This is a genomic window from Microcoleus sp. MOSTC5, assembly GCF_036701825.1.
Classification (GTDB): domain Bacteria; phylum Cyanobacteriota; class Cyanobacteriia; order Cyanobacteriales; family Microcoleaceae; genus Microcoleus; species Microcoleus asticus.
Genome location: NZ_JAUBRK010000065.1, coordinates 1 through 45,206, shown reverse-complemented (window position 1 = coordinate 45,206; position 45,206 = coordinate 1). Strand labels below are relative to the sequence as shown.

The following is a 45,206-nucleotide window of genomic DNA, read 5'->3' as shown; positions in this document are numbered from 1 at the left end:
TACAATTATGAGTTAGCTTTCAGGTCTAAAATTCAAAACCTTTAATTATAACATAGATTTTTTTTGCAAGAGGTCTAATGAAGTCATTCAAGTTTGTGCAAAATTATGCCCTTCGTCAGCTTTCGCCGCTTTAAGTCGTTGGCGCGATCGAGATGTAGGATGGTTCGAGGGTCAACTTCTTGCTGTGGCTCGTGAAGCTGTGCGTTCTAAGATTATTGAACCATCAGTTGGTTGGTCGCTATCTGCATTTTTCTGGGACTATGATGGATATGATGAGTTTGTAGCGCTCTGTACAGAGACTGAATCTGATAAGACTCGTCGCCAGTACATCTTGGATACTGCTGTTCGAGATTTAAGGTTGAATGAGGCTTCCGAGAACATCTGGCATAACCTTAAAAGAGTTAGCGAGAAATTTTCACTACAGAATAAAGACATTCAACAAGTTTTAGATTTTTATGCCGAACATCCACAAAGAAGCGATCGAGAGAAAGCTAGTCAAATCTCTCAGATTGCCGAGCGAAAAGAATCAATAAGTATTGATTGGAAAGAGTTTTTTGGCGATATAAAATTGACTAAAAGCATGGAAATAAGTGCTGCGATAGATCGCTTTAATGCCTTGCCTCACCCACGTTCTCATGAAGTTTTTTGGCAGGAAGTCTTTAAGAGAATACCTGAAAGTCAAGCGAGTGAAATGCTTTTAGCATTACCTAATGTTGAAAAGGCTGATTTATATGATATGGAATATGCTTTATCTAATTTTCCAGATACATATCGTCATAAAATAAGCGTCAAAAAATCGTGGGACAAGGTTCTTTCATCGATCGCTCAGCGTTTTGCATATAAATTCACAAATTCTTATCGAAGACAGGATTTTTTTGAAAAAATTAAACCTGATGATAGTGTACTTTCTTCAATTTATAAAGCAGTTATTCAAGGACTCTCAGAATCTTGTAATCTAGTTGATGCAAGCGCACTTTTTGGCTTCTCCGAAATTGTATCATCATTCATCTCACCTCAAGAGGCAGACGAGCTGCTTGAGTTTGCACTTTCTCGCTTTGAAATACAGATTGACCGAGAGTATGCCGATGGTCATTGGGATAAGTGGCTGCTCCCCCCTGACAACATTTCAGGTGCATTTACTGGTTTTATTTGGGCTGCACTAGGTTCACCTCGTTCTGCCGTGCGATGGCAAGCTGCACATTGCGTCCGAAGGCTTGCAGAAGCGAGTTGCGATCGCGAAATTGACGGCTTAATCGAATGGATGAAGAGAGATTGTGTCAATGCTTTTGGCAGTCATGTATTTCCTTTTTATAATCTCCACGCAAGATTATATTTGTTGATAGCTTTAGCACGTATAGCAATAGACAGTCCCGAAAAGTTAAGACGACATCACTCTGTCTTTGCAGACCTTGCGCTTGATGGTTTACCCCATATACTCATCCAGAAATTTGCAGCCGAGATCGCTCTATCTATTGAAGCTGCTTTTCCAGAAACTTATGACAGTGGTGTGACTGAAAAACTTCGCCAAGTAGGCATTAGCCAAATGCCAGTAAAAGAAATTGACGGATATAAAGAAAATTCTGAAGAAACCCCTTGGCATAATAGAGGTGAGGTCGATCTCAATTTGAAACTTCACTTTAGTTGGGACTTCGAGCGCTACTGGTTCGAGCCTCTGGGAAGAGTGTTCGGCATTCCAGGAAATCAAGTCGAGGAACTGGCACGTGAAGTTGTTAAAGAATGGAATATTGAAATCAAGGATGAGTCCATTCACGATCCACGTGAGAACCTGTGGCATTCTCACCGTTATGAACGAGAAACATCGCATAGTCAGGGAAGTTACCCTCGTACTGATGACTATAGTTTCTATATTTCTTACCATGCGATGCTTAGTGTCGCTGCAAAGTTATTGTTAGAGATGCCTGTCAGTCATGAATATAATTGGTGTGATGATGAATGGAATGATTGGCTTCAAAGACATACATTGACTCGCTTTGATGGTCAATGGTTAGCAGATGGAAGAGATGCCGCCCCTTTAGAGCGACGCTCTTGGTTGCTAGAAAAGACAACAGAAAATTGGCGGCAGGAGTTAAAACCCGATGATTTTCTCGATTGTTTATTAACCCAACGGAACAGAAAAACTTGGTTAAATGTTCGTGGGTCTTGGAGCGATAATGACAACCAACGCCAGGAAAATATTTATATTGCAAGTGTGCTTGTTTCACAAGACACCTCACAATCTCTATTAAATGCCCTAAGCAGTTGCCTCAATCCTCACGATTTTAAGCTGCCTGCTTATCAAGAAGAGGGCATGGAATTTAACGAATCTCCCTTTGAATTGCAGGGGTGGATTTGTAGAAGCTCAGAAAATGAGGGAATTGATGTTGCCGATCCCCATGCAGGTAAGATTAACTATCCGCCTTATAAAATTGCTGATTCAATCGTTGAGCGACTCAGACTTTCTGTAGACTTAGAGCAACGAAATTGGTATATTCCAAATACATCTGAAGAATCATTGGTCTGTGATCTCTGGAAGTTATCTGATAAATATAATCAAGAAGAAGTACCTAGACATGGAATACGAATGAGTGCATCACTAGAGTTCCTCAAGATACTCTGTTCTACTCTCGATCGCGATCTCATCGTTGAAGTACAGATTCAGCGTCGTTTTTGTAGGTCTTCATATTACACTAGGAGCAATGATGACGGAGAATATTCAACCCCAAATAGCAAAATTTATATCCTCTCAGCAGATGGTAAGCTCAGAGATACAGGAACGTGCTATCAGCTTAGGTAAGGCTCTTGTTCGGGAGCTTGAACTTGAACCTGGCGTCGATACACTTTCACGGTGGATGGCACATTATATTGCTGAGCAAATTGCGATCGCAGAGAATGCGACAGACAATGCAAAAGTTGAAGCCGAACAGCGCTGCTTTAATACAATTCTTAAACTTTGGGAGCGCCGCTCATCATTACCAAATGATAGATATCCTTTTAAGAGTTTTGAACCGATTTTTAATACTCTGAATAGACTCGATCCCGATAACTCTCGATCGCACTACTTTGATAACTCTCATTTTCATAAAACAGAAAGTGAATCCTCTGAAGAGCAAACTAATGAGGTTCAATTATGGATAAACATGGCACTCTCAATTGATGTTGCTGCACGTGTCTTGGTCGATTTTGCACTCAGGCAAGCTGCTTGCAATGCAGTAGAAGAAAAAACTGCTGTTTGGATTGAAAAATCCACAAATATTTCTGATAATAAATATGACGATATCTCCCTAATTGTCGATCTGCTTGGAGAACCTCAAGAAGGCGAACTCGAAGAAAAAGTTCGCGAACGCAAACGTCATGAATTAAGTTCAAAAATTGAACAACTAGATATGTTTATAGAGTTTAGCCAGTTACTGCGTGATGAACTGAGTGAAAATCTTGAGAATGCCTCAGACAAAGATTCCTGTATAGATGCCTAACGCTGACCACCCGTGCCTAACTCCTAAAATATCTAATGAACCCCTCCAGCACCAGCACCAGGTTTCACCTTTTTAAAACCCAAAACTGCAATCCCACTTAACAGCAAAGCAATCCCCACAAAGTAAAAACAATCGTTAAAAGCCATTACATAAGCTTCGTGGAACTCGATCGCTCTGCTGCTATTGCGTTAAATTCATGTTAGCCATTGGTATAACCTCGGGTTTTAGATTTTTTCACCGCTGATGTAGACAGATTAACCTTTTTTGATACCACAGATGGGGGAAATGGAGCATCTGAAGAAATCGGGAAGCAGTTACCGTTATTCGCTGCTAAAGCCATGTCTCTAGCCTTAAATTGCGAGTGTTCTGACGGGTGCCCTAAATGCTTGATTCAGATTGGCTGTCCGCAACAAAACCAGGGACTGCACAAGAAAGTTGGTCTGTTTCTGCTTGAAGCAATAGCTACAAATTCTTCAATAAATTGTCCGGTTCCGATTCCTCAGAAAAATTCATGATATCCCAATCAATGTCATCATCGGGGAACAGGGATAATTGCCCCGGCGATACGTTGGACTGACCGCGGTTGTGGTAGGACAGGTGACACGCGGTACACAGAGCGATTAAGTTCTCTGGGCGGTTGTCCTCCGGTATCCGATTGCGATGGTGCACCGCCAAAGTTAAAGCACACCGTTCAGATTTGGTTAAGCCGCTTTGTTTGCCGGGTCGGATTTTACCGGGTCGGAGGCATTGTTGATTGCACTTTGCACAGCGCCAGCCCGCGTTTTCTTTCACCGAGAGCGCAATCTGTTGCCAATTGTCGGGATACCTCTTTGGTTTAGGCATAGCGGTAAAAGCTCATCTTTTCAAAATATGGCGATCGCTCTGTTATCGAAGTGAAAGTAAATTCTAAGTTGTCAGCAGTCAATGTCAACTTCAACGCTTTCTTGATTCTCCCACAGGAATTCTGCCAATAAGCGAAAATCTTCAACGGTGGGCTTATAGCTGGCAAGCTACTTCCCATGCTTCACTTAAAGCAGTCCATCCTTCGGGAGTATTGGGTTTTTGGCGCACCAGGGTGAGGAAATTGGTTTTGATGCGGGCTTCTGATGCGTTAATCCCCGATTTTACCAGTTGTAGTTCAAATGATGGATGGTTGCTGCTACTATGATGGGATTGAAGATAGCATCACAAATGAACTTGTCGCTGCTGGAGTACCTAAAGATCGTATCCTCCTCGCCTTTCATCCTCCCCAAGTCCGAGAGCATACTGGATATGCGATCGCATAGTGTATGGAAAGCAAGCATTCCGTAATGGCGATCGCACTTGGGGATACAGGTGCGATCAGTACCTGTGTAACCATCGTACTCCCTAGTATTCGCAGGAAAAGCGTCCTTCTTCGCCGTTGCTCTGTACTTATATGGCCGTCAGGATACTGCTAGAGGTAGACCTTTTCCCCTTATCCTAAATTATTTAATGGTTTTTTAAGTGGATAGGGACTGTTTTATCTGCATTAAAGTACGCAGAATATCTGGAGAAAGAGCATCTTCTAAAACCAGTTGATAGTCTTTATGGCTTAATGGTTCAGTATGCGAAGCCTGATTCCGAATTCGATTAATACGTTTCCAGGCATCGAAGACATGAGAAGGTAGAGGTTTCTGTAAACAGCGTGATACAACTGTGTCAAAAAAATCTGGAGAATGAGTTGGCATTGCCTTAATGACATATAAAGCATCTCCCAACGGAAGAAAACGATGTCTCACTACTCGCGGATAGTGCCGATCGCGTTGATTGATATCCTTATGATTTCCTTTACCAGTATGAACTCTTCCCCTTACCCTTAAGTTTGGATCGTATCGCGCAAAAAATTCAGGCATAGTTACATTAGACGCAGCACGAGCAGCTTGGATGACTGACAAATTAATTTCAAGTTCAAATGCTTTCCAGGCACCCTGCGCGCCGGGTGTAAAATCTACCGAATTAAAGTGTCTCTTTTTTGGAGCATTCACCGGAACTTGGCTCGGACGCTGAGTTGAAAGTTGAGTTGGATTTAGGAAGTCGCTAAATCGATCTATGTCCAGTTCCAAGAAGCTACCAACTCTTAACGCTGTCTTGAGCATTACCACAGACTCTTCGTCGAGCAATTCTGTAAATGGAATATCACGTTCAGCTTCCAAGAAGTTTCTCAAGACTTGCATGGCCACGGTTGCTGGAGCTACTAGCCTCCCCGTCACGTCTTCTAGAATCTGATCGATTGCGGAAATTGCCAAGGATAACTCTTCATCCCTTCTCATTTGACGGAGTTGGTCAAGGATATTGGCAACTAACTCTAACTCTTTATGGACAATACGACTATATTCCCTGACATCAAATTTCTCACTGCCCCGTGGAGTACCAAGCACCTCGTAAAATTGGCTAAACCGATCACGTAGTCCCTCGCTTGGAGGATGATACTCTGCTTCAACACCAATCAAATCACTTAAAGTTTGATAAATATGATCGATATTTGGCTGTCCCCATTCTCTTGCCAGTCGAGTTAGGGCTTCAAGTTGTCGCTCTAGATTGCACACCGATGTAGGAAATATAACACGCTCCCCTGTCCATAAGTTTGTTCCCACAACAATAGATGGTAAAGAACTCCAGGCGATTCCGAATAGTCTTGCAATCTCCGCTATGAGTACACGGTCGTCGTAAGAAAAACCTGCCTGACCTATGTGTCCTTGATATTCTCGCCACCACTCCCAATTGCTGGCAGCATCTATCCAGTCTTCGGGTGGATCGAGTACAGCAAAAAAGGCAACGTCATCACCTGTTAATTGATCGAGATTAAGAAAAATTTCTCTAAAGGCTTCAACAAATCTAAGATCATTAGGAGAAAACAGGACGGCAACTTGAATTGGAAAACGAGCAAAGTATTTCTGTCCACTTGTGCCTTGCTTAAAGATATTTGACTTTAGTGGAACTCCCATATTTTCGATCTCATCATTATTATAATTTTTAAAATCGTTTAGCGCGTATTCTCTCACTCTCTTAGCGTCTATCCTTAAACATACGCTGTTCTGAAGGTGTTCCCACCCCAATAGTAAAAAAAAAATCCCGACGTAGCTGGCTTTCCTGGCACCTCCAGAGTCACCCCCAAACGCCGAACATCCTTATTTACGCTCTAAATATTTACGCTCTAAATTAGTCAGACTATCCGAATTCCATTTCATCAAATTCCGAGCAAAATTCCCTTCAGCGCTAGTCGCCTACCGCAAAGCTTCCGCCTGCTCCTGAGCTGAGTAAAATGAACCGCTTTCCCCGGCGCAAACCCTTTTTGCGACCAAAGTAAACCCATCCCATCAAAGCACCGATAGCCAACGTCGTCAACAGAATACCCGCCACCACCACCAAAGAACGCGCAGAAGTCGCTACCCTCGTCAATTCTGTCTGACAAACCAGAGAACTGACAGCAAAAGCAATTTCCCCGACTAACTTTTCATTGCACTGTAGCCAATAAAACTAACGATCGCCCAATCACTATGAACGATCGCCTCAAACCGAATCGTCCATCCACCCGCACTCCGAACAATCCCAATGCACCGGGGGCGTTTCATACTTGGGGAACGGGCGTTCACACCGAGGACACCGACCAGTAAACAGTGGGTGGGTATCCAAAAGTTCTAATTGTTGCCTTGGTGTCCACCGCTGCTGTGGTTGCAGGATAAGTTCGCCGTTGTAGTAGCTTGCCCCTTCGGGTTCCCACAGTTCATCGGGTTCAGCGTTGGGGTTTTCTCGAAAGTCAATGCAAGTATTGGTGTTAGGGCCTGTGGGATGCACGGCACAGATGAGGTGTGGGTTGCGGGCGTACAAAAGACAGCGATCGCACTCAGGGACTTTGGGCATGACGGGGGTGTTGAGGTTTTGGTCTGGGTTTAGTTTGCCAAAAATTCAGGTGTTGGTGGCGAACTCTCAACTGTGTCCATTAAATTCTGATAGAAAGAGTAAATGCTCAACCTACTTGGAGAGCAACAGCCGGAAACCTTAAAACTGCCGCCACCAGTGCCACTAGCATTGCATCCAGCAGCGGTGTACCTCGACAGTTTGGGAAGCGATAGCTCGAAGGCAACGATGGGGGCAGGCAGTTCGTCTGTGCTTTTGTGTGTGAATGCGTCTGCTGTGACCATTTTCTCCCTGTAGCCTGCGATCGACTACTCGATTGAAGTTTAGGAAGCGCTAGCTGATTTTTACGCTGAATGGGTATAAGAAACTGCCGTGTTTGTCGGCAATTCATCGGCGCACTGCTAAGTCTAATGGTACTGGCAAATCATCCTGATTGGGCGCGAGGCGAAATTTTACTCAATCAACGCCGCAGGCGGACTCAATCACCCTCCTGACGAGCTAACGCTGCCGCTGCACGTGGTGATGGGAACGTTTGTGAAGCTGGTAGGTTCCGATTACCCTCATTTTATTGGTCAAACCATGCCCATAAGTCTAATTACCCCGGCGTTGATTGTTGGTTTCTGCGTTGCCTTTGTTGGATGCTCTATGCTGGCTAAAATCGAACCCCTTGCTTTCAGGGCATGGGTAGGCGCGATGCTGCAAAGTCTCATCGAAGCAGTCTTGACAATGGCGATCGCATCAAAACTTTGATAGTTACTCTCTAAGCCGCACCGCCCACAACATCATCACCACAACCTAAATCAGAACCCAAGGAGTCAATTATGAGCAAGCTGCAAGAAGCCTCAGAGAAAGAAGCGACTGTCAGATTTACCGTTGATATGTCGGAATCGCTGCACCGCAAGCTGTCGATGTTAGCAGCTAGAACTCGGCGCAAGAAAGTTGATATCGTGCGGATGTTGCTGGAGGATGGGCTTAAGGATGTGGAGGAGTAGAACTTTGTTCAGCAATTCATTCAGCAATGCAGTAATTCATTTTGCCCGATCTCCTTGTAGTTATTTGTTAACTGACCGTAGAGTTTTTCAGCTTTAGCGTAAGTTTCTGCACGATTGCTCATTTCACCTCGCTTATATCAGCTTCGCTAGTTTTAGGCCTGCTTTCTGTTCTTGTTCAGAAAATTTGCTTAAACTATCGGTAAATGTGTCGGCAATTAGGAAATCCATTGGCTACTCCCATTTTAGCTGGTTGATTGACTAATCTGTTTTCTTCTTCTTTGTCACTTTTGCTATTTTCTCAGGTGTAATTTTACTCATATAGTCATCAACTTTAGAATTACTATTAATAATTGGTTCCTCAATAGTAACCGTATTTTCAGTAGACCATAAGCTTAAGCTCTCTTCGCAAATAATTTTAAGATTCACAATGTTTTTATCGATAGTTATTGCAGGTTTATATTCTGAGAGGAATTCCTCAATACTTGTAATATTTTTTTTAGAGTTTGTGACAATAGTTGCATAATAGCAAGAATATTTTTTTTCTTTTTCAGTCAGATTTACAATATGTTTGAAATTTGTAAAACAATCATTTTGCTGAAAACAATAATATCCATTTTCCAAAGTGGGGAAATTTAATTCAGGTGCTATTCTAGGAAGCCGACCGCTTCTATCTATAGCACCTTCAAAGAGGCAACCTGAATTTGGGTTAATAGAATTTCGCAAAAATAAAAATATTTTTCTACTATTATTAATATTTTCAGGATTATCGTGATCAAAAAGCAGATGAAAGACTATTTTAGTATTTATAGTTAAATCTGTGGATATATTTTTCTCGTCTAACTTAGAGTCAAGATATAACCAAGAATTTTCTTGCCTTTGAACATTTTTATATACTTCTTCTAATTCAGAATTAACTTTATGACATTCATGTTTGATCTTAACAAGCAAGTCTTTTACTTGTTGATATATTATCTCATTCCTATCAACTAAAATCTCAACGGATGTTTCAATGTTGATGCCAGACAGCGCTCTATTAGTCCAATTATGACTACCTATCCAAATACTTGCTTTTTTATCAGGAAGGTCAAACAAAAGAATCTTAGAATGCAAGAGATGATTTGCCATATATGAAGTCTGCTCTTGGCTATTATCTTTAACTAAAGACTTAGTATAGAAATATATATTATTATTTGTGCTGTCTGCAATTTTACATACCTCAGTAATATTTGTTGGATGAGATATATCAATACAAGCGAATGAATCTTTCTTAGTTAAGAGCTTTACTAAATCAGAAGAAAAATATGTCTCGCTTATTGTCCAATATGCCACAGACATTTGAAGGCACTCAGCTTGATGAATAAGCTCATTTAATCTTGGCTTTACGCTTTTATGTAATGTTGTACTATATAAGTTAGTTTGACTCAACATACTGATTCTCCTAAATTTATTAAATTTCAAGCTATACTAAACACTTTCATTAAATGTATAACTTAATAGTATTTCGGCATTTATATTATCACTCTTTACTGCATTACTGCATGAATCCGCAACAATTTGTAACACCTCAAGTAAAAAGCATTACCCTACATTGCGCTAACAAACAAAACCGTGACTTTCGCTAGGGGAAAAACACGACGGATCGCGCTTTTCATTTCCCAAAGGGTTGCCAGCATTACTTATTGAATAGCGATCGCAATAGTGATTAGCTCATCGCTGTTTAGGCGCTCGCATCTCGCTCAACATCACTCAGCATTTTGGGTTCCATCTCATACAAGTCATTCAGCACAGCCTTAACGTTGGCAAATTGAAAATACTCTGTCAGTTTACCAATGCGGTAATTAAACGCTTTGTACCGGTGTTTAAAGTACAGTTCCACATTCCCCCGGTGTTCCCACAATCCCAGCAAATTAACAGCCACATCCGAGTAATGCGCTCTGACATCCCGCTGCACCTCGGCGATTCGTTCTTCAATTGATCGAGTAGTAATGCCAATTTTGTAGAAAATGTTGCCATCCGCTTTTACTTCAAGGAAATAGAGCGAATTCACCAGAATCCGACGAAGCTGCGCTCGATAAATCAGCAAATCAGCCCGTCGTTCTTCCAAACAAGATAACCCCGCAGCTTCCGCAATCTCTACAGAACCTTCCAACGAAGCCAGCTCCGACAGCAGCAGCGGTTCTTGGACTTGGTTGAACAACGCCAGGGGAAGCGCGCCGACGGGGATTTTACCCAAGTCGGTAAATTGATAAGAGCGATCGCCCGACGACTCCACCAATCCTTTGAGTTCCCACCGAAAGTTTATCAAGTCTTTGGGAATGGCGTAATTTTTGGTCCCGTACTCTTTCCACAGCACTTTCAACTGTTCCAATTCCTCACCCTTGAGTTCGATGTTGAAATGCTCGTAGAGGGGAAGCGAGGGAAATGCTTTGGTTTTAATCCGCTGCGAAACGGGCTTGCAAGTTTCCCCGGTGTGGGCGAAGTGATGTTCTTTCACGTTCCCCTTTTTTGCTGTCAATCCGCCTCCGCAGTAAAGACAAGCAAGGTTAGTTTTTCCGCGCACAACTTCATCTATGCTCACCAAGTTACCGTCGGGAGCAACACCAAATTTTAGCCACATTGTCAACAATTCTCCTTTGAGCCGGTTTTTGGAGATGCACCTGCTCCACACGATGGCTTACGCCCCGCTTCGCTACGAGAATTGTAACAAATCCAGGGGTTAGGGCTTCTGCCTTGGGAAAGAAAGCGATCGGCACTCGATGCTCTTGATGCGTGACTTTAATCCTTGCATCCAAAATCCAAAATCTAAAATCTAAAATCTAAAATTGCTCGTCACCACTCGGGAATTTCTTCAGGCTCCGAGTCTGATAGGCCTTGTGACAGTTGCTCTCTTGGTAACGGCACAGCAGACAATTCATCCTCTACAGGGGAAAATGTAGGTTTCCCCGTGTAGGAAAGCATGGAAAGTGAAGCGATCGCTCCTTTGACTTGATCCGGCTTCACCTCTAAGTAATGCTGCAACTGTTCGAGGTTGCTGTGACCGCTGATTTCTTGAATAATCCGCAGCGGAATTCCGGCGTTACTCATCTGAGTCAGGGCCGTGCGTCGGAAGCTGTGGGTGGAGGCTCCCTCGATGCCGGTTCGCTCGAACGCTTCTCTCAAAATCTGATCCGCTGAGTTGGTGTGCAGATGCTTCCAATGGTGGGAAGGGTGGCGGCCGGGGAATAAATAAGTCTGACCCGCGTTAGGTTTCCAAGATGTTAGGAGACTTCGCAAATCTTCAATGACTGGAATCGTTCTGGTTTGGAGTTGACCTTTGGTGTTGCGCTTGCGGAAGTTGATTGTAGGTCGGACTGTACCTCTGGCAGTGTAAATATCGATGACTTCTAGGGAACAAGCTTCGGCAATCCGGCAAGCGGTGTAGAGACAAACGCCGAACAGGGTGCGATCGCGAGCGGTTTGCAAACCTTTGTTGAACAAAAGCTCGATTTCCTGTTGCGTGAGTATCTTAGCCTGGCCGTGCCGTTCTATCTTCATCTTGGTAAACTTGACCCAATACCACAGAGTTTGCCGCAAATACTGCATTGCTGCATCGGTTGGGGGGATTTCTTAACGTGGTAGTCTGGGCGATGGCGATCGGTTAGCGGAGAGCGCTCGATCATGTCCGTACCAAGCGTGTGGTGGTTTGAGAGTTTGTCTAATGCGGTTGAGTGATGATGAGACAAGTGCTGGCTGGTGAGCGATCGTAAATTCCGAAGGCGGTCAGTTTTAGTCTGAACTTTCCCCTGCAAATATTACTTGCATAGACGAGCGAAGTTTTCGAGTACAAAGATTTTAATTGAAGTACAAGCAGCAGATAGATTTTGGGTGCATATCTCCAGCAAAACCATATCCAAGCTAAACTGATAATCGCCCAAATTTTTAGAATTATCTATGGGACAAGAAAGCGCAATATGATATCTGGGGAAATCAAAAGTCAAATAGATAAAATCTGGGATGCCTTCTGGTCTGGTGGTATCTCCAATCCCCTCGAAGTCATCGAGCAGATTACTTATCTGCTGTTTCTGCGTCGTCTCGACGATTTACATACTCTCGAAGAAAACAAAGCTAATCGGCTCAAGCGCCCAATGGAACGCCGGATTTTCCCAGAAGGGGAAGATATCAAAAAACGCTCCTACGAGGATTTGCGTTGGTCGAGGTTCAAGAATTTTGCACCGAAGGAGATGTTTGAGGTCGTCAACGATCATGTTTTCCCTTTCCTGCGGACTTTGGGAGGGGATGATTCGACTTACGCGCACCACATGAAGGATGCCCGCTTCACAATTCCGACACCGGCCCTGCTTTCTAAAGTGGTGGATTTGCTGGATGGTGTACCGATGGAAGACAGGGACACTAAAGGCGACCTTTACGAATATATGTTGGGCAAGATTGCCTCCGCTGGACAAAACGGACAGTTTCGCACACCGCGCCACGTTATTCAGTTGATGGTGGAACTGACTGCACCCAGCCCAGGCGATGTGATTTGCGATCCAGCTAGTGGAACTTGCGGTTTTCTGGTGGCTGCTAATGAATATCTGCGATCGCATCACCCGGAAATTCTGCGCGATACCAAGATGAAGCAACATTTCCACTATAAGATGTTTCATGGGTTCGACTTTGACAATACCATGCTGCGGATTGGCAGTATGAATATGCTTTTGCATGGCGTAGAAAACCCGGATGTGCGCTATCAGGATTCGCTGGCACAGGAACATTCTGGTGATGAAGAATCTTATAGCCTTGTCCTGGCTAATCCACCCTTTGCTGGTTCGTTGGACTATGAGAACACGGCTAAGGACTTGCAGGCGATCGTCAAAACCAAGAAGACTGAATTACTATTTTTGGCTCTGTTTTTGAGATTGCTGAAGCCAGGGGGACGGGCAGCGGTGATTGTGCCGGATGGGGTGCTTTTTGGTTCTTCTAAGGCTCATAAGGAATTGCGACGCTTGTTGATAGAGGAACAGAAACTCGATGCTGTAATCTCTCTGCCTGGTGGTGTATTTAAGCCTTATGCGGGTGTTTCTACTGCGATTTTACTATTTACTAAAACTAACTCTGGTGGGACTGATTTGGTTTGGTTCTACAATGTGAATGCTGACGGCTGGAGTTTGGACGATAAAAGAGCGCCTTTGCTTTCTGAAGATAAATTGGGTGCTGTGCCTACTGAGACGCTAACAGCAGAGGAATATACTAAGAATAATCTGCCGGATGTGTTGGCTCGTTGGCGACTGCGGAATAGTACGGAACGAGAGCGGACTCGCAGTGCTCAGAGTTTTTGTGTACCCAAGGCTGATATTGCGGCTCAGGGGTATGACCTTAGCTTGAATCGTTATAAGGAAGTGGTGCATGAAGAGGTGGAACATCGCGCACCCAAAGATATCCTTGCTAATTTGGCAAAGTTAGAGGTAGAAATTCAGCAGGGGATGGAGAAATTGGAGGGGCTATTGGGATGAAGATTGGTGATTTATGTGAGGTTGTTCGCGGGAGTAGCCCCCGCCCCAAAAGTGACCCTCGCTACTACCAGGGAACCGTACCTCGTTTAATGGTGGCTGATCTTACACGTGATGGGAAAATAGTCTCAGCTCGCATTGATTCGCTAACTGAACTTGGTGCAAAACAAAGCCGCCTAATGCAACAAGGTGATATGGTAATTGCAGTGAGTGGCGCACCAGGATTACCAGCAATTCTTGCTCATGAGGCGTGTATTCATGATGGATTCGTAGGGTTGCGAAATTTAAACTTGAAGCGTGTCTGTCCCAACTTCTTATATAGCTACTTGACATTTATTAGGACAACTAGCCAAAGCCAAGCAGTCGGTGCAATTTTCAAGAATCTAACAACTGACCAGATAAAAAAAATAGATATACCAGAACTGCCATTGGAAGAACAGCGGCGGATTGCAGAGATACTCGATCGCGCCGAAGAACTCAGGTCTAAACGTCGGGAAGCGATCGCAGAACTCGACACCCTCACCCAAGCCATCTTTCTAGAAATGTTCGGCGATCCTGCGACAAATCCGAAGGGGTGGACAGTTTCAAAGCTTGGGGATATTGCAGAAAAGATTACTGATGGAGAACATCAAACGCCTAAAAGAACATTACAGGGCATCAAATTGTTATCGGCTCGCAATGTACAAAATGGCTACATTGACGTTAGAGATGTTGATTATGTCAGTATTGAAGAGTATGAACGAATAATGAAGCGATGTAACCCTGTAAGAGGTGACATACTACTTTCTTGCTCTGGGACAATTGGGCGTGTAACAACTGTTGACACTGATGAGCCTTTCTCGCTTGTTCGTAGCGTTGCCTTATTAAAGCTGAAGCATGATTTAATAAATTCTAAATTTCTTGAGTATTTTCTAAGAACACCTGCTTTACACGCGAAAATGCAACAGAGAGCGAATGCTTCCAGTCAAGCCAATCTATTTCAAAACCAGATTCGTGAACTACCTGCTTTTATTCCTCCTCTCAAGCTCCAACAGCAATTCGCACACCGCATCCAAGCCGTAGAAAAACTCAAAACCGCTCACCATGCCTCGCTGTCAGAACTTGATGCCCTCTTTGCTTCCCTTCAACACCGTGCATTTAGAGGAGAGTTATAACATGAACGCCATGCTGACAGAATTTACCCTCGCTAACTTCAAAAGTTACAGCATAAGCCGATTGCCTCTTGGATCGCTGACAGTGCTAATAGGTGCAAACGCCACAGGCAAAAGTAACGCTTTTGGAGGTTTACGCTTTCTGTCATGGCTGCCACAAGGTCAAAAACTTGATATATTGGAGGGAATTGACCAATTCCCTGATGAAGCTGGCAAAAATAAAGCTCCTAATAAACAAGAAGGAACAAGTTTCTGTGATCTTAGCATCATTAAGGAATTTTATAAGTCTTGTAATATTTTCTCCATGAGTGAAGTTTTTATCTGGTCACTAGACAGCGATTTACAGAACTATCACCAAATGCCTAGATAAATATATGAGCCAGTTTACTTTCCTCCAAGCTGAATTCCCTACAATTTATGAATCCGCCAAGAAAGCAGTTGATGCAGTACATCCAGACCCTCGCACTGCCTGCTTTTATGCCCGTCGAACTTTGGAGTTAACCGTTAATTGGTTATATAAGTACGATAATTCCCTAGAACTGCCATATCAAGATAATTTAAGCGCCTTGGTTCACGAACCTACTTTTAAAAACTTAGTAAGTGAAGCAATATTTAACAAAGCAAGAGTCATTATCAAACTAGGAAATCTGGCAGTCCACAGCGCCAGACCTATCTCTGTTAATGATGCTATAAATGCTGTACGGGAGTTGTTTCACGTTACATATTGGTTAGCACACACCTATGGACGCACTAGCAAACCCAATGCGGGGCTTACCTTCAACTCTGACGCATTGCCCAAGACTGCACCAGTTCCTAAGCAAACCATTGAACAACTTCAGAAACTAGAAACTCAACTACGCGATCGCGATGAAAAGCTCTCAACACTTCTAGCAGACAAAAATGCAATTGATGAAGAACTGAAACAACTACGGGCAGAATTGGCAGCAGTCAAGGAAGCCAGTGTCACCCAGCCAGATACCCACGACTATTCTGAGGCACAAACCCGCGATATTTTTATAGACCTTTTGTTAAAAGAAGCCGGATGGAACTTAGATCAACAACGCGATCGCGAGTTTCCGGTTGCAGGGATGCCCAATTCATCAGGTCAAGGTTTTGTTGATTACGTCCTCTGGGGCGATGATGGTAAACCTCTGGCACTCGTAGAAGCCAAGCGCACCCGAAACGACCCCCGCATCGGGCAACAACAGGCTAAGCTATATGCTGATTGCCTAGAAAACCAATTTAATCAGCGTCCAGTTATTTTCTACTCTAACGGTTACGAGCATTGGCTGTGGGATGATACCAATTACCCACCGCGACAGGTGCAAGGATTTTATAAAAAAACTGAATTACAATTACTTATACAGCGCCGAGCTACCCGTAAATCTTTAGCAACAGGCACAATTAACTCCACCATTGCCGAACGCTATTATCAAACTCGTGCCATCCGTCACATTACCGAAGCTTTAGAGACTGATAAAGACCGCAAAGCCCTGATAGTTATGGCGACTGGTGCAGGCAAAACCAGAACCGCGATCGCCTTAGTCGATCTACTGATGCGTTGTAACTGGGCTAAACGGGTTCTATTTCTAGCAGATCGTGTAGCTTTGGTAAATCAGGCAATCAATGTATTTAAGAAACATCTCCCCGATGCCGCGCCAGTAAACTTAGTCACAGAAAAAGATACTGAAGGACGGGTATTTGCTTGCACCTATCCGACCATGATGGGATTAATTAATGATACCCGCGACGGTCAGCGTCGTTTTGGCGTAGGGCATTTTGACCTAATTATTATTGATGAAGCTCACCGATCTGTTTTTCAGAAATACCGCACAATTTTCAACTACTTTGATTCTGTCCTGCTAGGGCTAACCGCTACACCAAAGGATGAAATTGACCGCAACACTTACGGGCTCTTTGACTTAGAAAATGGCGTACCTACCGATGCTTACTCGCTTGAAGATGCCGTAAAGGATGGTTATCTAGTCCCGCTTAAAGCAGTATCAGTGCCGCTTAAGTTCCAGCGACAAGGCATTAATTATGGTGAACTCTCTGAATCCGAAAGAGAAGAATGGGATGCGCTTGAATGGGATGACGAAGGCAAAGCCCCTGAGCGCGTAGAAGCCGAAGCAGTCAACAAGTGGTTATTCAATAAGGATACCGTGGATAAGGTGCTAGAGCATCTGATGACTAGGGGATTAAAGGTTGCTGGGGGCGATCGTCTCGGCAAAACCATTATTTTCGCTAAAAATCAAGATCATGCAGAATTTATTGCTGAGCGGTTCAACGTCAACTACCCCCACTTTAAAGGTGAGTTTGCCCGCGTCATTACCTTCAAAACCTCCTATGCTCAAAGCCTGATTGATAACTTTTCCCAAAAAGATAAAGAACCTCATATCGCAATCTCAGTGGATATGCTCGACACAGGGATTGACGTGCCAGAGGTAGTTAATCTGGTGCTGTTCAAAATTGTTCGCTCCAAAACTAAGTTCTGGCAGATGATAGGACGAGGTACGAGGCTATGTCCTGACCTATTTGGGCTAGGGCAAGATAAAGAATTTTTTTATCTGTTTGATTATTGCCAAAATTTAGAGTTTTTTCAACAAAACTCAGCGACTGTTAATGCACCAATAACTAAATCATTGGGTCAGCAACTGTTTACCGCTCGATTAGAGTTGATCGGAGAGTTAGATAAAAGAATACCTGAAAATCAACCAATTAATTCAGCACAACTGAGCAAGCTTCAAGAGTATCAAGCTGCCTCTAAAGAACCCAAGACTGATGCTGAATTGCGCCAGGAACTAGCCTATTTACTCAATACCGAAGTGGCGGCTATGAATCCTGAAAACTTCATAGTGCGACCTAAACAACGATTTGTAGAGAAATATGCTAATTCCGCAGCATGGGCGTCGCTATCGATCGATGATTTTCTTGAACTTAGTCAAGAAATAGCGGGTTTACCTTCCCAATTGCAAACAGAAACAGAAGAAATAAAAAGATTTGATGTTCTGATGCTGAAGTTACAATTAGCAATCCTGCGCTCTGACTCTACGTTTAAGCGTTTACAAGAACAGGTGAAGTCACTTGCAGGATTGCTAGAGGAGAAATCTGCCATTCCCTTCGTGCAAGAACAATTAGCGCTGATTCAGGAGGTACAAACCGATGAGTGGTGGCAAGATGTGACATTACCAATGCTGGAGGTGTTACGCAAACGCCTACGGGGGTTAATAAAGCTGATTGAGAAACAAAAACGCCAACCTATTTACACCGACTTTGAGGATGTGATGGGGGATGAGATAATAGTAGAGTTGCCTGGTTTTACAGCATTAGATAATTTTGAGAAGTTCCGTGCTAAAACAAGGGCTTTTTTGCGATCGCATCAAGATCATGTGGTCATTTTTAAGCTGCGGACTAACAAACAGCTCACTCCATCCGATTTATCTGAGTTAGAGAAGATATTACTAGAGAACAAATTAGGCGTAGAGGAGGATATAGACCGTGCTAAAGAAGAGTCGCATGGGTTAGGCTTATTCGTCCGTTCCTTAGTAGGACTCGATCGAGAGGTAGCCAAGCAGGAACTAGCGAAGTTTATAGCTGGTAAAAATCTTAACTCCAATCAAATTGAATTTGTGGATATGATTGTGAATCACCTAACCGAACATGGCGCAATGGATGCAGCAATCCTTTATGAATCCCCATTTACCGACATTACGCCACAGGGGCCAGACGGATTATTTACTTCGACTCAGCTAGATGAATTATTTTCTATTCTTGAAGAAGTTTCTACACGGGCTGCAGCATAAGGCACAGCAGTAAAACCTGGGGCGTTACAAATAATCTGAGTTGAAGCACAATTATGATTGCAGTGAACCCTGGCTTTTTGTGCTGAGGAACGCGCAGACTGGCATTTTTTCCCGCTCTTGGCTGTTTAAACCGAAGACAACCAGCGTTCTTCTTGCCGATACCGAGAATAACCGCCGCTGCTAAAAGTAACAAAAACCGGATTTTTAGTATTGCATTCTAAAAAAATATACGTCCAAGTTGACCCAGCCCAAACAACCTCATCTACTTCATAAATCTGTCGCGACCCTTGGGAGTTGTAGATGCCCACTCTTTGCCCTTTCTGGAATTTTGCGCTTTCTTTCATCGAACGAACTTGTCGGTTAGGCATGAAATCGGTACGCCTCTAATCGCAATTGCCGGGGAACGTCAAAAAACTCTCGGCTCCAGGTCTGATTAACTGGTGCGATAGCCCAGCCGCCGACCTCCGACATCGCTTTCGATTTATTCTGAATCCTTCAAAAACAAAGAATATGCAACAGTCTCGAAAAATTGCGCCTTTCAGACCCGTTGCATATTTCTAGCTCAATGATATGCTGAATCGCTGCTAAAAGTCAATACCTCGTCGGCAAAGATGCAAACCCCATAATTCTCCGAACATAGTTTAGGCAAGTTTGCTTAGTCCAGCTATCACAATCTTTGCCAAATCGTCGGTCAGTCTAAGAAATCCGTTCTTGAGTCCCCAGTCATGGATCTTAGTTGGCAGTAAGAATCCGTGAGCCGAAGCATTTCTGAGAGCTTTCGCCAGTTTGTATGCCTCACACCAGGAATCTACAGATTGGGATTGAACCAGCCACCGATCGATCGCTTTCCGATCTCCTGAAGTTACTCCCAGGAATTCGGCTAATGCTCCCTCTTCCTTATCCTGCCATTTTTCAAGCTTTGGTTTACCTCTAGGCGGCTCTATTGGTTTGTAGTCGGGCAGGACGCATTTTTCCAGAAATCTTTCATACATCTCCTTCTCAACTTGCCTGTTCCACTTGTCCATCATTAAAGCTTTAGATGCAATCTCAAAACCGCTGTAGGCGATTACCAGCCTCCACTGATGTCCCCGCAGCTTATCATTGACGCTGCGGGTTTCGCTTTGACCGATGGCAGGATTTTGCCATTCGATCGCTGCTTGAACTAAAGCCTTTCCTCTAGATAAAGCTTTAATAACTCGGTCAATATGTTGCGAACTGTTGGCGTGTTCGGAATTAAAATAGGAAAGTTTTTCCTGGATGCAATCGCATTTAGCTGCATCGGTCAACCAAGACTTATCTGGTTCCAAGACATTCCAAACATTTTTCCATGCCCCATTCAAATCTTCCGAAACGTTCATATCACATTTTTATGTTTATCTGTATCTGCTAAGCTTCTTAGGATATCTTGAACTATTTTCATTATCCATGCCTATGTTGTTAGAAGTCGTAGAATTTTGGTGTCAGTATTTCGCTCGAAGGAAGTTTGAGGGAGAATTTTCCTGATGGGGGCGGCTGCGTTCGAGCCAACCTGTGAGAATTTTCAGATGAAGATTGAGGGTTTGTTAAGCCTGCCACCTCTAAGATTGTCAAAACCCGTGCCAGCACTCAGCACCTAATTCTACAATTTCTGCCGTGACAGGGCGGGTGTACCGCTATTTCCCGTCTTAAAAAGGTTTTGAGTGCTTTTAGGTTTTGTTCTAATTGTCAGGCGATCCTAGTCGGTGTTGTTCTAATCGCTACCAAAAAAGGCGATCGGCTCAGGGTGCAGGGTAAGGTTAGGCAGGGAAATGCTTATATCCTGATGAATCTGTAGCAGTGTTAAGCCCTGGGTCAGGATATGAACCTATTTTGAGAGTTGTAGGAGTTCCAAATCCAAGATGGGGAAATTGATTTTCCTGAGCTAGTTGCACCGATCGCAAACTCTCTAGCCTCATCGTTTAACTGCCACCAACGAGTGAAGACAGAAAAACCCGGACTGCCACCATAGGCTATCCGGGTTTTTCCATTCAATTAGTTTCCCCAGCGAATGGGGAGTACATTCCACTGAGAGTACAACGCACATGAATGAAAGTTTCCATTCAATTAGTTTCCCCAATGAGTGGGGATTAGACCTCCTCTTCAGGTTGAAGTAGTCACAAAAATTCCTGTGTTTCCATTCAATTAGTTTCCCCAACGAGTGGGGAGTCGTGGATCAATTTTGAGGTGTGGTTCGAGTTGTGGGAAAAAGGATTCCCGTTTCCATTCAATTTGTTTCCCCAGCGAGTGGGGAGATTGGGGGTTCGGAGTTCACTATCTAGCCTATACGTTTCCATTCAATTAGTTTCCCCAACGAGTGGGGAGAACATTTACTATCTCTAATCATTAACGGGGATGTTTCCATTCAATTAGTTTCCCCAACGAGTGGGGAGCACATACATTAGCTGGAGTTACTGGTCAAGGAATTAAAATGTTTCCATTCAATTAGTTTCCCCAACGAGTGGGGAGTCTTGACTTTAATGCTGGAAATATCGAGGCATGGTTGCGTTTCCATTCAATTAGTTTCCCCAACGAGTGGGGAGTGACACACATAACAGAGAGTATCATAACGTGAAGAGAACAGTTTCCATTCAATTAGTTTCCCCAACGAGTGGGGAGGTAATCAAGACTACCAAGAAGGTTATGGATAGCCAGCTATCTAAGTTTCCATTCAATTAGTTTCCCCAACGAGTGGGGAGGTGAATCTGTTCACCTATGCAGAGGTATCCATGATGTTTCCATTCAATTAGTTTCCCCAACGAGTGGGGAGTCGCAGAAGATGTAGGTACAGATGCTGAAGAGGTATATGTTTCCATTCAATTAGTTTCCCCAACGAGTGGGGAGATTTATATGCTACTGTCTTTAGACTTTATTTTGAGGAATTGTTTCCATTCAATTAGTTTCCCCAACGAGTGGGGAGTTGCCTAACAAGCTACTCATGTTGACGCTTAATTCAGGTTTCCATTCAATTAGTTTCCCCAACGAGTGGGGAGTTTGCAGTGGTTGTACTTGGTGCTACCTTTACGACGTTTCCATTCAATTAGTTTCCCCAACGAGTGGGGAGTCAAAGAGTTTAAAGAAGAGATTAACTTACACAGCGTTTCCATTCAATTAGTTTCCCCAACGAGTGGGGAGTCCTCTATGATACACCCAAGACAGTGCAAGGTGTCTAACGGCCATTTGCGAGGCTCAGATATTTTCCCCCGAACATAAACCTGTGTTCGCTCGCGATGATTTCTGAAATCCTTGCCCAGTAAAGCTGCGAGGCTCGCGACTGAAAAAGGTCGTTTGAGCTAATTTACCGCCAGCCTCGCAACCTGAGCTAAATAATCACTGACCCAGGTGCTTTTGTCACCGGCGCTCCCACTCCCAAAACCTCTACCTGTCCCAAAGTATGGCGCGACACCGGATAAAACCGGATGCTATCCTCTTCGAGATTTACCTTTTGCTCAACTCGCGATCGCAATTCATCAAACTTAGCCCGACTGAGTACGCACTCAAAAGCGCTATACTGCACCCAAGTCCCATAACCTTCCAACAAATCATGCACTTTAGAGCGCCGTTTGTTGTCGGGAATATCGTAAATCACCACGTAGAAAAGCAACGCTTAACGAATTTGGTAAGGTTTGTAAAGCTCGGTTGGGTTGTAAACAAACTGTTTGTAGGCTTTGATTTGTTGGTTGAGCAAATCCCACTTAGGCTGCTTGCCAGAGTCAGTTTCAATTTCCTCCTCCATGCGTTCTAAAAAGGCTTTCAGGTACTTGCGCCTGCCAGTATCATTTAAAAAACACCCCCCGTTACTGTAGACAAAATCATTGCCAGCATCCACAAATCGGCGGTTGACTAAATAAGTAACTAACGAATCAATAATAGGTGCCCGAAATTCCTCAATCAAATCCGAAGCCAAAGCCGCATGGCGTTCCGTTCCCTGGTGCAAACAAGCCGAATAGGGATCTAAACCTTGCAATTCGATCAAACTCAACAAATGATTCCAGAGAACTTGATAGCCAAAACTGAGCATAGCATTAACCGGATTACCCGGAGGGCGGCGCGACCTGCCCACAAACAAAAAATCAGGATTGCTGAGACATTCTTCAAAAGCCGAAAAATACTGAGCCGCCCCCGCACCTTCCATCCCCATCAACTTCTCAATAGTTTCAGCCTCCCCAGCTTTTTTGATTAAATGTTCCAAACACTGAATTGCAAAAACAATCGCATCAGAAGCTTGTCGGCGCTGCTGCCGCATCAGGATAACGCGACTATTTTTCAGCTTAGCTTGTACGATGCGTCTGGCCACCTGCAAGCGTTCTGCAAAACACAACTGTTGCTGGTAGCGAGAAAGTTGGCGATAACCGCGTTCGATCGGCAGAATCCGCCCGTAACAGTAACCCATGCGCGAACAAGTCCTAATTGCTTGAGTTGCATAAATCGGAATTACGCACGGGTAGCCATACATCGGGTTTTTGCGACAATACTCGTTCTAGTCGTAGAAACCCCGCTCCCCCGGTTCTTTGGTTGTGATGCGTAAATCCCGATAAGGCGATTTAAGTTTGGAGGTTGTTAGGGGAAGTTGTTAGGGGCGATCGCATTTTTCAATTCCTTGTGTACGTGGGATATGAGGCTGACTTCTTTCAAAGGTAATTCTCTTGATAAGTCAAAATCTGGATCTTGCTCAGATATAAAAATTAAACAGCTTAGTACCCTTTTTTCCCAGTCTTCTGCATGGTCAGTATCCCAAGCTGCGAAAAGCTCTGGTTCTCGTAAACCTCGTAATTGATGAAAGATGGAATTTCTTTCCTCTTTCGTTATTTTGGCAACTGTTTTTATGTCAGAATTGTTATGCCATCTTCCCGGCGAAAGAGATGCTTTGAGCAATTCAAAAAGTGGCTCCCCAAACAATCCAACATTAGAGTGGTTTTTATTAAAAAATCGATCGAACCAGTATCTTAGCTGTGTTGACATATTTATATTTTCATCATGAAAATATAGTGTTCTTGGTTGGTTTGGATTAGAATCTCTAATCTGCGGTTGATATTTCCATACCGCCCATTCTCGAATTAAACCTTCTACTGCACGAAAACTGTGGAACATTGCTTCAACAGTGTTCTTTTGATCGAGTCGAACTACTGCTAAATAACCCTCTTCATAAGCAGTCCACCACCAATTTTCTTTTTTAGTGCGATCGTTAACTTTTTCAACAAGATTGCCATCTGGATGCTGCAAAACCATTTTAGCAAAATCATCAAACTTAGCAAAGTTCCATTGAATTGCGGCATCAAGCAAAATCTGAGTTTCAAAATCTAAGTAATCCTTGACTAATAATTCTACTCCTGCATAGTCATGGTTGCTGAGTAGTGCTTTAGCCTGTTCAAACTTAATCCCTTTGAGATATTCGGAACTGTCAATCGGATCGAGTGGCTTCTTCTCGTACTCATTACTAACCAGAAATTTAACTCGTTCTCCGAATCTGGCGAGACTCATAAACTGAACAGCCGAAGAAATTGCCGGAGTACCTGCCTGATGGCTGACATAGACCGTATCAGGTTCAAGTTTAATCTCCTCACTAAATGCAGTGCGGACAATTCCTAGCACATGGTTCCAGTCATCTAAACCTGGTTTATTTTTTTCAGGAGATAGATAGATGGGAATCAACTCAACATCACGAAACTCATCCTGCTCCTTAAAATAGCGTTCAAGAATCGGCTGTAATTCACAGGTATCTTGCCAATAAGGACACCTGCGATCTTCTCGCTCTTCATTGAATTTCTCAGTCTGATCCGTTACCAAAAGATAAACTTTAGTAACTTTATTACCCTGTAATTGAGTGGTAAACTGACGCAGTAAGGGGAACTCCAGATATTGCCAAACTTCTTCTGGCTGGGCTTCATAAACCTTACCTAATACTCTAGGTGAAATCCGGTAAGGTTCGTCGCTATCTTCAAGAATCTGTATTGGCTTGAATGGTAAGTTCTCACAATTTCTTTTAACAGACGATCGATCGTACCAATCATGCCAAGACTCATCACTTTTTAGCTGTACATCGCTACTGCCTGTTGTAACTATCCAAATATTCATGTTTGCCTCTCTTACCAAAGTTGGATAAAGTCGCTAGAATCTTTAAGGAATTTGAGAAAATCTTCAGTTTTTCTGACTTCTTCTTCGTTGCCAGACCGATTTGGGAATATTGTTAGCAGTTCAACGTACTCTTTTGTATTAATCAGTTCCTCACCTCGTTTTCGATAGCGTGGATACATCCGATGCCAAATACGCCCGATTTGCGTTTGGGGTTGGCGATCCTCACAGCTTGACCAACCCGTAAGTTCAGACGCTTTTATCGATTTTTTACCTTGATAAGCTCGATGAAACCAGGCGATCGCATCGCAATCACTTGCATTTTTAGCAACACGTCCCCAAACTTCTACATTTCCTTTTCGCCATGCTTCCCGAATGTTATCACTAGGGGTATTAATTGGATAGCTACTTTTTTTCAAGAAGTCTAAAGCTTTTTTTTCTACAAGTTTTTGCGTTTTATCATACAGACCATCCAGAAACTTTGTCACATCTTCCAAACTTTCTACAGGAACATACCAAGCTTTAGATGACTCGGTAAAAGTCCAATGACAACCAATCATTGGGTTAATATTTCGTCTCTGAGAATCGGTTAAATATTGTGGAAATTCCGAAGAATGAGAAAATAATCGGTGATCGACTCTTCGCCAAGACTTACCAAACCCACCTAACAACATGGCAAACTTGACGAGTTGCGTTATCCAAAGACGTAAATTATGGCGATTCTGCTCTGAAACCTTTTGCATGATTAAGAGATTAAGCGATGAATTCCCTGTTTCATAAATAGGCATTTCTATGTCCTTAACATTATCTTTATAGACATAAATATCTTCATCATATAACTCGGGAGAATTGAAGGCAATACCAAGCAACCCAATAACTGCATTTTTACCTTCAAAGCCACCCCATAATTGTTTAGTCAATCGCTCGGCTGTTATATCATCAGTTATGCCACTCAACCATCGGCGGGTATGACCGCGCAAAGCAGCTTTAAAGACATTAGGACGAAATTCTCCTACATTGTTAATTCGTTTCGAGGTTAACCCTTGTCCTTGTAAACCAATAGTCAAAAGTCTGTTACTTTTATGTGATTTTATTTGACCATATCCAGCACTAACCCTAGAACCAATTCCCCGTTCTAATGCAATTTGCCAAATTTCCCAAATACGAGTCCATTCAGGATCTTTTTCTGGAATTATTGTGCTAGAGATGCCAAAAATGAATGTTGGTTTATACAGCGAAATTTGAACTAAGGCCCTATGACTCGATCCATCCTTAACCTGCCAATCTTCTTGGGGGTGAACTACATCTACCAGGGAACTATTCAACCATTCAGCAGTTTTAGGATAGCCACCATGAAATCGGAGAATCCCAGGATGCAGTTCAGCATCCTGATGTTGGCTGCCACAGTACCTCAACTTTTCTGCTGGAGATGTGCAAGCCCTGCGGAAAGATCCTTTCATACTGGAACCAGGGAAATAAGCCCATCCTCTTTCTCCAATAACTGGACGAATTACTCCCCCATCCTGTCCGCTGTTTGTTACCATTCGCCAAGTGAAAGTGTATTCTATTGTCTGAGTATATTTGTCAAAAGTTGGTACATTATTAGCATCACAAGCTTTCTCCCATTGGTCTACCCAATCATAGGCTTGTTGTTGTGGTCGCCTCGTTTTTTTTAAATTTTCTAGTTTCTGAATTTGCGATCGCCCAGCTATTTGAGCTTGAAACATTAATGGAACATCGTTATGGTCAGACATCTATTTTTTATCCTTTAGATTTCTAGGTTTTTTGTAACGTTGAGTCCACCAAACCATACTGTCACAAAGTTCTGTAAGCACTGACAGTGCAATTTTGCGTTGATTATTGTATTGCTCAATCTCATCCTCTGAGAGTTCATCTATCGTTGGTTGAACAGCAGTAGGCTCGTTTGGATTAACCCCCTTCTCGGGTATACCGAAAGTCCAAAGTTTGTTTGCCATTGCTTTAATAGCAGTAGTAGAATTAGCATCGTTGACATTAACTGGATCGTTGGGAATAGTAATACCTGCGTCTTTCATAATTTTGCAGAAAGTTGTCCAGGTTTCTTTCCAGAAATCGGCTTTATCCTGGCTTTCTCGCTGCAGACGCAGATGTTCTCCCCAAAATCTTTCTAGCCCATAGGCAGTCGCCATGCGCATTTTATGACTTTCGCCCAATATATCGTTATTTTTTTTATCCTTTTTATCTCGGAACTTCAGCACTAAATCGTGGGCAAGGCGATCGATTTCATAGGGTTTCAAACTCATGCTTTTATCTCCTGCTGTTCAATTTTCTTAGATGCAATATTCTTCAGTGTTATTTTACAATTGCCAAAGCCGATCGACTCCAAGCCGCCCAGATATATTTCACTGCTTTCGGTGTCATTATTAAATGGTTGCCAAGATTTCGTTGCGGTATTGCGGATAGCAACGGGAAAAACCATAATCGTGCCTTCAGGTAAGGCTTCTGTATTGAAAAAACCACCAGCATCGACACGCTTTTCGTCGTCTTTCAACCGCACTCGACTCTGACGATAAAGCGCCATATCGTGAATCATGCTAATTTCATCATCTGCAACTACTACGGCTGGTAATTCTTCACCCAGCGGAAACCACGCAGACAGGTCAGTTTTGCCTTTTGTTAATTCCAGAAAGCCAAAATTGAAGAACAGCTTCTTTTTACCTTCAACGGGTAAAGTTTTTACAGTTTGAGAACCTGTATATTTGAGATTCTCAATAAAAGATGGCTTGATGTCTTTAAGCTTTGTCCCATCCTTGAGTGTCACGAATTCTCCAGCTATGCGTTGATAGCGTTTCAGAAGCTTAGGACTGCTAACCCAGACAATCGGCTGTCCTGGACAAAAGACAGGTATCCATAACACCGAAGCATACTCAAATTTGACGATCGCTTCAGTTGTCGAATCTGAAAGTTCCGAATCGGCTGAAGTCCCGTACCAAAAGTTTTCGTCAATTTCTTTTGGAGGTTCAACATTTAATTCTTTAGCTTTTTTATCCAACCAATTGAGTCGAGATATGCGATTTTCCTTGCCATTATCCAGAACTTCGACAATTTCTCGTTCCGATGCCTCGGGAATATCTATATTCCTATCTGCCAGTGTTTTCTCCAACCATGATTGACGCTTGGGGCGCATCTCAGAGCGAAAGCGACCACGCAGTGAGCTACCAGGAATGATGCCTGTCCGAGTAAATTGATCGCGAAAAATTAGATTCAAATTACCGCTTTCCTCTCCGGCTGTAGCACCTACGTGCAATGGAGCCAAAGTGTCAATAATGCCATAGCCTTTTTGATACATTACACTACTCCTTGAATTTCAACTGGTAAACACAACCCACAACCAACTTTCTTTAACAAGGATTTTTTGGTTGACAATCCTTCTTTTTCCAGCAACCTTGCTTCTGGGAACCAATCATCTGGAAACTCCCACCAAGTTTTATTTAACTCTTTTTTGAACACATACACACTACCTACCGGAACTGCATATCGCCCTCTCCCCAACTGTCCTCCTTGCCCTTGCCGTCCCGCCTCAGTTTTCCGGTTGCCCATGCGATAGCGATAGGGTACTGCTTTATCTGTCAGCATTTTCAATCCACACCTGGGAAACTCAGGATGTTTAGGATAGCGGTAGGACAATTTATTAGAACCCCAAACCCCAGGAGTAATCAGCGCACAAGCACGTTTAATTTGGTTGTCTGGGCGAAGCAATTGATTGATAGTGCTATCTAGTGTGAGGGGATGACTAGCAATCTCCACTGTGTGTCCTTCTCCACCAAAGCGATACCAACCATCTGGTAGTGCGTGGGTAGATAAATAGACTAAACAATAGTCTTCGTCCATTTGAACAGCATTCTCCAGGAACAAACCGTCTCGATCCATTACATGACGCTCATCATCTTTCATTTTGGGATGAAGAAATGAGACATACTCCCAAGGAACTTTTTTGGCTTCTTTATTTGTACGGATCGGGCGAGTTTTTCGCTTCCAAGAATCAATACTTTGCCAAAAACAGTCTGGCTCAATATCTTTCTTCTTGGGTTCTGAATTCCTTTGCCAGCATTGCTTATCATCCAGAAACCATTCGTCATCATCTTGTTTTTCAATTGAAATGATTCGATGTCTGGGTATCGGGACATAAAATGTTTCAGGCGTGTTCTTCTCAGCCCAAAATGGGCCTGCCACATATAATTTTTGAGCTAATTCATTATGCTCGGTGATACTTTCTTTTGTTACGTGATTGGTGCTGAAAAATAATCCTGATAAAGTTGCCGCATCAGGAGGAAATTTCGCACCGGATCGCCCTACTAAGTTCTCCGGTGATAAAAATGCTCCGGCACTACCATACATCAATCCCAAAGGTGAAACAGTAATTAGGTGTTGGAACATAGCTGCCATCCCACTTGAATTAGGTCATCAATCCATTGCACCACTGCAAGAGGTTTGTTATTTCCTGCAATATACTCCCAACGCTTATCATGTGGATGTTTATGACGAATCTTTTTACCTGCGTCGTCGAAGTAGTAATCGAGAAATTCAATGGCGAGATAGTCATTAACTTTCAGTTTTTCGGTTTCACTGAGCCGAATTGCATGACGCGACTTCAGTTCTGCCCAATCGTTGTAGATGTGATTCCAGTTGGCTTGATTTCCTGTATTACCATCGCGATCGCGGTATTTTTTTAAGATATCTAAATAATCCCAAGGGCAAGTCCACTCCACAAATTGACCGCTGTTAAAAACTACTCGAATCGTAAGCCGATCACGTCCCAAACTTTTTGCCCGTTTTTCGGCTTCCCGACAGTGTTGCAAAATATCTCGCTGTGGCACCTGATGCCCCGCCAAAACAAAACCTACACTATAGGTAAAATCAAGATTCAATTTCTGCTTAATTGTGTTTTGATGCTCTTTCCAGTGGTCTTCTAGAGTTAACAACCAATTTAAAGCCTCTATTGGTTTAACTTTTTCAGGTTTTTCTGGCTTTTTCATCTCCTCACTGTAAAGCACTCCGAGAAAGTCATCGCCACCAGCATAGATGACACGACCTTTACCTTGAGGAAATAAATCTTTTTTATACTGGAAACCTTTTCCCCACTCTCTCATTAGCTCACTGAAGTTTTTGAGGTCATGTTCTTGCTTGTTTCCATCATTTTCAGGGCGCGTAGCAAGTTCTTGAAGCTTATCTCCAACCTTGTCGCCATCGCCCATAAACCAGCCTGTCCAGTATCCAGCTTCACGGTGGATATCTTTGAACTCTGGGTCATCTGCTTGTTTTTTGAGTTTCTGCATCCCGATAGTATCAGCGATTTTGTCATAGGTGACTAAACGCTTGACCAATTCGGGAATACTCAGACGTTCGTTGACAGCAATATATTTCCCAATATTCTCCGGTTTAGGTTTCTCATAGTCTCTCAAGTCTTTTAGCGAGAGACTTGGTTTCCCAATTCTGTCATCTGGGTTGTCCAGCAGCCAAGACAATCGGCGATAAAAAAGTTCTTGTGACTCCTGTTCCTGTTTTGTGAGCTTTCGCCCTGGTTCTTTTGACTCTTTACCTAGTTCATGCCATGCGATCGCATCCGTTCCCGTCAAACTTGAACTTTCACCAATCCAGTTGATAGCTGTCCAATCTCGCTTTAGCTTGCGAGTCTCCAAGTCATCCATTGCCTTTTTGATGGCTTCTTTTTCAGATTCACCGTATCCCCAAAAAACTTCCCAGGTATAGCTTCCCCATCGTTCCCACTCTCCTTTTTGTCTGCCTTTTGTATCTTCTGTTTGTGACCAGTAATATTGATCTTTGGGGATACCGAGGTTGTCTTCTATCCAGACTCGGGAAATTTGCAAAATCTTTTGCCATTCTTTTAAGAGAGTATTTTGGACATCATTGCGCTCAAATTTCCCTTTAATTAGAATTCGGTTTGGCATTCCTTCTGGTATATGAGGCAATCCAGGAGAAATTACCTTAAGTCCTAAAGCATCTGCTTTTTGTACGAGCTTAGAACTCAAAAAAGATAAAATCAGCGAGGCCCCATACAAATCTCGGAGTTTGCGGGATTTCTCAATAAAGCCTTGAACCGGGGCAAAGGTGATCGCAGTGTATGCAGACATAAATTCAATTTTAAGGCGGGCAATGCCCACCTGAATGCTGCTGGTAGTCCCCAGTTGCTAACTGCTTAAGTTCTACTCAACTCAATATATCAGCCGAGCCAGCTTCGAGTCTCGCAATTTACAATATTTATTAAATCTCTTGGAAAACCTACAGCTCTCTAAATAAGGGCTTTGAGGTTTTTCTATATTTTTGTGTCAATATTGTCTTTTCCTTGACTTTTACCGACTTTACCCCCATCATGGCAAAAAAACCAACCCCTCATCCCTATGCCGACAAACTAACGTTCGATCGCATCATGATCCTCATCGCCACATTGGTAAACCATCCGGGCATCGGACACTCTGACACCGAAACCTCCGACAGTAAATATCACGACGCTTTGCTAGAAGTTCAATCTCAATTACAGAAAGTTGCCGAGTCGGGCAGCATCGAGTTTCCAGAAAACTATCCCGCAACTCCTACCATCCGCAAAGATTTAGAAACTTTGCGCCACTACGGAATCCTTGACAAACGAATGTATCGCTTCGGATATTATCTCGGCACCGGTGCAATGAATCGAGACGAACTACTATTCGCGTTTCAAGCAATAGCCTCTCAAGCCAAATATCAAGGAAATCCCCAAGCCCGCCAAATTTGTGAAAAACTCACTAAACGGTTGCGCGGATTAGATATCGAACTCCAAGGTAAATTATTCTATCCCGTTCGCGAACAACTAAATCGTGCGATTATTTACACTGACCCTGTGGAAATGCTCGATCGCCAAGAATATCGCAATACCCTATTTCACAAACTAGACATCGTAGAAACAGCAATTGTTCGGGGTCAGGCGATCGAACTTTTCCGCCAAAGCAATTATTACGGTAAAAGCCATCTCGGTTTTCGGCAAATCTGGCCTCTGCAACTGATTTATCACGACATCGCCTGGTATCTGATTTGCGAAAATTACGAAAACGGACACTTGACTGTAGAACGGGTAAATCGCTTTACCGACCACTGCAAAATTCTCGATGTAGAAGCGCGTGGTTTAGCCCCACAGCAACAAAGTCTGAAAATAGCTCACAAATTGTTAAAAAATGGTTGGGGGCTGTTCTTGGGCAAGCCAGAGCAACAGAAGGCTGAATTGCAGGGTACGCTGAAGTTGCAAAAAGTGAAGGTGCGGTTTTTTGAGAAGGTAGTTGGATTTATTCTAGAGGGCGATCGGCGGCATCCGCGACAAAAGATTAAGGAAGGGCCGAGGGATAGTTTTGGCAAAGTGCTTTATGTGGATTATCAGATCGATTTGCCCGATCGCTCCCTCAACGAATTCAGCCTCTGGGTGAACAAACATATGGAAAACGTACAAGTGCTTTCCCCGCCGAGTTTGGTAGAAAAACACCGACAAGCGGCGAGAGATTTAGCCGATCGATACAGCTAACGGGACTTAAACACCACATCATTGCTAAGAATGCTTTAATCCCGTGTAAGTAACACTCTCACGTCAAAGTACAGCGTCCGTTTGCAGACAATATCGGTGAAGTCAGCAAAAGTGATAACGCAGTAGGTTTAGTAGCGGCACATTTATTTTCCAGCGCTATATGAGAATGAGTTAATATCCTGATGATTGTAGGGGTTCAAGTCTTGGACGGGACAACACTATTGACTTTAGGAGGCTAATCTAGCCCATATCGATGCACCTCGCTTGGTTTGTGTAACCCTTATGATTTGGTTGAGGTGCGTCGATGCTTTGCAGGAATTGGGTTTGAGGCTTATAGTTCGGTGCTTTTTATCATTTACCTGTGCTATATTTTAGCGGTGCGTCGATTTGACGGCTGAATCCCGCTCAGGGTATAGTCTCTGCGGCGAACGCTCCCCACTCGCTGGGGAAACTACTTGAATGGAAACGCTGTGAAATGGGAGCTGGGTCAGCTGTGTACGTAACTCCCCACTCGCTGGGGAAACTACTTGAATGGAAACACTACGCTTAGCACGAAAGCAGGCGCCAAGATAAGGGACTCCCCACTCGCTGGGGAAACTACTTGAATGGAAACATTTCTTCTACCCATACGGTAAGTAAAGAGTAAGGACTCCCCACTCGCTGGGGAAACTACTTGAATGGAAACGGTACCGGTCCCATCTCCTCGTTGAGCAGCTGCAGAGCCTCCCCACTCGCTGGGGAAACTACTTGAATGGAAACACTTTTTCACCACAAGAAGCGGTTAAACTGTCGGGAATTCTCCCCACTCGCTGGGGAAACTACTTGAATGGAAACTTGCGGATACCCAGGGACCAGTTATGGACGGGTTCACTCCCCACTCGCTGGGGAAACTACTTGAATGGAAACTTCTTAGTTGCGGAGTCCCATGTGGCGAACTCGATGTTTCTCCCCACTCGCTGGGGAAACTACTTGAATGGAAACTTTTGTAGGATTCTGTCCAAACCCGATTTGGGCTAAAGAAAGACTCCCCACTCGCTGGGGAAACTACTTGAATGGAAACAGAATGATTTGAATCTTAGTTTTTCCTAAAGGTTTGTTTCTCCCCACTCGCTGGGGAAACTACTTGAATGGAAACCCCTTTTGTTCGGTGCTAACCCAGCCGTTAGTCGCTAGCTCCCCACTCGCTGGGGAAACTAATTGAATGGAAACCATAGATTTATTTTGTAAACGGGAATTACAACGCAAGTCCCCACTCGCTGGGGAAACTAAGTGAATGGAAACGGAATCATTTCGATTCCTGTGATAGGCGCTGGAGGCATCTCCTCCCCACTCGCTGGGGAAACTAATTGAATGGAAACGTAAAAAACCTTGAAGGGTATATTTGATGATTTCTTGTCCCCACTCGCTGGGGAAACTAATTGAATGGAAACTTGGGTGGCATTTGACCGGAACAGTCAAAATCAAAATCCCAATATTGTCCCCACTCGCTGGGGAAACTAATTGAATGGAAACAAAACTGCAATTACCAAAGATTCCATGTTTTTAATCTCCCCACTCGCTGGGCAAACTAATTGAATGGAAACGTTTGGACGTTACGATCGGTCGCAACACCGTGACCAGCGTCTCCCCACTCGCTGGGCAAACTAATTGAATGGAAACTAATCAATTTTGAGCTGAGGGAAAATTTCTTGGAAGTCCCCACTCGCTGGGGAAACTAATTGAATGGAAACGCTAAAACAAAATTAGTGGAAGTCTTCTATTAATGCGACAGTTTAAGGGCAACCATAAATAGCTGTTGACAAAAGACTAGATTTCTAATAATCTAATTTTGGGGGGATGCCTTTTGGGAAACGCCTCTACCGCATAGAGTAAACGTCCTTAAGGCATCGTCCTATTCCCCAGCCGAAGGGTGACGGCACTGTCTAGCAAATTTAACTTGTCACTTGCTAGAAATACATAACTAAGACAAAGTGTGTCGAAGTCTTCTATTAATGCGGAATCGAAGGAGGCTTCGACTTCACACGACACCGCAAACAGAAATCAAAAATCAGAGCCTTCTGTAGTGCCAAAAGCTCTAAGTTTTCAACATCGGGAAAACTTCAAAGACAAACTTTTACAACTCAAATTTCTGCAATTAATCCGAATTGTGAAGAATTAACAAGCACAAAAAAAGCCCCATACTTGGGGCAAAATCTAACTATTTTCAGTCGTTAGGTGGCAGGTTTATTATATTGTTGGTGAAACTCTCCCCTACGAGAATTGGGGCAGACACGATCGCTTATTATGGAGTCACAAAAACCCAATCGTCCGCTGTTTTGACAATCTCAGAATTCTGCAAACCTAAATCTTTTAAACCTGGTTGAATGGAAACAACCGATCGCAGCCACGGAAATTAACGTTAAACATTTCTGACTCGCTGAGGAAACTAATTGAATGGAAACTTATACTCCCAATGAAAAGTGTCACGATAATAGAACTCTTCACTCGCTAGGGAAACTACTCCCCATTCGCTGGGAAACTATAATTAAATGGAAAAGCCCGGATAGCCTATTTGATGGCATTCCCGGGTTTTCTGTTTTCACTCGTTGACGGCAGTTAAACGATGAGGCTAGAGAATCTGCGATCGTTGCAACTAGGTCAGGAAAATCTAATTTCCCCATCTACGACTCGAAACTGTTACAGCAACGTCAGAATATAATAAATAACTTGTTGCGCTAACAGGTTTTTCGTGCTGGCAACTGGTTGGTAGAGGAAAGAAAGCAACAGCGAAGGTTTGTAAAATGGATGAAGTCATCAAGAAAGTAGCTGCTTTGGGTTTACCAGGTATCATCCTGGTAGTAACGATGGCTGCGACAGGTTTAACAGGAGCGGCTGCAATCACAGCAGCTTTAGCATTTCTAGGTGGCCCGGCAGGAATGCTCGGAGGCATAGCCGTACTAGGTTTGACGGGATTGATTGCAGATGCTCTGACAAAAGTAGGGTTAGAGGACTTGCTGACAGCAATTTATTGCCAAAGACGCTTATCTGAGCCACACGGGAAACTTTTAGAGGAGATTGAGCAATTATCCCTGTTTGATGGCGATATCAAAGAAAGGCTCAAGCAAACTGTAATAGATGGATGTGGCTGTTCAGCAGCCAGCGCTGCAAACATTTCAGATGTTACCAGGGAAGCTCGCACCATTTTAGAAGCTGTCCCAGGAATGACACCAGCACACCACAGGGATTTTAACAGTTCCAATCCGATTATGAGACTTAGGGATGGAACAGCGGTTAGGGCTTGGAAAAACCCCCTCGGCGTTGACCACATTTTTTTAGCAGATCCCGATGGCAAAATGATTTACGGTGGCTTCGTAGGCTGGATTCACAGTGAAGGATTGAATCGAGCTATTTCGCAGATGAGAAGCAACTTGACTTGACATATCACTCGGACAAGAATGGCGATCGCTTTTGGCGGCAGGAAACTGAAGAATCAACCTAAACCAAGAAAATCAGAATAAGTCAAGAAAAATCAACCTAAACCAAATTAAAGCGTCGATCGTCCGGTATTGATCGCCTCAGTGCCTTGCGTATCTGGCACGGCTCCAAAAATGCACTCTAGACGGGATTAGACGGGGTTTTGGGGTGATTGGATGGTGAGGACTGGCACTGTCGGAGCGATCGCAGGGTGTGGCTAGCTTTTTGTTTAAAGTGTTGAGATGTAAATGGTTGATGTTTCTAAAAAGCTGGTGAATGCAGAAACCCGCCACAGTCACAGTGCAGCGGGTTTAAAGGGTTTATATCAATTGCGCGATTGTTGGATATAGCGAGAAACATTACCAATCGCTTCAACGGCGTACTTGTTTCCTAAATCAAAAGCTAAGGCTCGCTTGAAATTAACTAACGCGGTTTGATAGTCTTTCTGTTTCATTCCTGCGTATCCCAAATTCATGCAGGTTTTGAAATCTGGACAAGTACCGGGTATCGCCATCACGTAAGGCTCAACAACGTTAATCTGGGTAAATGCTTTGATATCTTTTGGTTTGAGGAGTAAGGCTTGCTGAAAATAATTGAGCGCTTGGGCGGGATTCGACTTAAGTTGCGTTTCCCCGCGACTCATGCAATCGTTGAACGTCAGACAAACGCCTTCCGAACCACCGCCACTGGGTGAACTCGACCCTGAACCGGAAGAACCTGACCCAGAACCTGAAGAACCCGACCCAGAACCTGAATTGTGACAATGGTATCCGCTTGTGCGACTGGTATGACATCCGTTGGCATCAGTGCGACCTGGAGTTGCCCAGCTATTCTTCGCGAGCGAGACAGTCGATAAAGCTAAAAAAGCAGCAGCCAAGGCTTTGGATACCTTGTGATTAATTTTCATCAAGTTTCCTTCGGGTTTGGTATTGCAGTCAAACAAGCCGTAGATGCAGCGGAATCAAGAGGGAGTTGCGATCGCGTTTCGATCCATCCTACAGCGTCTCGCATAAAAATCCACTTCTACCTCTGCTTTAATTCCCTTTTTGCTTTGATACGTCTGGCACTGCCACGGCTGCCACGGTTGCACCTTGCCACTGCTTGACAGTTCGATTTCCTGTTGGCTAAGTATCTTGGCTTGTCCGTGTCCCTCTATTTTCATCCTTGGTGTATACCCTACCCGACGCTCCAAAGTTTTGCATACTTACTGCATTGTTGCATCGGTAGGCGGGGATTTCTTAACGCGGCGGTTGGAGGCGAATTAGAGGTTTGCTTGTATTGAGCGATCGCCCGAAGGATGAAAAATACAGGCGAGCGTGACCCTCATACCTTATCGTTTTGCCCGACTTCAGCGTTTTTTTAGCTTAACCTAAAAGAGTGCCTTTTTTTCGGTTTTTTAGCTGGGATTTCACTCACTTTTTTCGCTTCTGTGCTTTGTTGCGATCGATGTGGAAAGCGTGAGGTCGAGCGCTCGATCGAGAGATATTGTTGATCTCCCGAGCGAGCGGGCGTGTTTTCAAACTACAACTCTGGGAGAAGTGAAGTCTTTTTTCGCCATTATAAAGGGGGTAAGTAACCCGAGTTTGGTATCAGTCAACGCTATTTATGTTCCAACAAAGGTAAATGCAGCATCCGTAAGAGAACTAGCTGGCACATAAGACAGAATTGCCAGTAATTCTTGATTAGCAGCGATGCGGACGAAGGTATCTCGTGATGAGATGCCAGTACCTTGAGCGATATCTAACTGCTCAAACCTCAAACCACCGGACAATCCCAGTCGATCTTGACCTACTCGGAAGTCAGCGATCGCGTCTACTCCGGTAGCAGAATCCAGAACAAACAAATCGTTACCAGCACCACCGATAAGAGAATCATTGCCTTGACCGCCAATTAATGTGTCATTGCCCGGATTGCCGAAAAGGTTATCATCTCCCAAGTTTCCCAAAATCAGGTCATTGTTTTTGCCACCGCGGACAATATCGTTGCCTTCGGCACCGTACACGGTATCGTTACCATGATTCCCGTTGAGAATGTCTTCGCCTTGATTGCCATAGAGTAAGTCATTACCCACTCCCCCAAAAAGACTGTCATTTCCCAACTTACCGATTAAGACCTCATCACCTTGACGACCGATGATGAGGTCGTTACTGTCAGTGCCAATTAGGGTGTCACTCCTGTTGCTTTCGTCAAGGGTTGGGGTTGGGGCTGGTTCTGGAGTCGGAGTTGGGGGTGTAAAAGGAGGATTACCACCACCGCTATCGCCGGATGGGAGATTAGTGTTCCCGCCTCGAAAAGATCCCGGAGAATAGGCAAAAACAGGGGCGCTATTTTCATCCATAGCGATCGCATAGATGTGGTAATTGTCGATCGGTACGTCTTTGGTATTCCAGACGTAACTCCCAGCCCCGTCTTTCTCAATTAAATTATCAGCCAGCAGTATGCCATCGAAACCTTCGCCATCTGTGTCATAGAATAAGCTGATTTTGGCATCTGAGTCTACATCAAATGCTTTGTAGTTAAGGGTGACATTTTCGTTGGCAATGTCCTGGGTAAACCCAGTTATCTCGATCGTGGGTGCATTAGTTCCAGCTAAAGTAGCAAATTTGACATCGCCCAGATTTGCGGTATCGGTTAGTTTAATCGTCCAGTCGCCAGAGGTGGGATTGGCAATGCGGATCACCTTACGGGTTGAGGTGCTAAGGTCACTGAGAATGCTGATATTGGCATTGTTGGCTATGTCAGCTTCGGTATAAACAGTGCCATCGGGTGCTTGTAACTGAATCGGTACGCTGCTGGCAGCATTTTCCCAATTAACAGCTATAGCCAGCCAAGGTTTTCCAGCACCGACGCGGAAGGTGTCTTCTTGGGAGGAATTGAGGTTGAGTAGAGTATCTTTATCATTTAAGTTGATAAGGATTGCATCGTCCTCTGCTTTGAACTGCTCTAGCTGGGAATCAGTAAGAGTTTCGCCGTTTACCAGCGCTGAGAAAATAGCACCTTCATCTCCAGGTGAGTCTAAAACATTTACCTGAGCATCTACTGAGTGACCAATTTCTTCTAGCAGCACGCTAGCAACTGCATCCAGGTTATTAACGTTTTGACTTAAGTATTCCTGGGATATGTAAACAGTTTTGGTTGAATCTGCAAAAGCAGCATTAGCGTTACTAATGATGTTTTTTGGGTGAATTTCAATCGGTGGAAGGGCGCTAAAATCTCCCACTGACCAAGCTTGAGTTAACAAGTTCGCTTGCTTGGTATCCCAGGTATTACCAAAGGCTATATTCATCTTGCTGCTGAAATCTGGAGCCGTGGCAAAATTCCTGAGTTTGTTTTGGGCAATTTGTAGAGCTTGCGCTACTGTCTGGTGAAGAGTGATATTGTCTAGTAATGGAATATTACTGCTATCAAAGTTGAATCCGGGGAATATAGACCCTTGACCTTGGATAGATTGCTTAATTGATTCAACTTCTTCAGCACCAATAAGCTCCCACGTATTATTAAACCCAACTTTTACACCAACCGTAACCTTTGCATCATCAAAGAATAGTCTAGGTATTGATAGGGTACCCCAACCCTTAATAAAGTCATTGGCACCTGAGTTGTCGTTGCTATAGTCCAATGAAAAGCCGCCTGACACAAGCTCTTTCCCACTAAGACCAAAAGTTGAAAATGGAGCAATATCAGGTAGTTTAAGGCTGGCATTGGCAGCCATTTTTAAGTCCAGGTTGGAATTCGTTGTGAACCCTGCGTTCGCAGTAATCAAGCCAGCCAAAGCACTAAAAGTTACACGCCCGTTAAGGGATTTTTTAGTCCAATTAACTTCAGCGTTGCCAGTACCTGTAATCAATCCACCAGCTATAGCAATCTTGCCGTCTCCCTTAAGACGTTGCTCATTAATAGAGCCTGTGACATCGAGTTCAACCAGCGAACCAGGAAAACTACCACCGCCTGCCCACTTGGGTAAGGAGACATCGATTAGCTTAGGCCCAGCAGTTACCCCAGCACTTCCCCCAAATAAAATCGGATTGGGATCGGACTTGGCGATATGGTTTACCTTTCCTGCAATCTTCTGGAGATAAACACCAGGAATACCAATGGGTGTGTTTAGATTTGGAGCGTTAAGAGAGAAGGTGTTTAACTCACCCTTAGAAAAAGCTATTTCTCCGCCTACTTCGATCCCGGTTGGTAGGACAAAGGTTCCTGCCCCAGAAACATTATTATTAACAGTATCAAAATCGAGTTTGACATCTTTAACAGACCAAGGGCCACCTAGCGGGATGCTTCCGATCTCAAGAGAACCGACTGCATCTAATTTTCCATCTGCATCAAACTGAATGTAGTTGGGGTCAGCAAAATTGGCAGAAATATCTGTTGTAAATTTGGAGAGTGACGGGAGAGTAACTTGCCCTTGGAGTTTAAATAGTTCTTTGGGCTGTTTGGAATACTGTAAAGAAAAATTCTCTGCTTTGATTGGAACTCCAGCTAAGCTAAAATCTACTTTTGGTATAGAAAGATTCGCGCCTGTTAAGCTCACACCATTAGTGCTGTTAATGATGAGCTTATTGTCGCCTGTTATGTCTACTACAGTATTTCCCAAAGAAACGGGTAGTGTGATTGTGCCTTGTAGTTGAATTTCGTCTTGAGCGAAAGATAATTTACGAAAACTGGTATCTAATCCACCTAGTTTAAATTCGTCTGGCAGATTTAGAGCCTGATCTGTAAGTTCTGTAAGTAATGATGTGGCCGCTGTTCCAACATTGACAGTAAATTTACCACTAAATAATGGCGCTGTTACACCACCGATAGAGGGTGCAACTATCCCATTGGTCTGAATGGTTTTGTGGTCATAAGTCATTGACCCTTGGAGAGTAACCAAAGGCTTAAACGGCTGACCTTTGAGTCCGATTTGGATTTCACCGCTTGCTTTATAGCTTTTGGTCGCTTTGTTAAATTCAAAGTCACCGATTACCTGTAATGGATCTAGGATAATATCTTGGACTTTTGTAGTTTGCGTAGATTTATTATTACTTTTGTCGAGATCGTTCTGTTTTGCACTCACATTAGCAGTAGTGCTGATTTCTCCAACTTGATTGGGAGTAACAATGACCTCAACTATCTTATTCTCTCCTTTCGCCAGATTACCTAGGTCGAATTTTAGAACTCCATCATTATTTTCGACATAGGGTGGCTTAGTGCTAACAAGAGTCACATTTTCAAGAGTTTGAGTCAAAGCAACTTCTGTGGCATTGCCCACACCGTTGTTGGTAACAGTAAGGGTATAACTTAGATCCTCTCCGATTGTTACTGGAGCTGAAGATTCAGTAATCGTGACTGATAAATCAGAATTTATATCTTGGACGCTAGTGATTTCAGTGACTGTATTATTGTTCTTGTTAGAATCAATCTCTTTTGCCTTCACCGTAGCAGTATTGCTGATTCCTCCAGCTTGATTGGGAGTAACCTTGATATCAACTGTTTTAGTCTCTCCTTTGGTCAGATTACCTAGGTCGAATGTTAGATCTCCATCCTTATTTTCGACATAGGGTAGGCTAGTGCTAACAAGAGTCACATTGTGAAGAGTTTGAGTCAAAGCAACTTCTGTAGCATTGCCCACACCATTGTTGGTAACAGTAAGGGTATAGGTTAGATTGTCTCCGATTGTTACTGGATCTGAAGATTCAGTAATGACAACTGATAGGTTAGGCTCATCTGATAGGTTAGGCTCATCTGATAGGTTAGGCTCATCTGATAGGTTAGGCTCATTTGATGGGTTAGGCTCATCAGAAAAATTCATTTTTTCAATATAACCAGAGCCCGGTGTGTAAAAAACTAAACCTTTCTCATCTATGTTTTTTTTGTAGAAACTTAGAATTTCTAAATCGTCGGTTCGATTTGCCACACCATCTTTGTTTATATCTACTATCAGTGAAGTACCCTCTTGCTGGACTCCAATAGAACCTTCTACTAAAGTTTTTGAGAGCTTTACTTCATCTTCAAGCTGATAATAGATTCCGGGACCGAGAGAACCTATCTTCAGAGAATCTGCCACTCCTTCCACATCTTCAATTTGAATTTTCTCGCCTGAATCACCCGTATAAAAATCTGAAGCATCATTACGAAGAGCGATGAGGTAGGTATCGTTATCCGCACCACCCCTTAAAATATCTGCAGCAAAACCAAAAAGAGTGTCATTGCCTGCACCCCCATCTATAGTATCGTTATCCGAACTACCCCCTAACTCATCATTGCCTGCACCACCACTAATGTAGTTATTACCTCCGTTACCAAACAGCTTATCATCCCCGCTACTACCATAAATTTGGTCATCCTCAGCTGTAGAAGAGACATTTGGTTCATCCTTGAAGAGAGCTTGCTCAATTTCAATAACTTGCCCGCCTAAGATGATGGTGGCTGTATCATCCTCTGCTTTTAGTACCTGTAACTCTGCTTCATCAAGCACCTCGCCCCGAACCAGTGCCGAAAAAATCGCACCTTCATCACCAAGAGTATCTGAAACATTTATTTGCCAATCTACAAAATGCCCAATTTCTTCTAAGAGAACGTCGATAACAGCATTAACGTTATTACTATTTTCAACTATTAACTCTTGCGATAAATAAATAGTGTTATTTGCCCCAGCAAAAGCTCCCCTAGCTCCATTAATTTCTTTAGCTGAACGAATTTCAATGTGAGGCAGTTGACTGAAGTCTCCTGCTTGCCAAGCTTTTCTCAACTCTTCAGCATTTACTCTTGATCCAAATGCCAGTTCTATCTTCTGACCAAATTCTGAATCGCTGGCGAAAACTTGCAATTGCTCCTGCGCTCGTAAAACAGCTTGTTCCAACGTCAAGAACAGGTTTTGTTCAATTATTGAGTTAGCCTTTACCAGAAGATTGTTGCTGACAGAATAAGTATTATTCATCATATTTTAGGGGTAATTTGGTAGGGTAAAAAGTCAAAATGTAGTTGAGGGAAAGCGGAGCAAATCGTAACTGCTCGCTGCAACTAGATTGCGCCGAACATTTGCCTTAGCAGGACTTATGCATTTATGCCAAATCACCTTAGTTTTTTTACCGATTTTGTGGGTAAGTGCGAAAACTTTTCGTAAAAAACCGATTTATGGCTATCCGCGCGTCAGTCCTAGTTACTTTGCAAGTTGTACAAAATCCGCAATCGGTCGAAAAAAAAGTTAGATACAGCCATAATCACTTTAATCAGTTTCGCCAGTTTAAGGCGAACATATTATTACGGTCTGAACGTATTCTTGCTACATCATGTGCAATTGTTTAGGCGAAGTTAGCCTCCTTAAATTTCTTGGCAGCGCCGTTGTTGAGGAGTAAAATCACTTCCAGAAAAGACCGGATTATTGTACGCGATTAAAGGCTTCGTCTTCTTGCCATCAGCGACAGCAATGGTGGCATACCCGCTACCATTCGCAATACATTGAAAAGTAGTTGGTGCAGCAGAGGCTGGCTTACCGATCGAGGCGATCGCACCAGAAATCGCGATACCAGACTAAAGAAGTTTCGCAGAAAAGCTTTGTTAGACATAATTTCTTACTTCTATCGAGCCTTGTGTTATTTAACAATTAGTAGTAACCGTGCACTCTTATTTCGATTGAACATCCCCTAAAAAAGGTTTTTTTACCGTGCGTTTTGGCAAGCCAGAACGGCAGCAGCAGCGCCTAATTTGTGTTCTGACTTTGACGGTTCTACAGCTCACATCATTCAAAACAGAAATCCAGCATGAAATCAGATGCACTGAATTCAGGTAAATTTATACGGAACTTTGCCCGCCCGATCGCGATCGTTTCGGTCCAAACCAATATGGGGTGAGACTTTCCAGTAGGGGAAAATCTTTTACATAACTACAAATCTTGGAAACTTTTATGTAGCCTGGTTTTTGCTTAATTTTACTATCTCACAAGAGTTAGTAGGCAAAGATTAAGAAAATCTTAAAGACTTGGCTGCAGAAGTTTAAAGATCAAATCGCCCAAAGCTATACTCCAAAAGAGATACAACTACTGGGAACCCCCCAAAGCAGGGAATTTCCGTTTATACAAGACGACTTTAATCATCTTTGCCAGTTCAAGTCGAACACTTTCTTGCGAATTGAACATATTCTTGCTACATCATGCGAAACTGCTTGGGTGAAATGCCTGTGTATCTGCGAAAATGCTTAGCAAAATGGCTGGGATTAGCAAAACCACACTCGATCGCAATGTCATTTATCGTGCCTTCTCTCTGCTTCAGTAATTGCTTCGATTTCTCTACTCGCTGCTCAATTAAGTACGCATGAGGAGTCGTTCCAGTTGATTGCTTAAATAATCGACAGAAATGGTACTGGCTAATCTGCAATTCATCTGCAAGGGTGGCTAATGATAGGTTCTCACTGAGATGAACATTCATGTAATCAAGAGCTTGCTTCAGTTTGTACTTAGGTAAGCCATCTTCATACTCTGGTAGAATGTGCTTGCGGGTTGAATAGTTTCTCAAAAAATGTGCTGCCATAGCTGTAGCCATTGACTCCGCATAGAAGCAACTATTTGTTGCATCAGTTTCTAATACCGTTTTCAGAGCTAACACAATTTGACAGACCAACCGATCGGGCGTTGATAGCGTCGGCTTCAGTTCAATTTGCTCTGGATTTGCAGACTCGTAGGCAGCATGAGCTAGAAATGTAGGATCGAGATAGCAGTGAGTCGTTTCCCCTACCTGACTCGATCTCACTTTTAACGGCACATGAGCAGGAAAAATTTCAATATGCCCCTTTTCGTGTTGGTCATGTTGACATCGATAACGCTTTCCATCAAATACCATCTCAACTTCCGTTGGTTGCTTCCATGATGGTAGCGAAATGAGGTGCTGAAGACCTGTTGTTTCAGGGAAGTCAATTGCAGGCAGTTGATAATGTGCAAGATGGATATTTTTCCATCCCGCTTGTTGACTGGAGTGAATTACTGGACGCGGAGCAAACGTTAAGGTTGAATCTTGTTGAGAGTAATCGATCTCTAAAGGTTTCTCTGTTGACATCCTAAATTTTCTCTCTAAATTTGTACGAATAATGGTTCTTTGATTGCGCAAGTCCGAACTCACAGCCCGATCGCCCCTACCCTTCCACCTCATTCAACCCATCCTCCAGCAGCATCCGCACAATATCCACTTTCTTGCGCCCCGTCCAAGCTGCCAACATCGACAGTTTACGGTGCAGAGTTTCGGACATATCCACCGTAAATCTGACCGTGGCTTCTTTATCGGGGGCTTGAAGTCGGTGAGTCAGGCTACTTTCCTTGGATTGAACGGGATGAGTAATGAGCAAATTTAAACATTCAAACAT

The 45,206-nt window shown here is 43.4% G+C and carries 36 protein-coding genes, 1 pseudogene and 2 CRISPR repeat arrays; of the genes and pseudogenes, 13 read left to right on the top strand and 24 right to left on the bottom strand.

What is annotated here, in order from left to right:
* The first annotated feature begins 184 nt into the window (after positions 1–184).
* From QUA54_RS27755 to QUA54_RS27745, 3 genes and pseudogenes are all read left to right on the top strand, one after another.
* A complete protein-coding gene (locus QUA54_RS27755) occupies positions 185–2,794 on the top strand; it encodes a hypothetical protein (RefSeq protein ID WP_333417522.1) in 2,610 nt (869 codons plus the stop codon).
* Positions 2,751–3,473 (top strand): hypothetical protein, encoded by a 723-nt coding sequence (locus QUA54_RS27750; RefSeq protein ID WP_333185130.1) that lies wholly within the window; start codon positions 2,751–2,753, stop codon positions 3,471–3,473. Before QUA54_RS27755 ends, QUA54_RS27750 begins: the two co-directional genes overlap by 44 nt.
* A 257-nt stretch (positions 3,474–3,730) precedes the next feature.
* Positions 3,731–3,988 (top strand): annotated as a pseudogene (locus QUA54_RS27745) (Zn-binding domain-containing protein); the annotation flags it as partial.
* Here QUA54_RS27745 and QUA54_RS27740 read toward each other — a convergent pair.
* On the bottom strand, positions 3,936–4,316 hold the full coding sequence (locus QUA54_RS27740) for an HNH endonuclease (protein WP_333417520.1): 381 nt from the start codon (positions 4,314–4,316) through the stop codon (positions 3,936–3,938). The pseudogene QUA54_RS27745 and the gene QUA54_RS27740 overlap by 53 nt on opposite strands.
* A gap of 299 nt (positions 4,317–4,615) precedes the next feature.
* Here QUA54_RS27740 and QUA54_RS27735 point away from each other — a divergent pair, with 299 nt between their 5' ends.
* Positions 4,616–4,759, top strand: coding sequence for an element excision factor XisI family protein (locus QUA54_RS27735; protein ID WP_445301595.1), 144 nt, complete (start codon positions 4,616–4,618; stop codon positions 4,757–4,759).
* Between the two features lie 195 nt (positions 4,760–4,954).
* On the opposite strand, the gene QUA54_RS27730 is transcribed toward QUA54_RS27735, so the two are convergent.
* The 4 genes from QUA54_RS27730 to QUA54_RS27720 all read right to left on the bottom strand — a co-directional run bounded on the left by QUA54_RS27730 (position 4,955) and on the right by QUA54_RS27720 (position 7,355).
* On the bottom strand, positions 4,955–6,496 hold the full coding sequence (locus QUA54_RS27730) for a hypothetical protein (protein WP_333417518.1): 1,542 nt from the start codon (positions 6,494–6,496) through the stop codon (positions 4,955–4,957).
* Between the two features lie 126 nt (positions 6,497–6,622).
* Positions 6,623–6,685, bottom strand: a complete 63-nt coding sequence (locus tag QUA54_RS34600; RefSeq protein WP_445301596.1) for a hypothetical protein — start codon at positions 6,683–6,685, stop codon at positions 6,623–6,625.
* A gap of 25 nt (positions 6,686–6,710) precedes the next feature.
* Positions 6,711–6,893: a hypothetical protein gene (locus QUA54_RS27725; protein WP_333417516.1), complete on the bottom strand. Its 183-nt coding sequence runs from the start codon at positions 6,891–6,893 to the stop codon at positions 6,711–6,713.
* Between the two features lie 111 nt (positions 6,894–7,004).
* Positions 7,005–7,355 (bottom strand): hypothetical protein, encoded by a 351-nt coding sequence (locus QUA54_RS27720; protein WP_333417514.1) that lies wholly within the window; start codon positions 7,353–7,355, stop codon positions 7,005–7,007.
* A gap of 102 nt (positions 7,356–7,457) precedes the next feature.
* Between QUA54_RS27720 and QUA54_RS27715 the strand changes: the two genes are divergently transcribed.
* From QUA54_RS27715 to QUA54_RS27705, 3 genes are all read left to right on the top strand, one after another.
* The gene (locus tag QUA54_RS27715; protein ID WP_333417512.1) at positions 7,458–7,649 is read left to right on the top strand and encodes a hypothetical protein; all 192 of its coding nucleotides are present in this window, start codon (positions 7,458–7,460) and stop codon (positions 7,647–7,649) included.
* Between the two features lie 282 nt (positions 7,650–7,931).
* A complete protein-coding gene (locus tag QUA54_RS27710) occupies positions 7,932–8,102 on the top strand; it encodes a hypothetical protein (RefSeq protein WP_333417510.1) in 171 nt (56 codons plus the stop codon).
* 71 nt (positions 8,103–8,173) lie between these two features.
* Positions 8,174–8,344 (top strand): hypothetical protein, encoded by a 171-nt coding sequence (locus QUA54_RS27705; protein ID WP_333417508.1) that lies wholly within the window; start codon positions 8,174–8,176, stop codon positions 8,342–8,344.
* 258 nt (positions 8,345–8,602) lie between these two features.
* Here the strand turns inward: QUA54_RS27705 and QUA54_RS27700 are convergent, their stop codons facing one another.
* The 3 genes from QUA54_RS27700 to QUA54_RS27690 form a co-directional block, all read right to left on the bottom strand.
* Positions 8,603–9,772: a hypothetical protein gene (locus tag QUA54_RS27700; RefSeq protein ID WP_333417506.1), complete on the bottom strand. Its 1,170-nt coding sequence runs from the start codon at positions 9,770–9,772 to the stop codon at positions 8,603–8,605.
* 289 nt (positions 9,773–10,061) lie between these two features.
* Positions 10,062–10,961, bottom strand: a complete 900-nt coding sequence (locus QUA54_RS27695) for a GIY-YIG nuclease family protein (RefSeq protein ID WP_333417505.1) — start codon at positions 10,959–10,961, stop codon at positions 10,062–10,064.
* 212 nt (positions 10,962–11,173) lie between these two features.
* On the bottom strand, positions 11,174–11,926 hold the full coding sequence (locus QUA54_RS27690) for a tyrosine-type recombinase/integrase (protein ID WP_333417502.1): 753 nt from the start codon (positions 11,924–11,926) through the stop codon (positions 11,174–11,176).
* Between the two features lie 368 nt (positions 11,927–12,294).
* On the opposite strand from QUA54_RS27690, the gene QUA54_RS27685 reads away from it, so the two are divergent.
* Genes QUA54_RS27685 through QUA54_RS27670 form a run of 4 tightly spaced genes read left to right on the top strand, consistent with a single transcriptional unit; the run spans position 12,295 to position 18,784 of the window.
* A complete protein-coding gene (locus QUA54_RS27685; RefSeq protein WP_333417500.1) occupies positions 12,295–13,833 on the top strand; it encodes a class I SAM-dependent DNA methyltransferase in 1,539 nt (512 codons plus the stop codon).
* Positions 13,830–14,984: a restriction endonuclease subunit S gene (locus tag QUA54_RS27680; RefSeq protein WP_333417498.1), complete on the top strand. Its 1,155-nt coding sequence runs from the start codon at positions 13,830–13,832 to the stop codon at positions 14,982–14,984. The genes QUA54_RS27685 and QUA54_RS27680 overlap by 4 nt, the downstream gene beginning before the upstream one ends.
* Before the next feature lies 1 nt (position 14,985).
* Positions 14,986–15,351 (top strand): AAA family ATPase, encoded by a 366-nt coding sequence (locus QUA54_RS27675; protein WP_333417496.1) that lies wholly within the window; start codon positions 14,986–14,988, stop codon positions 15,349–15,351.
* A 4-nt stretch (positions 15,352–15,355) separates the two neighbouring features.
* Positions 15,356–18,784 (top strand): DEAD/DEAH box helicase family protein, encoded by a 3,429-nt coding sequence (locus QUA54_RS27670; RefSeq protein WP_333417494.1) that lies wholly within the window; start codon positions 15,356–15,358, stop codon positions 18,782–18,784.
* Positions 18,785–18,909: 125 nt separating this feature from the next.
* On the opposite strand, the gene QUA54_RS27665 is transcribed toward QUA54_RS27670, so the two are convergent.
* The 10 genes from QUA54_RS27665 to QUA54_RS27620 form a co-directional block, all read right to left on the bottom strand.
* Complete coding sequence (locus QUA54_RS27665) at positions 18,910–19,152, bottom strand: hypothetical protein (RefSeq protein ID WP_333417492.1); 243 nt, start codon at positions 19,150–19,152, stop codon at positions 18,910–18,912.
* A gap of 273 nt (positions 19,153–19,425) precedes the next feature.
* Positions 19,426–20,142 (bottom strand): hypothetical protein, encoded by a 717-nt coding sequence (locus QUA54_RS27660; protein WP_333417490.1) that lies wholly within the window; start codon positions 20,140–20,142, stop codon positions 19,426–19,428.
* A 640-nt stretch (positions 20,143–20,782) separates the two neighbouring features.
* A CRISPR array of direct repeats spans positions 20,783–21,934; the repeat unit is 36 nt; unit sequence GTTTCCATTCAATTAGTTTCCCCAACGAGTGGGGAG.
* Positions 21,935–22,121: 187 nt separating this feature from the next.
* The gene (gene cas2 / locus QUA54_RS27655) at positions 22,122–22,403 is read right to left on the bottom strand and encodes a CRISPR-associated endonuclease Cas2 (protein WP_333185230.1); all 282 of its coding nucleotides are present in this window, start codon (positions 22,401–22,403) and stop codon (positions 22,122–22,124) included.
* A gap of 3 nt (positions 22,404–22,406) precedes the next feature.
* Positions 22,407–23,255: a CRISPR-associated endonuclease Cas1 gene (cas1, locus tag QUA54_RS27650; protein WP_333417488.1), complete on the bottom strand. Its 849-nt coding sequence runs from the start codon at positions 23,253–23,255 to the stop codon at positions 22,407–22,409.
* Between the two features lie 104 nt (positions 23,256–23,359).
* The gene (locus tag QUA54_RS27645) at positions 23,360–24,874 is read right to left on the bottom strand and encodes a hypothetical protein (protein WP_333417486.1); all 1,515 of its coding nucleotides are present in this window, start codon (positions 24,872–24,874) and stop codon (positions 23,360–23,362) included.
* A gap of 11 nt (positions 24,875–24,885) precedes the next feature.
* Complete coding sequence (locus QUA54_RS27640) at positions 24,886–26,625, bottom strand: hypothetical protein (RefSeq protein ID WP_333417484.1); 1,740 nt, start codon at positions 26,623–26,625, stop codon at positions 24,886–24,888.
* Positions 26,626–27,153, bottom strand: coding sequence for a hypothetical protein (locus QUA54_RS27635; RefSeq protein ID WP_333417482.1), 528 nt, complete (start codon positions 27,151–27,153; stop codon positions 26,626–26,628).
* On the bottom strand, positions 27,150–28,199 hold the full coding sequence (locus QUA54_RS27630) for an RAMP superfamily CRISPR-associated protein (protein WP_333417480.1): 1,050 nt from the start codon (positions 28,197–28,199) through the stop codon (positions 27,150–27,152). Before QUA54_RS27630 ends, QUA54_RS27635 begins: the two co-directional genes overlap by 4 nt.
* Positions 28,199–29,287 carry a type III-B CRISPR module-associated Cmr3 family protein gene (locus QUA54_RS27625; RefSeq protein WP_333417478.1) on the bottom strand — a complete coding sequence of 363 codons (1,089 nt, stop codon included), beginning with the start codon at positions 29,285–29,287 and terminating at the stop codon, positions 28,199–28,201. Before QUA54_RS27625 ends, QUA54_RS27630 begins: the two co-directional genes overlap by 1 nt.
* The gene (locus tag QUA54_RS27620) at positions 29,272–31,002 is read right to left on the bottom strand and encodes a Cas10/Cmr2 second palm domain-containing protein (protein ID WP_333417476.1); all 1,731 of its coding nucleotides are present in this window, start codon (positions 31,000–31,002) and stop codon (positions 29,272–29,274) included. Before QUA54_RS27620 ends, QUA54_RS27625 begins: the two co-directional genes overlap by 16 nt.
* Positions 31,003–31,241: 239 nt before the next feature.
* On the opposite strand from QUA54_RS27620, the gene QUA54_RS27615 reads away from it, so the two are divergent.
* Together QUA54_RS27615 and QUA54_RS27610 are read left to right on the top strand one after the other, a co-directional pair.
* Positions 31,242–32,417: a WYL domain-containing protein gene (locus QUA54_RS27615; protein ID WP_333417474.1), complete on the top strand. Its 1,176-nt coding sequence runs from the start codon at positions 31,242–31,244 to the stop codon at positions 32,415–32,417.
* 431 nt (positions 32,418–32,848) lie between these two features.
* A CRISPR array of direct repeats spans positions 32,849–34,147; the repeat unit is 36 nt; unit sequence CTCCCCACTCGCTGGGGAAACTACTTGAATGGAAAC.
* 1,050 nt (positions 34,148–35,197) lie between these two features.
* Positions 35,198–35,833, top strand: coding sequence for a hypothetical protein (locus QUA54_RS27610; RefSeq protein ID WP_333417472.1), 636 nt, complete (start codon positions 35,198–35,200; stop codon positions 35,831–35,833).
* A 362-nt stretch (positions 35,834–36,195) separates the two neighbouring features.
* Here QUA54_RS27610 and QUA54_RS27605 read toward each other — a convergent pair whose 3' ends face one another.
* The 6 genes from QUA54_RS27605 to QUA54_RS27580 all read right to left on the bottom strand — a co-directional run.
* Entirely contained in the window at positions 36,196–36,777 is a 582-nt protein-coding gene (locus QUA54_RS27605; protein ID WP_333417470.1) for a YHYH domain-containing protein, read from the bottom strand.
* Between the two features lie 54 nt (positions 36,778–36,831).
* A complete protein-coding gene (locus QUA54_RS27600; protein WP_333417468.1) occupies positions 36,832–37,032 on the bottom strand; it encodes a hypothetical protein in 201 nt (66 codons plus the stop codon).
* Between the two features lie 441 nt (positions 37,033–37,473).
* Positions 37,474–42,795, bottom strand: a complete 5,322-nt coding sequence (locus tag QUA54_RS27595) for a hypothetical protein (protein ID WP_333417466.1) — start codon at positions 42,793–42,795, stop codon at positions 37,474–37,476.
* 451 nt (positions 42,796–43,246) lie between these two features.
* Positions 43,247–43,420 carry a hypothetical protein gene (locus tag QUA54_RS27590; protein WP_333417464.1) on the bottom strand — a complete coding sequence of 58 codons (174 nt, stop codon included), beginning with the start codon at positions 43,418–43,420 and terminating at the stop codon, positions 43,247–43,249.
* 576 nt (positions 43,421–43,996) lie between these two features.
* On the bottom strand, positions 43,997–44,902 hold the full coding sequence (locus QUA54_RS27585) for an AraC family transcriptional regulator (protein ID WP_333417462.1): 906 nt from the start codon (positions 44,900–44,902) through the stop codon (positions 43,997–43,999).
* 76 nt (positions 44,903–44,978) lie between these two features.
* Positions 44,979–45,206 (bottom strand): hypothetical protein (locus QUA54_RS27580; RefSeq protein ID WP_333417460.1); only part of this gene is annotated, 228 nt, incomplete at its 5' end.

Excerpts from the sequence above, each read along its gene's own strand:
- QUA54_RS27620 (WP_333417476.1), bottom strand. The coding sequence starts at position 31,002 with ATGTCTGCATACACTGCGATCACCTTTGCCCCGGTTCAAGGCTTTATT.
- QUA54_RS27595 (WP_333417466.1), bottom strand. The coding sequence starts at position 42,795 with ATGATGAATAATACTTATTCTGTCAGCAACAATCTTCTGGTAAAGGCT.
- QUA54_RS27700 (WP_333417506.1), bottom strand. The coding sequence starts at position 9,772 with ATGTTGAGTCAAACTAACTTATATAGTACAACATTACATAAAAGCGTA.
- QUA54_RS27685 (WP_333417500.1), top strand. The coding sequence starts at position 12,295 with ATGATATCTGGGGAAATCAAAAGTCAAATAGATAAAATCTGGGATGCC.
- QUA54_RS27665 (WP_333417492.1), bottom strand. The coding sequence starts at position 19,152 with ATGCCTAACCGACAAGTTCGTTCGATGAAAGAAAGCGCAAAATTCCAG.
- QUA54_RS27690 (WP_333417502.1), bottom strand. The coding sequence starts at position 11,926 with ATGCAGTATTTGCGGCAAACTCTGTGGTATTGGGTCAAGTTTACCAAG.
- QUA54_RS27630 (WP_333417480.1), bottom strand. The coding sequence starts at position 28,199 with ATGTATCAAAAAGGCTATGGCATTATTGACACTTTGGCTCCATTGCAC.
- QUA54_RS27610 (WP_333417472.1), top strand. The coding sequence starts at position 35,198 with ATGGATGAAGTCATCAAGAAAGTAGCTGCTTTGGGTTTACCAGGTATC.
- cas1 (WP_333417488.1), bottom strand. The coding sequence starts at position 23,255 with ATGTATGGCTACCCGTGCGTAATTCCGATTTATGCAACTCAAGCAATT.
- QUA54_RS27705 (WP_333417508.1), top strand. The coding sequence starts at position 8,174 with ATGAGCAAGCTGCAAGAAGCCTCAGAGAAAGAAGCGACTGTCAGATTT.
- QUA54_RS27600 (WP_333417468.1), bottom strand. The coding sequence starts at position 37,032 with ATGAAAATAGAGGGACACGGACAAGCCAAGATACTTAGCCAACAGGAA.
- QUA54_RS27695 (WP_333417505.1), bottom strand. The coding sequence starts at position 10,961 with ATGTGGCTAAAATTTGGTGTTGCTCCCGACGGTAACTTGGTGAGCATA.
- QUA54_RS27585 (WP_333417462.1), bottom strand. The coding sequence starts at position 44,902 with ATGTCAACAGAGAAACCTTTAGAGATCGATTACTCTCAACAAGATTCA.
- QUA54_RS27670 (WP_333417494.1), top strand. The coding sequence starts at position 15,356 with ATGAGCCAGTTTACTTTCCTCCAAGCTGAATTCCCTACAATTTATGAA.
- QUA54_RS27750 (WP_333185130.1), top strand. The coding sequence starts at position 2,751 with ATGGTAAGCTCAGAGATACAGGAACGTGCTATCAGCTTAGGTAAGGCT.
- QUA54_RS27615 (WP_333417474.1), top strand. The coding sequence starts at position 31,242 with ATGGCAAAAAAACCAACCCCTCATCCCTATGCCGACAAACTAACGTTC.
- QUA54_RS27625 (WP_333417478.1), bottom strand. The coding sequence starts at position 29,287 with ATGTTCCAACACCTAATTACTGTTTCACCTTTGGGATTGATGTATGGT.
- QUA54_RS27675 (WP_333417496.1), top strand. The coding sequence starts at position 14,986 with ATGAACGCCATGCTGACAGAATTTACCCTCGCTAACTTCAAAAGTTAC.
- QUA54_RS27660 (WP_333417490.1), bottom strand. The coding sequence starts at position 20,142 with ATGAACGTTTCGGAAGATTTGAATGGGGCATGGAAAAATGTTTGGAAT.
- QUA54_RS27645 (WP_333417486.1), bottom strand. The coding sequence starts at position 24,874 with ATGAATATTTGGATAGTTACAACAGGCAGTAGCGATGTACAGCTAAAA.
- QUA54_RS27715 (WP_333417512.1), top strand. The coding sequence starts at position 7,458 with ATGCTCAACCTACTTGGAGAGCAACAGCCGGAAACCTTAAAACTGCCG.
- QUA54_RS27635 (WP_333417482.1), bottom strand. The coding sequence starts at position 27,153 with ATGAGTTTGAAACCCTATGAAATCGATCGCCTTGCCCACGATTTAGTG.
- QUA54_RS27680 (WP_333417498.1), top strand. The coding sequence starts at position 13,830 with ATGAAGATTGGTGATTTATGTGAGGTTGTTCGCGGGAGTAGCCCCCGC.
- QUA54_RS27640 (WP_333417484.1), bottom strand. The coding sequence starts at position 26,625 with ATGTCTGACCATAACGATGTTCCATTAATGTTTCAAGCTCAAATAGCT.
- QUA54_RS27590 (WP_333417464.1), bottom strand. The coding sequence starts at position 43,420 with ATGTCTAACAAAGCTTTTCTGCGAAACTTCTTTAGTCTGGTATCGCGA.
- QUA54_RS27740 (WP_333417520.1), bottom strand. The coding sequence starts at position 4,316 with ATGCCTAAACCAAAGAGGTATCCCGACAATTGGCAACAGATTGCGCTC.
- QUA54_RS27720 (WP_333417514.1), bottom strand. The coding sequence starts at position 7,355 with ATGCCCAAAGTCCCTGAGTGCGATCGCTGTCTTTTGTACGCCCGCAAC.
- QUA54_RS27710 (WP_333417510.1), top strand. The coding sequence starts at position 7,932 with ATGCCCATAAGTCTAATTACCCCGGCGTTGATTGTTGGTTTCTGCGTT.
- QUA54_RS27735 (WP_445301595.1), top strand. The coding sequence starts at position 4,616 with ATGATGGATGGTTGCTGCTACTATGATGGGATTGAAGATAGCATCACA.
- QUA54_RS27605 (WP_333417470.1), bottom strand. The coding sequence starts at position 36,777 with ATGAAAATTAATCACAAGGTATCCAAAGCCTTGGCTGCTGCTTTTTTA.